Origin of the sequence: Ohessyouella blattaphilus (assembly GCF_024721265.1) — a bacterium.
GTDB lineage: Bacteria > Bacillota > Clostridia > Lachnospirales > Lachnospiraceae > Aequitasia > Aequitasia blattaphilus_A.
Genome location: NZ_JAMXOC010000018.1, coordinates 1 through 57,233 on the forward strand (window position 1 = coordinate 1; position 57,233 = coordinate 57,233).

The 57,233-nt window shown below is 44.7% G+C and carries 61 protein-coding genes and 3 tRNA genes (1 of these 64 running past the window's edge); 9 read left to right on the plus strand and 55 right to left on the minus strand.

The features are described 5' to 3' along the window. The 10 genes from NHH16_RS11140 to srtB form a co-directional block, all read right to left on the minus strand. The coding region (locus NHH16_RS11140) for a ParA family protein (protein ID WP_262069685.1) at positions 1–592 on the minus strand (592 nt) is incomplete at its 3' end. Continuing rightward, positions 593–1,036 (minus strand): DUF6075 family protein, encoded by a 444-nt coding sequence (locus NHH16_RS11145; RefSeq protein ID WP_262069686.1) that lies wholly within the window; start codon positions 1,034–1,036, stop codon positions 593–595. Positions 1,037–1,048: 12 nt separating this feature from the next. Then, positions 1,049–1,222 carry a hypothetical protein gene (locus tag NHH16_RS11150; protein ID WP_262069687.1) on the minus strand — a complete coding sequence of 58 codons (174 nt, stop codon included), beginning with the start codon at positions 1,220–1,222 and terminating at the stop codon, positions 1,049–1,051. Between the two features lie 275 nt (positions 1,223–1,497). Continuing rightward, positions 1,498–1,764, minus strand: coding sequence for a 30S ribosomal protein S18 (gene rpsR, locus NHH16_RS11155; protein ID WP_262069688.1), 267 nt, complete (start codon positions 1,762–1,764; stop codon positions 1,498–1,500). Positions 1,765–1,789: 25 nt separating this feature from the next. Continuing rightward, the gene (locus tag NHH16_RS11160; RefSeq protein WP_262069689.1) at positions 1,790–2,233 is read right to left on the minus strand and encodes a single-stranded DNA-binding protein; all 444 of its coding nucleotides are present in this window, start codon (positions 2,231–2,233) and stop codon (positions 1,790–1,792) included. A gap of 19 nt (positions 2,234–2,252) precedes the next feature. After that, on the minus strand, positions 2,253–2,540 hold the full coding sequence (gene rpsF, locus NHH16_RS11165) for a 30S ribosomal protein S6 (protein WP_262069690.1): 288 nt from the start codon (positions 2,538–2,540) through the stop codon (positions 2,253–2,255). Between the two features lie 131 nt (positions 2,541–2,671). Then, entirely contained in the window at positions 2,672–4,033 is a 1,362-nt protein-coding gene (brnQ, locus tag NHH16_RS11170; protein ID WP_262069691.1) for a branched-chain amino acid transport system II carrier protein, read from the minus strand. A 75-nt stretch (positions 4,034–4,108) separates the two neighbouring features. Then, positions 4,109–5,011 (minus strand): sulfite exporter TauE/SafE family protein, encoded by a 903-nt coding sequence (locus tag NHH16_RS11175; RefSeq protein ID WP_262069692.1) that lies wholly within the window; start codon positions 5,009–5,011, stop codon positions 4,109–4,111. A gap of 93 nt (positions 5,012–5,104) precedes the next feature. Further along, complete coding sequence (locus NHH16_RS11180) at positions 5,105–5,296, minus strand: DUF951 domain-containing protein (RefSeq protein WP_262069693.1); 192 nt, start codon at positions 5,294–5,296, stop codon at positions 5,105–5,107. Position 5,297: 1 nt separating this feature from the next. Continuing rightward, positions 5,298–6,095, minus strand: a complete 798-nt coding sequence (srtB, locus tag NHH16_RS11185; protein ID WP_262069694.1) for a class B sortase — start codon at positions 6,093–6,095, stop codon at positions 5,298–5,300. Between the two features lie 187 nt (positions 6,096–6,282). Between srtB and NHH16_RS11190 the strand changes: the two genes are divergently transcribed. Then, positions 6,283–6,789 carry a flavodoxin family protein gene (locus tag NHH16_RS11190; protein ID WP_330643521.1) on the plus strand — a complete coding sequence of 169 codons (507 nt, stop codon included), beginning with the start codon at positions 6,283–6,285 and terminating at the stop codon, positions 6,787–6,789. A gap of 26 nt (positions 6,790–6,815) precedes the next feature. Here the strand turns inward: NHH16_RS11190 and NHH16_RS11195 are convergent, their stop codons facing one another. From NHH16_RS11195 to proS, 28 genes are all read right to left on the minus strand, one after another. Then, a complete protein-coding gene (locus tag NHH16_RS11195; protein WP_262069695.1) occupies positions 6,816–7,454 on the minus strand; it encodes a lactate utilization protein in 639 nt (212 codons plus the stop codon). 16 nt (positions 7,455–7,470) lie between these two features. Then, positions 7,471–8,016: a M48 family metallopeptidase gene (locus NHH16_RS11200; RefSeq protein ID WP_262069696.1), complete on the minus strand. Its 546-nt coding sequence runs from the start codon at positions 8,014–8,016 to the stop codon at positions 7,471–7,473. Beyond that, positions 7,983–9,086, minus strand: a complete 1,104-nt coding sequence (locus tag NHH16_RS11205; RefSeq protein WP_262069697.1) for a glycerol dehydrogenase — start codon at positions 9,084–9,086, stop codon at positions 7,983–7,985. The genes NHH16_RS11200 and NHH16_RS11205 overlap by 34 nt, the downstream gene beginning before the upstream one ends. 51 nt (positions 9,087–9,137) lie before the next feature. Beyond that, positions 9,138–10,067 carry an ABC transporter ATP-binding protein gene (locus NHH16_RS11210; protein WP_262069698.1) on the minus strand — a complete coding sequence of 310 codons (930 nt, stop codon included), beginning with the start codon at positions 10,065–10,067 and terminating at the stop codon, positions 9,138–9,140. Further along, on the minus strand, positions 10,042–11,730 hold the full coding sequence (locus tag NHH16_RS11215) for an ABC transporter permease (RefSeq protein WP_262069699.1): 1,689 nt from the start codon (positions 11,728–11,730) through the stop codon (positions 10,042–10,044). The genes NHH16_RS11210 and NHH16_RS11215 overlap by 26 nt, the downstream gene beginning before the upstream one ends. Next, positions 11,720–12,784, minus strand: coding sequence for an ABC transporter substrate-binding protein (locus tag NHH16_RS11220; RefSeq protein WP_262069700.1), 1,065 nt, complete (start codon positions 12,782–12,784; stop codon positions 11,720–11,722). The genes NHH16_RS11215 and NHH16_RS11220 overlap by 11 nt, the downstream gene beginning before the upstream one ends. Positions 12,785–12,896: 112 nt before the next feature. Then, positions 12,897–13,649, minus strand: a complete 753-nt coding sequence (locus NHH16_RS11225) for a hypothetical protein (protein ID WP_262069701.1) — start codon at positions 13,647–13,649, stop codon at positions 12,897–12,899. A gap of 107 nt (positions 13,650–13,756) precedes the next feature. After that, positions 13,757–13,828, minus strand: a tRNA-Cys gene (locus tag NHH16_RS11230). 289 nt (positions 13,829–14,117) lie between these two features. Next, positions 14,118–14,189, minus strand: a tRNA-Glu gene (locus tag NHH16_RS11235). 131 nt (positions 14,190–14,320) lie between these two features. Next, positions 14,321–14,392, minus strand: a tRNA-Asn gene (locus NHH16_RS11240). A gap of 158 nt (positions 14,393–14,550) precedes the next feature. Then, on the minus strand, positions 14,551–15,468 hold the full coding sequence (locus NHH16_RS11245) for a CvpA family protein (protein ID WP_262069702.1): 918 nt from the start codon (positions 15,466–15,468) through the stop codon (positions 14,551–14,553). 18 nt (positions 15,469–15,486) lie between these two features. Next, positions 15,487–16,701, minus strand: a complete 1,215-nt coding sequence (locus NHH16_RS11250; protein ID WP_262069703.1) for a DUF5711 family protein — start codon at positions 16,699–16,701, stop codon at positions 15,487–15,489. 19 nt (positions 16,702–16,720) lie between these two features. After that, complete coding sequence (locus tag NHH16_RS11255; RefSeq protein WP_262069704.1) at positions 16,721–17,656, minus strand: transketolase family protein; 936 nt, start codon at positions 17,654–17,656, stop codon at positions 16,721–16,723. Next, entirely contained in the window at positions 17,644–18,480 is an 837-nt protein-coding gene (locus tag NHH16_RS11260; RefSeq protein ID WP_262069705.1) for a transketolase, read from the minus strand. The genes NHH16_RS11255 and NHH16_RS11260 overlap by 13 nt, the downstream gene beginning before the upstream one ends. A 13-nt stretch (positions 18,481–18,493) precedes the next feature. Continuing rightward, a complete protein-coding gene (fsa, locus tag NHH16_RS11265; RefSeq protein ID WP_262069706.1) occupies positions 18,494–19,147 on the minus strand; it encodes a fructose-6-phosphate aldolase in 654 nt (217 codons plus the stop codon). A 12-nt stretch (positions 19,148–19,159) separates the two neighbouring features. Further along, a complete protein-coding gene (recR, locus tag NHH16_RS11270; RefSeq protein ID WP_262069707.1) occupies positions 19,160–19,756 on the minus strand; it encodes a recombination mediator RecR in 597 nt (198 codons plus the stop codon). Positions 19,757–19,780: 24 nt separating this feature from the next. Then, complete coding sequence (locus NHH16_RS11275; protein WP_262069708.1) at positions 19,781–20,125, minus strand: YbaB/EbfC family nucleoid-associated protein; 345 nt, start codon at positions 20,123–20,125, stop codon at positions 19,781–19,783. Then, the gene (gene dnaX / locus NHH16_RS11280) at positions 20,126–21,691 is read right to left on the minus strand and encodes a DNA polymerase III subunit gamma/tau (RefSeq protein ID WP_262069709.1); all 1,566 of its coding nucleotides are present in this window, start codon (positions 21,689–21,691) and stop codon (positions 20,126–20,128) included. A gap of 25 nt (positions 21,692–21,716) precedes the next feature. Further along, complete coding sequence (locus NHH16_RS11285) at positions 21,717–22,784, minus strand: 6-phosphofructokinase (protein WP_262069710.1); 1,068 nt, start codon at positions 22,782–22,784, stop codon at positions 21,717–21,719. Positions 22,785–22,816: 32 nt separating this feature from the next. Beyond that, positions 22,817–24,631, minus strand: a complete 1,815-nt coding sequence (ftsH, locus tag NHH16_RS11290; protein WP_262069711.1) for an ATP-dependent zinc metalloprotease FtsH — start codon at positions 24,629–24,631, stop codon at positions 22,817–22,819. Positions 24,632–24,644: 13 nt separating this feature from the next. Then, complete coding sequence (gene hpt / locus NHH16_RS11295) at positions 24,645–25,175, minus strand: hypoxanthine phosphoribosyltransferase (protein ID WP_262069712.1); 531 nt, start codon at positions 25,173–25,175, stop codon at positions 24,645–24,647. Next, a complete protein-coding gene (gene tilS / locus NHH16_RS11300) occupies positions 25,159–26,514 on the minus strand; it encodes a tRNA lysidine(34) synthetase TilS (RefSeq protein WP_262069713.1) in 1,356 nt (451 codons plus the stop codon). The genes hpt and tilS overlap by 17 nt, the downstream gene beginning before the upstream one ends. Before the next feature lie 60 nt (positions 26,515–26,574). Beyond that, on the minus strand, positions 26,575–26,898 hold the full coding sequence (locus NHH16_RS11305) for an FtsB family cell division protein (RefSeq protein WP_262069714.1): 324 nt from the start codon (positions 26,896–26,898) through the stop codon (positions 26,575–26,577). Between the two features lie 252 nt (positions 26,899–27,150). Continuing rightward, positions 27,151–27,390 (minus strand): RNA-binding S4 domain-containing protein, encoded by a 240-nt coding sequence (locus tag NHH16_RS11310; RefSeq protein WP_262069715.1) that lies wholly within the window; start codon positions 27,388–27,390, stop codon positions 27,151–27,153. A 60-nt stretch (positions 27,391–27,450) separates the two neighbouring features. After that, on the minus strand, positions 27,451–27,726 hold the full coding sequence (locus NHH16_RS11315; protein ID WP_262069716.1) for an HU family DNA-binding protein: 276 nt from the start codon (positions 27,724–27,726) through the stop codon (positions 27,451–27,453). A 165-nt stretch (positions 27,727–27,891) separates the two neighbouring features. Continuing rightward, complete coding sequence (locus NHH16_RS11320; protein ID WP_262069749.1) at positions 27,892–29,625, minus strand: phospho-sugar mutase; 1,734 nt, start codon at positions 29,623–29,625, stop codon at positions 27,892–27,894. 12 nt (positions 29,626–29,637) lie between these two features. Continuing rightward, on the minus strand, positions 29,638–30,987 hold the full coding sequence (locus NHH16_RS11325) for a CCA tRNA nucleotidyltransferase (RefSeq protein ID WP_262069717.1): 1,350 nt from the start codon (positions 30,985–30,987) through the stop codon (positions 29,638–29,640). 82 nt (positions 30,988–31,069) lie between these two features. Then, positions 31,070–32,512, minus strand: coding sequence for a proline--tRNA ligase (gene proS, locus NHH16_RS11330; protein ID WP_262069718.1), 1,443 nt, complete (start codon positions 32,510–32,512; stop codon positions 31,070–31,072). 423 nt (positions 32,513–32,935) lie between these two features. Here proS and NHH16_RS11335 point away from each other — a divergent pair, with 423 nt between their 5' ends. Further along, a complete protein-coding gene (locus NHH16_RS11335; RefSeq protein ID WP_262069719.1) occupies positions 32,936–33,562 on the plus strand; it encodes an RluA family pseudouridine synthase in 627 nt (208 codons plus the stop codon). Between the two features lie 81 nt (positions 33,563–33,643). Here NHH16_RS11335 and spoVG read toward each other — a convergent pair whose 3' ends face one another. From spoVG to NHH16_RS11350, 3 genes are read right to left on the minus strand one after another with little or no spacing between them, the layout of a single operon-like run. Then, positions 33,644–33,931, minus strand: a complete 288-nt coding sequence (gene spoVG, locus NHH16_RS11340; RefSeq protein WP_262069720.1) for a septation regulator SpoVG — start codon at positions 33,929–33,931, stop codon at positions 33,644–33,646. A 30-nt stretch (positions 33,932–33,961) separates the two neighbouring features. Continuing rightward, positions 33,962–35,080, minus strand: a complete 1,119-nt coding sequence (gene glgD, locus NHH16_RS11345; protein ID WP_262069721.1) for a glucose-1-phosphate adenylyltransferase subunit GlgD — start codon at positions 35,078–35,080, stop codon at positions 33,962–33,964. Continuing rightward, positions 35,077–36,351 carry a glucose-1-phosphate adenylyltransferase gene (locus tag NHH16_RS11350; RefSeq protein WP_262069722.1) on the minus strand — a complete coding sequence of 425 codons (1,275 nt, stop codon included), beginning with the start codon at positions 36,349–36,351 and terminating at the stop codon, positions 35,077–35,079. Before NHH16_RS11350 ends, glgD begins: the two co-directional genes overlap by 4 nt. Before the next feature lie 194 nt (positions 36,352–36,545). On the opposite strand from NHH16_RS11350, the gene murC reads away from it, so the two are divergent. The 4 genes from murC to NHH16_RS11370 all read left to right on the plus strand — a co-directional run bounded on the left by murC (position 36,546) and on the right by NHH16_RS11370 (position 41,227). Continuing rightward, a complete protein-coding gene (gene murC / locus NHH16_RS11355) occupies positions 36,546–37,925 on the plus strand; it encodes a UDP-N-acetylmuramate--L-alanine ligase (protein WP_262069723.1) in 1,380 nt (459 codons plus the stop codon). A gap of 134 nt (positions 37,926–38,059) precedes the next feature. Further along, entirely contained in the window at positions 38,060–39,034 is a 975-nt protein-coding gene (locus tag NHH16_RS11360; RefSeq protein ID WP_262069724.1) for a DnaD domain protein, read from the plus strand. 28 nt (positions 39,035–39,062) lie between these two features. Next, on the plus strand, positions 39,063–40,028 hold the full coding sequence (locus NHH16_RS11365; protein WP_262069725.1) for an ATP-binding protein: 966 nt from the start codon (positions 39,063–39,065) through the stop codon (positions 40,026–40,028). A gap of 14 nt (positions 40,029–40,042) precedes the next feature. After that, on the plus strand, positions 40,043–41,227 hold the full coding sequence (locus NHH16_RS11370; protein WP_262069726.1) for a ribose-phosphate pyrophosphokinase: 1,185 nt from the start codon (positions 40,043–40,045) through the stop codon (positions 41,225–41,227). Positions 41,228–41,272: 45 nt separating this feature from the next. Here the strand turns inward: NHH16_RS11370 and NHH16_RS11375 are convergent, their stop codons facing one another. Genes NHH16_RS11375 through asnS form a run of 5 tightly spaced genes read right to left on the minus strand, consistent with a single transcriptional unit; the run spans position 41,273 to position 47,097 of the window. After that, positions 41,273–42,790 (minus strand): ATP-binding protein, encoded by a 1,518-nt coding sequence (locus NHH16_RS11375; protein WP_262069727.1) that lies wholly within the window; start codon positions 42,788–42,790, stop codon positions 41,273–41,275. Next, positions 42,787–43,845 carry a metallophosphoesterase family protein gene (locus NHH16_RS11380; RefSeq protein WP_262069728.1) on the minus strand — a complete coding sequence of 353 codons (1,059 nt, stop codon included), beginning with the start codon at positions 43,843–43,845 and terminating at the stop codon, positions 42,787–42,789. Before NHH16_RS11380 ends, NHH16_RS11375 begins: the two co-directional genes overlap by 4 nt. Next, positions 43,846–44,991, minus strand: a complete 1,146-nt coding sequence (locus tag NHH16_RS11385) for a sensor histidine kinase (protein WP_262069729.1) — start codon at positions 44,989–44,991, stop codon at positions 43,846–43,848. Further along, positions 44,981–45,679: a VanR-ABDEGLN family response regulator transcription factor gene (gene vanR / locus NHH16_RS11390; RefSeq protein ID WP_262069730.1), complete on the minus strand. Its 699-nt coding sequence runs from the start codon at positions 45,677–45,679 to the stop codon at positions 44,981–44,983. Before vanR ends, NHH16_RS11385 begins: the two co-directional genes overlap by 11 nt. A 26-nt stretch (positions 45,680–45,705) precedes the next feature. Further along, the gene (asnS, locus tag NHH16_RS11395) at positions 45,706–47,097 is read right to left on the minus strand and encodes an asparagine--tRNA ligase (protein WP_262069731.1); all 1,392 of its coding nucleotides are present in this window, start codon (positions 47,095–47,097) and stop codon (positions 45,706–45,708) included. A 116-nt stretch (positions 47,098–47,213) separates the two neighbouring features. Here asnS and NHH16_RS11400 point away from each other — a divergent pair, with 116 nt between their 5' ends. Then, on the plus strand, positions 47,214–47,780 hold the full coding sequence (locus tag NHH16_RS11400; protein WP_262069732.1) for a hypothetical protein: 567 nt from the start codon (positions 47,214–47,216) through the stop codon (positions 47,778–47,780). 66 nt (positions 47,781–47,846) lie between these two features. Here the strand turns inward: NHH16_RS11400 and ptsP are convergent, their stop codons facing one another. From ptsP to NHH16_RS11445, 9 genes are all read right to left on the minus strand, one after another. Beyond that, positions 47,847–49,541: a phosphoenolpyruvate--protein phosphotransferase gene (ptsP, locus tag NHH16_RS11405; RefSeq protein ID WP_262069733.1), complete on the minus strand. Its 1,695-nt coding sequence runs from the start codon at positions 49,539–49,541 to the stop codon at positions 47,847–47,849. A 3-nt stretch (positions 49,542–49,544) separates the two neighbouring features. Continuing rightward, positions 49,545–49,808: an HPr family phosphocarrier protein gene (locus tag NHH16_RS11410; protein WP_262069734.1), complete on the minus strand. Its 264-nt coding sequence runs from the start codon at positions 49,806–49,808 to the stop codon at positions 49,545–49,547. Positions 49,809–49,821: 13 nt separating this feature from the next. Further along, positions 49,822–50,529: a glucosamine-6-phosphate deaminase gene (gene nagB / locus NHH16_RS11415; RefSeq protein ID WP_262069735.1), complete on the minus strand. Its 708-nt coding sequence runs from the start codon at positions 50,527–50,529 to the stop codon at positions 49,822–49,824. A gap of 15 nt (positions 50,530–50,544) precedes the next feature. Further along, positions 50,545–51,864 carry a 6-phospho-beta-glucosidase gene (locus NHH16_RS11420; protein WP_262069736.1) on the minus strand — a complete coding sequence of 440 codons (1,320 nt, stop codon included), beginning with the start codon at positions 51,862–51,864 and terminating at the stop codon, positions 50,545–50,547. A 12-nt stretch (positions 51,865–51,876) separates the two neighbouring features. Beyond that, a complete protein-coding gene (gene chbG, locus NHH16_RS11425) occupies positions 51,877–52,626 on the minus strand; it encodes a chitin disaccharide deacetylase (RefSeq protein ID WP_262069737.1) in 750 nt (249 codons plus the stop codon). A gap of 78 nt (positions 52,627–52,704) precedes the next feature. Continuing rightward, positions 52,705–53,019 carry a PTS lactose/cellobiose transporter subunit IIA gene (locus tag NHH16_RS11430; RefSeq protein WP_262069738.1) on the minus strand — a complete coding sequence of 105 codons (315 nt, stop codon included), beginning with the start codon at positions 53,017–53,019 and terminating at the stop codon, positions 52,705–52,707. Positions 53,020–53,032: 13 nt separating this feature from the next. Next, positions 53,033–54,364: a PTS sugar transporter subunit IIC gene (locus tag NHH16_RS11435; RefSeq protein ID WP_262069739.1), complete on the minus strand. Its 1,332-nt coding sequence runs from the start codon at positions 54,362–54,364 to the stop codon at positions 53,033–53,035. A gap of 24 nt (positions 54,365–54,388) precedes the next feature. Continuing rightward, positions 54,389–54,694, minus strand: a complete 306-nt coding sequence (locus NHH16_RS11440) for a PTS sugar transporter subunit IIB (protein WP_262069740.1) — start codon at positions 54,692–54,694, stop codon at positions 54,389–54,391. Further along, positions 54,694–55,887: an ROK family transcriptional regulator gene (locus NHH16_RS11445; RefSeq protein ID WP_262069741.1), complete on the minus strand. Its 1,194-nt coding sequence runs from the start codon at positions 55,885–55,887 to the stop codon at positions 54,694–54,696. The genes NHH16_RS11440 and NHH16_RS11445 overlap by 1 nt, the downstream gene beginning before the upstream one ends. A gap of 129 nt (positions 55,888–56,016) precedes the next feature. Here NHH16_RS11445 and NHH16_RS11450 point away from each other — a divergent pair, with 129 nt between their 5' ends. Both NHH16_RS11450 and NHH16_RS11455 read left to right on the plus strand, forming a co-directional pair. Continuing rightward, on the plus strand, positions 56,017–57,096 hold the full coding sequence (locus tag NHH16_RS11450) for a HipA domain-containing protein (protein ID WP_262069742.1): 1,080 nt from the start codon (positions 56,017–56,019) through the stop codon (positions 57,094–57,096). Between the two features lie 120 nt (positions 57,097–57,216). Beyond that, a protein-coding gene (locus NHH16_RS11455) for an ABC transporter ATP-binding protein (RefSeq protein ID WP_262069743.1) crosses the window boundary here: on the plus strand, positions 57,217–57,233 show its 5' end (the start). Its footprint extends 712 nt past the window's final position; only the first 17 of its 729 coding nucleotides appear in the window; it begins with the start codon at positions 57,217–57,219; the stop codon falls past the right edge of the window.

Below are 57,233 nucleotides of genomic sequence, written 5' to 3' on the forward strand. Positions count from 1 at the left end.
TATAGTTGGTTCGGCAGTCAACCATAGTAAGTAATATGCCACTAATCTGAAGCTTAGGGTTAAGTCCCCGATATACCTTTCCTATAGTTCTTATAAGCTGCTGCAAGCCTTTCACTGGTAAATAGGCCGCTTGTACTGGTATTAATATGTTGTCAGCGCAGACAAGGGCGTTAATAGTTAGCATTCCTAAAGAAGGCAAGCAGTCTATTATAATGTAATCATATTGTTCTTTTACCTGATCTACATATTGCTTTAGAATAGTCTCTCTGCTCATTACATTTACTAAAGAAACATCCATGCCCGACAACTCGATATTGGATGGCAATAAGTCAATTCCTTCTTCATGATGCACGATTCCCGATAATAAATTCTCTTCTCTATCTAAAATGATATCTCCCATTTTAGATGCTAGTGTAATCTCTAATTGGTCCGGCTGCTTAAAGCCAAGACTTGCTGTGAGAGAAGCCTGAGGGTCATTATCTATGGCAAGAACTTTTTTCCCTGCTCTTGCAAGACCAATGCTTAAATTCACTGCAGTCGTCGTTTTGGCACATCCTCCTTTTTGATTGGCTATAGCAATTACTTTCCCCACCTAAAGCACCTCCTTAACACTTCTAAAATACTCAGGGTATCTCAGGCGAACGGCTTCTAAAAAGAAGGGCGCGTATTCACAACAAAAAACGTCGTCTATGCAATAATATTTACACTCCTTTAAGGTCTCCTCTTGATTCTCTTCATATTTATAGATACTTGGTGTATCGTTACAGTAAAGGTTAAATGCTAAGCGTACTGCTCTAGCAGAACCGCTAGTAATCCAACTTTCGAATAAACATTGCGGTCTGACACTATTGCTTTCAAAATCATAGATATGACCAATCATTCTCCGCGTTTCATTAGCTATTCCGAGAGTATAAAACAAGGCCTTGTTATACACATCCTTGTTATCAACTTCTCCCATGTGCTTGAAGTAAAATTCTTTGTGTTCCTGACTCTTAAATAAAAGTTCTTCACTTTCTGCTCTTAGCGCTGTATTCATGTAGCTCCCTCCTTAATAACATTTGGCTTTATTCACTTCAAAATAATGCCTGACAAACTTCTTGGTTCCTTTGTTCTTATAGAAATCGGACACTTCACTGATCTCTACCTTTTTGTTATGTGCGATTATCTGTTCTCTGAGCCAAAGAATTTCTTCCTTGGTTCCTTGCACACGCACTTTAAGCATAGATACCTCCTTTCTTGCTCCGAGAAAAGGCCCACACTCATACCACATTGATTTAGGATTTGGATTGTTTGGATTTTATTATTTAGGGATTCTACAGATAGATATGAATAGACATAAAGAAACCGCCTTTGTACTCGACAAAGACGGTTAATGACAATAAATATATTGAATTTTCACCACCCCACAAAATTGTGGTAAATACTGTGGTAAATCACGCTTTTTTGACTTTTTTCAAAATCATGAAAGCCCGCATTTACGCGGTTTACAGGCGTTTTTTATTCCTGGACATATGGCATCAGGGCAATATGTCTTGCTCTCTTAACAGCCACAGTGATTGCTCTCTGGTGTTTCGCACAGTTTCCTGTGATTCTACGAGGTAAGATTTTACCTCTCTCAGAGATATATTTTCTAAGTTTTGCTACATCTTTATAGTTGATTTCGTTATTTTCTTTACCGCAAAATACGCATACTTTCTTTCTTCTGCGCGGGCCGCCTCTTCTCTTGAAGCCGCCTTCCGGTCTACTTCCTCTTTCGTAAGCCATCGCTATCGTTCCTTTCTACTTTAATTTAGTTAAAAGGTAATTCCTCATCGATTCCGTCTGGAATATCCATGAACCCATCGCCGGCATCTGCCTTAGGCTGTGGGGATGGTGTGCTTTGATTAAAAGCTCCGGCATTTGACTCACTTGCCGACTTGCTTTCAGCAAACTCGATTTCTTCACAAACAACGTCCGTAGTATATACCTTCACGCCGTCCTTATTCGTATAGCTGCCTGTCTGAATACGACCAACGATTGCTGCTTTCATGCCTTTATGGAAGTATTTCTCCATAAATTCACCTTGCTTACCAAATGCTACACAGTTGATAAAGTCAGCATCCGCCTCACCGTCTCTTTTAAATCTACGGTCAACCGCTACCGAAAATCTTGCTACCGCAAGAGGGTTATCACTTTGTGAATATCTAACTTCCGGATCTCTCGTAAGTCTTCCCATCAAAATTACTTTATTCATATTTTTACCTCGTCTCTATTTACGCTTCGTTTTTAACGCATAGATATCTGAGCACGTTATCCATGATGCGGATTCTTTGTTCCACTTCATGAGGCGCTGTTGAATCTGCATCGAAGTGAATGAAGTAGTAGTAGCCTTCGTTCATTTTCTGAATTTCGTAAGCAAGTCTTTTCTTACCCCATTCATCAACGTCAGAAATGGTACCGCCGAAACGTTCGATTAAAGCTTTTACTTTATCGATTACGGCTGTTCTTTCTTCCTCTTCGATTTTTGCGTTAACAACAACTGTCAATTCATACTTGTTCATGTTATCGCTCCTCCTTCTGGTCTTGTGGCCCTTATCTTATATAAGAGCAAGGATAGTCCGCAAGATAACTACTACCTTGCGGATAATCATTGTATCACAGACAGTTATAGTATCATATTTCGCTAGACATTTCAAGATTTTTTCGCGATATTCTTTTGCCTTTTTTTGTAAGAAATCCCGTACCCCAGCGCAATTCCCAGTAGCGATGGCAACACCCAACCCATTCCTACCGAGAAGAAAGGTACCTTCTCATATAACTCTAAGAGACCTACTACCACTTTTAGGCTCTTTACACTCTCCGGTAAGACCGCCAAAGCGTCACCAAAACCAAATAGCCCTGCGGCTAGAGCCGACGTGATATAGGGAAGCTGTCCGCCGCCGAAGAAATGCTCCAAGAAGGAAACGATCATCAGCACAATGGCTAGCGGATAGAGAAACATGAGAATCGGCAGCGATAAGGATATTATTTTCGTCAAGCCCACGTTAGCTACTCCGCAACCGATTACGGTAAAGAGAACCACGTATTTCCGATAGGATAAGGACCTAGGAAACATCATTACAAAGGCCTCCGAGCAAGAGGTCACTAGACCGATCGCCGTTTTAAGACAGGCAACTGTAACAATAAGCGCTAGCAAGACATTGCCAAAGGGGCCAAAATAGTGCCCGGCGATTTGGGCGAGAGCAATCCCGCCATTGTCGCTCACTTCAAAAGTTCCCAGGCTCGCAGCTCCCATGTAGCTTAAGCAGCTGTAGATAATCACCATTAGAATCATACTGACAAATCCCGCTTTTGCCATACTTTTGGTAATCTCTTTCGGCTCTGCGACTCCCAGTTTTTTAATAGAATCGACCACAATCACGCCAAAGGCGAGAGAAGCCAAGGCATCCATCGTGTTATACCCTTCCAAAAAGCCGCTTAGAAAAGCTTTATTCTGGTAGCTCGTCGCTGCTGGCATCATGGACGCATCTCCCATCGGTCGTACAAAAGTATAGACAATCAGTATCGTAAGCAATACCAAAAAGAGAGGGTTTAACACCTTCCCTACCCAGAGGAGAATTTTCCCTGGATAAAGCGAAAAGATTAATGCGATTCCGAAAAAGAGCAAGGTAAATATTAAAAGACCAAGCCTTTGATGCTCTGGTCCGATAAACATCGACATGCCGATTTCATAAGACACCGTTCCCGTTCTCGGATAGGCAAAAAAGGGGCCGATGGTTAGATACAGAAAGCATGTGAAAAGTATTCCCCAACCCTTTCCTACACGCCCTGCTAAATCCAGTAAGCCACTACTATTTGTAATGCCAATTGTCAGTACGCCCAAGTACGGTAAGCCTGTTGCGGTGACAACAAAGCCTAGACTTGCTAAGAGTACATTGCCTCCGGCTAGTTGCCCCATATGTACCGGAAAGATTAAGTTACCTGCCCCGAAAAAAAGGCCAAAGAGCATCGAGCCCACAAAGACATTTTCCATCAACGACACTTTTCTGTTCATTTTTATCCCCCAAAATGTAGGTATAGCCACCTGCTCCCGTTTCCCAAACTGAGGGCAGATGGCTAATCGCTTTCTTTATGATCTTCTTCCATCCCGGAAGAATACGTATGCGGTGTAGAACATAATTACAATTACTACAAATGTCAAATGATATAGATCTAAACTCTTTACAAGGAAGTTAGCGATTAGTACCCCGATGATACCGAAACTTGCCATCATTAGCGCCGCTTTACGATCATACTTCCCTTCTTTAATAAACTTAATTCCGGCGGCTGGCATTAGAAAGGCGCAAGAGCCCATCATAATTGGGAAAGCGGCACTGATATTCAGTCCTAATATTCCGACTAAGGCCATACACGGCGCGTATAGACCAACACCGATGGTCATGAGCGCACCTAGTACAAAGTTGCCAATAATGCCTATCACTAATTTATAACCAATTAACTCTTGAACGGCATCAGGATCACCTATGGTGCCTGAGAATGGCCCCCAACCGATGTTTTTAAGGAAAAGCACAATTGCCAAGATAATTAACGCACCACTGAGCGCGTAACGAATCTGCTTAACCGGTAGTTTCGTAACTATCGCTGCTCCTAAAACCGCACCGATTATAGAAGCGGCAATCATGGTTACTAGGGTTACGTTACCTACGTTTCCAAAGGTAAGGAAGCAAATGAACTCCACACCGATAGGAATACAGTGACCTACGTTCAAGGTTCCTGGTACTAATTCATCCTCACAGGACTTAGTAAACTTAAACCCCGCCTGAGTAGTGGCAAAACTCCCGATTCCTAACGTGTCAAAAAAATTCGCAACAGCCCCAATAATTGCTAGTGGCACTAATTTTGAAGTGTTGAATTCATCTTTGTGCTTGATGCAGTCAACAACTAGGTAAATTCCAAAGGCTAACAGCCAAATGAAAATTGCCCATGCCAAAAACGTCTGCGTAGTGTTAAACGACCTAAAATAATCAACCATAATCTCATCCCTCCAGGATTTTTGTTAAAAAAATGTCCATTCCTTCCATAATTTTAACAATTACCTTTTGAAAAGTCAATTAGCCACTTTTTGCTACTGCTCCGCTTTCTTCAAATCTCTAGCGTTTTTTTCTACCAGTTTACGACTTACCATAATCTGGTGACCACACCCTTGACATTTCAGACGAAAATCCGCGCCTACGCGCAGAATCTCCCAATCTTTCGAGCCACAAGGATGGGGCTTTTTTAAGGTTACAATATCGCCTACGGCAAATGTATAACTCACGCTACTTTCCCTCCGGTTTTACCATCTCTACACTTTCTGTGCGAACTGCTGTGATTTTCCAACGTTCATCTGAATAATTTAAGCTTGTACAGGTTGATAGAGTCATTATCTTGCTGTCTTTGTCCACCTGTGTCCCTGTATCGTACAAAGAAACTTCTTTGTTTCTCGCTAATACCTTTTCAAATTCTGCATCGTCATTAAATTGAAAGATGTAAGAATCGTCGTTTTCTAAGATCTTTGCCACCGAAAAGACCTCATACGTATGGCGCATTCCATCTGGCGTGTATAGATAGAAAATCGGATTCGCCTTTTGGAATTCCTGGTCTTTATAATCCTCTAATTTATTGAACATACTGCCATCATTCATATAGTGTCCGTAAACGATTGAGTGACGGTCACTAAAATCCGGATTGTTATACGCATTTAAAAAGATCGCACCTACCGTATTCTCGTTTGCCGAAAAAGTCTTATGAAGATAGGTGTCGTTATTGTCCGTATGCACGACCGGATAGTTAATAATCTTCGGTTCATTAGGAAAGCGAATCCAAGCACAAGTATCTGGATTTAGAGCTTTTAAGGCCTCAAAATCTACGTAGAATTCTTCCTCATTGTCCTCGGTATTAATAATCACTTTCTCGGCAATTTCTTTATATTCACTGCGTCCGTCTAGATATCCTTTAATGATAAAGAATAATTTCACACCCGAAACAATCAGAACAATAATCGCGATAATCAAGATAATTGTACTGATAATCCCTGATCCCTTTTTCTTTTTTCTTTGCTCTCTTCTACTACTCATATTAATTATACCCCTTGTATAAGCTTGCTTTTTATCAAGGGTATTATAACATACAAAGGATTATTTCGTCTTGAGTTTATGTATTTTTAATAGGGTTTAAGAGGCAGTTAATTGAAGAAGTACTATTATCCGTCTATCATATACGTATGACAATGGTATGTCGCAAACAAAGAAAGGGAGTATGCTAGTGCTTGATTATTTAGTACTTTATCAGAGTCGTTCGGGGAACACGGCTAGGCTTGCTACTCGGATTTTTTCAGCTTTACCGGGGAATTCAAAAGATATTATCGACCTTGCTTCTGGGGAACGTCTTCCTGAAGCAAAGGTTTATTTTGTCGGCTTTGGGGTTTATCAAGGCACGTGTCATATCGGGGTTTCTGATTTTCTAAGCCAACTGAGCGGAAAGATTATCGCCCTATTTGCCACTTGTGGCCTAGGTGATTCTAATGAATATAAAAAAGAAGTCGCCGCTACTACAGCGGCTTGGATAGAAGATGACAATATCTATTTAGGCGCCTATATCTGCCAAGGGAAATTTCCCCAGGCGGTCCGCAAGAAATGTGAAGAGCGACACGCAGAAGCGCTTTTGTCGCGATTTGATCAAGCCCTTACCCATCCAGACGAAGTGGATATGCAAGGCGCTGATGAATTTGTAGCTCATAGCTTAAAAAAGATAGAAGGACTTCGGAGGTAACTCTTACCTCCAAGGTCCTTCTTTTTTTAGTACCCTAAATTATCATCTACTAAGATTACCTTAATACGCTGTTTCTTAAGAGACATTCTCGTCACCAGGTACTGACAGCAAATGCTTTCCTGAGAAAAGCAAAGGTGACAGGCACCATCCCCGTGACAAGGGTTTTGTAACTCAAAGCGTTGGTTGTTAATCGGAGCTGCGATATTTTGCGCCCGGGAAATGGCCTCATCTAATGTCTTTACCACCTTGTTCATACCGGCAACGATTAACACATTTCGAGGTCCATAGATAATGCCGGCAAGGCGGTTACCGTTGCCATCGATATTTACTAGCTCTCCCGTCTCAGCAATAGCGTTCGTGCCACATAGGAAATAATCGGTATCCAGCGCCTCCAGTTCTAGACGGCGTTTCTCTTCGGGATCTTTGGCTTTGTCCCGGTCAACCACCTGATATTCACCTTGACAGACGGCCTGCTTTAAGCCAATTTCATCAAGGGTTGCCGAGCCACCATAGCCAATCTTAGCGCCACCTGGAATAAGCTCTAAGGCCTTTTTTAGCGCCGCCTCCCTCGTTTTTACATAATAGGCCTCAAAGCCACGCTTCTCCATGTTTTTAATCAACTTTTCTCCGAGAAGCCCATTACGCTTTTCTTTAATTTCGCTCATCGTATCCCTCCACCTACTATTCTTTTAGCAACTTTATCGTTTCTTTATAGTCTGGAAGCGCCTTCTCCACCTGCCCCCAAAACTTCTTATTATGCCCTGCCTCTAGCAAATGGCAAAGCTCATGTACCACCACGTATTCTAAGCACCGATCCGGATAGTAGGCCAGTTTCGTGTTAATACGGATACGCTTTGAAGAGATACTACAGCTTCCCCAGCGAGTCTTCATCCGTCGCAGAGTAAAGCTTATGGCCTTGACTCCCAGCACCGGCTCCCATTTATCGGCGTACACTTCTACCTTTTGAGCTAACTTTTGTAGCTCTTCCTTAGAAAGAGCGGGCTCCTCTATTGTCTTCTGACTACGGGCAATTACTTTTTCCCTGCTTTTACGAATCCAGTCCTGCTTCTCCTTTAGGACGGCTTCGATTTCCTCGTCACTGGCTCCTAGAGGTGCGGTCACTAGCACCTCGCCCTTTGGCGGTCTTATATAGATATTTATATTCCTGATTCTTCGGCGCTCAATTTGTATTTTTATTTTGTCTCTCCTAAGAAATAACGACCACAAGCGTCTGCTGCTTTGATTGCTGCCACCACATCTTCTTCACTGACTTTGAAAGGAAGATTTCCTAAGGTGTCGCTATCGGCACAAGCGATTTTGGCCACTTCTTTTAGCTTACTGTCATTAATGGTTCGAATACCTAGCTCTTTAAGGGTTACGGGAAGACCGATTTCAATACAGAACTCGATCACTTCTCCTAGTTCGTCCTCATCGGCATTCTCTAAGATCAATTGGACAATCGTACCAAAGGCCACCTTTTCTCCGTGGTATGCCTGATGGGTCTCTGGCAAAGCGGTAAAACCGTTATGAATGGCGTGAGCACCCGCTAAGCCGCCACTTTCAAATCCAATTCCAGACAGCAAGGTGTTGGCTTCGATAATGGCTTCCACTGATTTTGTCAACGCGCCGCTTTCGAGAGCCAGTTTCGCTTTTACCCCTTCCGTTAATAATGTTTCATAGCATAACTTTGCTAAGGCTAGAGCCGCAAGGGTTCCGCTTCCGCCGGCACAGGTCGTGCTGTCGCTTTTTGCTACCGCCCTTGCTTCAAAATAAGTGGCAAGGGCATCTCCCATCCCCGCTACCGTTAGTCTTACCGGTGACTTGGCGACCACTTCCGTGTCCACCAGTACCATATTGGGGTTGGTTGGTAAAAATAAATATTCTTCAAATACTCCCTTATCTGAATAAATCACCGATAACGCACTACAAGGAGCGTCGGTTGAAGCAATCGTCGGACAAATCATCACCGGCCGCTTACAGTAATACGCTACTGCCTTCGCCGTATCCAGAATCTTGCCACCACCGATGCCGATGACCATATCCAATCCCTGCTCCTCCATAATAGCTTTTAGTCTTTCGATCTCCGACCGGCTACACTCTCCCTTAAAGTAATCGATTACGACTTCGACGCCGTGTTCACTAAGGCTTGCTTCCACTTCCTTACCAATCCGCTTATAACCCGAATTCGTAATTAGTACTAGCACCTTCTTACCGTAATTTTTCGCGTATTCGCCCACTCTTTTCAGTTCTCCGGCGCCTTGCTGATATTTTGTCGGACAGATTAAGATTTTGCTCATTGGTGTGATTCCTCCGTTTTCCTTATTTTCCTAGACTATTTTCATTATAGCTTATTTTTTTAGACAAAAAAAGACTTCTTCCCCTAGTTTATAGTCTTTATTTCCGTCTCCCCGCAAAACGATTTCGTCTTCACCCACCTGGAGATAAAACAAGCGATAAAACCCTAGAAACTCCTTTTTCACCAAGGTCCCATGAAACGGTCCCGCCTCACAAAACTGCATCTCCTCCGGTCGGCAGGAAATCCTTTCGTTATCTGGAGTCAAAAAAGAATTGACCCGTCCTAAGAAACCTTTCGTATAGGCATCTCGGGGCCTTAAGTACACCTCCTCAGGTGTCCCGACTTGAGTGAGCTTCCCATCATGCATAATACCGATACGATCCGCTACCACCATCGCCTCTTCCTGATCGTGGGTAACGAAGATCGTCGTAATCTTAAATTTGCGCTGAATATCCCGAATCTCTTCACGCATCTTAACCCGCAGGGCGGCGTCTAAGTTGCTTAAAGGTTCATCGAGAAGCAGCACCTTCGGTTTCGTTACCAGTGCTCTTGCCAGTGCCACTCTTTGGCGCTGGCCACCAGATATTTCCGCGGTTCTCGCCTCCTGATAATCACCTAAATCCACAAGCTCTAGGTATCTCTGCGCCTCCTGGCGTGCCTGCTTCTTACTATAGCCTTGATATTTAAGACCGTACATCACGTTCTTAAGCACGTTCATATGGGGAAAAAGGGCATAGGACTGAAAGACCGTAGATACTGGGCGCACCTCTGGCGAAAGACTGCTGATGTCCTCCCCCTCTAAAAGTATCTCCCCGCTATCAGGCCGTAGAAAGCCGCCAATCATCTTTAGAGTCGTGGTTTTTCCACATCCTGATGCCCCTAAAAGGCAAAGAATCTCGCCTTCCTTTATCCCTAAGCTTAAGTTCTTGACCACTTCTTTATTGTCAAAACGCTTACTAATATCCTTTAATTCCAGATACATGGCTTTCGCCTCCTTTCCCTTTAAGCAATCGTAAGAAGATTACATTTATCAACACCGTCACCAGAATAAGCACGGTGGAAATCATCGAAGCCTCTGCGTATTTACCCGAATTAATCGCGTCAAACAGGGTAAATACAGCTATCTTTTGACCAGCGTTCACTAAGAAAATCACCGCACCGGCGGTCACCATCGCCGACGTAAAGTTGTTAACGAAGCCGACCGCAAAGCTACTTCGCAGATTCGGTAAAAGAATATCCTTTAAGGTCTGTAAGCGCTTAGCGCCCAAATCAGCCGAGGCCATGTCAAGCTCTTCCGGAATCTGAGTAAAAGCCGCACTCGTTACCTTTGTGGTAATCGAAAGCTGTTTAAAAATCATATTGAGGATTACGATTGCCGCCGTTCCCGTTAGCTTAATCGGTTCCGAATTAAAAGCTAAGATATACCCGATTCCAAAGCAAGAACCGGGAATCATGTAGGGTGCCGTCACTAAAAAGTCAAAGAACTTGCCGCCCTTTAGTTTGCGTCGCTCAATATAGTAAGAGATCAACATGCCAATTAGCGTCCCCACAAGGGCTACCACTAAGGCATAGACAAGACTCCTAAAAAAGGTATCCTTACGGCGACTCCACATTTGCAAAAAAGGTTCAAGGGAAAAGGTTCGCACCCCTTTTTGTTGCTTGCTAAAGCTATTGACGAAGATGGAACCGTATTGTAGTAGCATCATTCCATAGAAAATCACCGTGGGCAGTAGCAGTAGCCCGTAAACCAGGCCTCGTGGCCGGTAATGCTGCATCTCCTCTTCCTTTAAAGGCGTCCCTCCTTGTAGCAGACGGTTCCCCTTACTCATCAAAAGCCGGTAAAGAATAAATACCACAATTGCCGGTACTAAAAGCAAGGTGTTAAGGGCGGCACTTTTTTCTAAATTAGCGTAGCCGATTAGCTGCATGTAAATCTCGGTGGACAGATTCTCATACCGACCGCCAATAACGACCGGTGTCCCGTAATCTGCCAAAGAACGCACAAATGAAAGCAGAAAGCAGACGATAACTCCCGGAAGGGTTAGCGGCAACACTACCTGAAAATACGTATCGTTATTATCGCTTCCCAAATCTGCGGCGGCCTGTAATAGATTTTGATCCACCTTCTCCATCATGCCGATTAGCAAAAGGGCATTTAAAGACGCAAAGAAAATGGTTTGCATAATAATCACCCCAATCGGTCCGTAAGGATCTAGAGAAAGCCCTAACAGTCCGTGAGTGATACTCCCCCGGCGGCCAAACAGCTGAATGTATGAAAGCGAAGTGATGAACGGCGGCGAAACCATACTCACTAATAAAACACCCATCAGAAACCCCTTTAGGCGTCCGCTAAAAACTACCACCGTAGCAATACCAACAGCTAATACGGTCGATAAAAGCGCCGTAATAATTGCCACATAGGCGCTATTCCACAGAAGCTTCTGGTTCTTGGTAAACACTTCCTGATACACCTTTAAGCTAAAGCTACCTTCTACATTTACGCCCCTGAGAATCACACATAAAATAGGATAGAAAATAAAGGCTAGCACCAAGATAACGAGACCACTTATTATTAACTTATCTAATATGTCAAAAAAACGGGCGCTTCTAACTTGCGCCCGCTTATTATTTTGTTTACTCTTCACCTTTGTCTCCCATTAAGGTGGCCCACTTTTCTAAAATTTCTTCTCTTTGTGAACCAAACAAGCTTAAATCTTCCGTCAATAATTCGTCTTGTTTAAAATCAAGCTCTAACCCTTCAATCTCAGGTTTTACCAACAGTACGGTATTCTTCTGATCAATCTCCGCTAATTGCTTTAGATTCTCGTCATCAGAGTAGAACCATTCTATAAAAGCCTTCGCTGCCTCCTCATTTTCACTATTGGCAAAGGCGGCTACTCCCTCAGGAACAAAGGGCATCCCCTCTTCCGGATAAATCACGCTTACATCAGCGCTTTCCTCTAATTCCGCTAAAGTGCCATCAATATAGGTGATTCCGATAGCCACTTCCCCAGCGGCTACTTTCGTACTAGGGTCTGAGCCCCGCTTAGAATAGTAGGTAATGTTTTTATTCAAATCCTCAAAGTACTGCCACCCAGCGTCACCTTTTAATTGTAGCAGGGCATTTACAACGGCGTAATTCGTTCCCGAAATCGCTGGATTCGACATCAAGATCTCGCCTTCATACTCTGGCTTGGTCAAATCATCCCAGCTCTTTGGCGCCTCAAGTCCCTTTTCTTCAAGGATTTCATTGTTCACAATAAACCCAACTACCGTAACACCCTTGGAAAAATAGTAGTTTTCGCTATCTTTATACTCTGGCGTAAGATCTGCGGCAGCGTCAAAATTCACCTGCTCTAACAGGCCGTTCTCTTTCGCGTCCATAAACGCATCAATCCCACCACCAAACCAAACATCGGCAGCCGGGGTACCTCCTTCGGCCTTAAGCTTTGACAGCACTTCCCCAGAAGACATCGAGATAAACTCTACCTCTGGACCAACCTCTTCGGTAAACCGATCAAATAACGGCTGGTAATTCTCGCTAGTGGCCACCACATTTAACGTACCCTCTATCTTCGTCGACTTTTCGTCAGCCTCCTTGCTATCGCTATTCGCATCATCCGCTGCTTTCTTTCCACAACCGGCAAGCACACTGACCATCGTCACCATCATAAGTATTGCAAGTATTCTCTTTTTCATCTAGACCTCCACTTTTGCTGCATTTATAATACCAATGCTATTATAGGCTTTATTTCTGAAGAGGTCTAATTGTCTTGCTCTATAGGTTCGTCTCACTTATAGTCTTTTTCTATCACATCCGATAAGAGAGAGGACAAATACTTACACATTTGCCACAGGTAGTCGCTCCTGCCATTCCTAGCGAAGCCTCTAATAACTCGCCGTTCTTATCTGTCTCTGCCTGACAGCTAAGGCCCTTAAAGCCGTCTGGAGTCAAGGCTTTCACCGGACAGATCTGAAAGCACAAGCCGCAAGAACCATCTCGCAGATAGGGACATTTATTTTCCAGTTCTTCCTGATTAGGCATAAGCTCCGCCGCCGTCATAATCGTGCCCAAGCGCCCACCAGAGCCTTTCGCTGTTACTAGCATACGGTTCTCACTAAAGTAGCCAAGCCCCGCTACCGCTGCACCACTTCGGTGAGACCACGGCGCTCTTAGCGTCTTTTCATCATAACTAACCTGAATCTTCTGGGAAGGGTAGCCCTCCCCTTCCAGATAATCACAGACCTTTTGATTTATATAATCGAAGTATTCATTAATAACCACATATGCCTCGCCCCATAAAGGTGTTTCCTGAGCAGAATTCTTCGGCGAGTCCACCACTGCCTTGGTAAACGGCACAAAGTAACTAATCACACTCTTCGCACCGGGAAAAAGCTCTGTCGGCGTCTGATGCCACTCACCCACAATCGCTTTAAGCCCCTGATACTTAGGATTATCAGCTGCCGAAAAAGCCACTAGCGGCTCCCTGTATAAATCCGCTCTTCCCAAATTAGCTAGCTCTTCACGAATAATCTCCACAATTCTACTTTCAATCTCTCCCATATTCCCCGCCTTTCTTAGCCTCCACCTACCAACCTTCCACCTCTACTTTATCACATTTGAGGGCAACAAAAAACTCAGTACACAAAAGTATACTGAGTTTCTTTAAAAGGCGCCAACCAGATTTGAACTGGTGAATCAGGGTGTTGCAGACCCATGCCTTACCACTTGGCTATGGCGCCTCGTTATGAGCACTTAATGCCTGTTCTGTAGGCATTTACGTGCGATACATATCGGATACTTGGTGAGGTCCTTCCGAACCTAGTCATCCGATGTCGTTATGAGCACTTAGTGACTGTCTTTTAGTCACTTACGTGCGATACATGTCACAGTACTTAGTGAGGTATCTCACGAACTTAGTACTGGGACTCGTTATGAGCACTTAAAGACCGTACTTTGGTCTTTTACGTGTGATACATATCACAGTACTTAGTGATACACATATCGTTTACACTTACCTATAAGTGCAAATGACCCCTACGAGAATCGAACTCGTGTTACCGCCGTGAAAGGGCGATGTCTTAACCGCTTGACCAAGGGGCCGCATCGGCCACTTCACTATAGCGACCAATCGTTATATTATCATAAAGCTCGTCTTATTTCAAGAGGTTTATACAAAAAACTGTAATAGAAAAATCCTGCAAACAATTGTCTGCAGGATTTTCTAATTCTAACTCCCCGAGCTGGGTTCGAACCAGCGACCCTTCGGTTAACAGCCGAATGCTCTACCGCTGAGCTATCGAGGACTGTTATGAGCACTTAACGCCTGTCTTATAGGCGTTTACGTGCGATACGTATCGGATCCTTGGCGAGGTTCTTTCGAGCCTAGTCATCCGATGACGTTATGAGCACTTAACGCACGACAATACAGTACCACGCACCTCTTAAATTGTCAAGATACCCCTTACACTTTTGTCGCAAGCTTCATAATTGGATTTAAATCATAGATTAGACGAAGCCATTTATGTTCGTGAATCGTTACGTAGACATCCTTACCAACGCCCGCTGTATAGAAAAGGGCAATCAACATAAAGATGGTCCACACGATTACTAAAGCACCAACAGCACCTAGTATACCGCCACCTAAGCGGTTAAGTGCGCCGATTACCGGCAGATTAGAAACTACGTCCAGGGCAAATATAAACGCTCGGATGATAATTGTCATTAAGATAAAGACTGCGATAAAAGCAACTACGTTAATCAATAGCTTTGACAGATAATTACCTACGTACTCACCAAAGGTCGTCGCCCCTACTTTTTTATAGCCTTCTTCATTATTGTTTTCCCGTAGCAGCTCTTTAAAAAAGTCCGGGATTTCCGCTTGCTCGATGGCACTAATCTGGGTTTCTTTAGGAATATCGCTCTCCTCAATCGCCGTAATCATCTTCTGCTGAGAGTCTTTTATCCCTGCTAACACTTGATCGGATATCCCCAGTTCATTGAGCTCGTCATCGGTCACCTTGCCGCTAATCACATCGTCAATTGTCAAGTCATGTTCGGCTAGCTTCTCTTCTGAAATACCTACGGCATTAAGCGCCCGCTTAATCGCATCCGCATCAATGGCGAGTTCATCAGAAATAGAACCGGTAAACAGGTCCTTTGCCGAGCTTGTTACCGATGTCATTACCTGTGTTTTTATCATTTCGTCTAGCGGTGTAAACTTTGTAATTGCTTTAGCCGCATAGGGTGTTAGAAAAACCACCAGAACCAAGGTAACTATTGTAGTTACCAAGGATACGACAATTTTTATGGCACCGCGACCAATACCCACCCCGATACCAATCACGAAAATAAGTGCTACGACGATTACAATCCAATCCATCCTTTTTCTCTCCTACCTTTATTTAGTGAGCCTTACCGTTTCCATACCGCTGCTGTTGATAATTGCATACTTATTTACCCCCCAGAGCGGATACACCTCGAGAATTGGCTTATCAGCTTCACCTACAAACCTCTCTACGCCATCTTTTAACACGATACATATATTCGTGCCATCGTACAAGATTACTTGTCCATCGACGACCTTCATATGGCTATATACGTTCTTCACTTTGCCGCGCATTTTCTCTTTGCCGTTCGCGCCAAAGAGCCTTACTTCATACTGGGTTTTATCTTTCAGTAAGACCGCGATGTATTTACTGTCACTGGCCACACTGCTAATTTCCAAATCAAAATTTACCTTCGATACTTCCGTAGGTTCCGTAATTCCTCGGTAGATTGAGAGGCTCTTTTCCCCTACATGGAAACTTATATCTCCTCGCAGAAAACCAACTGTGGGCACGAGTTCGCCTTCGTACACCACTTCTTTAATTCCCACCTTATCGCTTTTGTCGTTTTCCCCGGCAAAGCTATAATAACCGATTTTGCTCTCCACTTGCTTTTCTTTGATATGGAGATAGGATACAATCATCCCTTTCCCGTCCTCGCTAATGCGAGCATCCACAGGGTAACCGGTTGTCGCAATGGTAGATTTATGCTCAACTAAGACCGCTCCCTTGGTATCGTAACAGATAATGGATGGTGCGGTATCACCCTTTAAAAGCGCACACAAAATCCCTTGTTCGGAGACCGTGACTTTTTCAATCGGGGCACTTGTTTTCACCTCACCGATTAGGCCTTCCTTATTAAAAATATAGGCTTCATTTCCTTCTTTATCGGCAACTGCGGCGGCCGACTCCGAGACCGTAACAATCGGATTTCGCATCTGATACGGCTGGTTAAAAATAACATCACCGCTTTTATTTAGCAAGGAAATACCATCCTTACTGTAACGCAAAACCCCAGCGGCAAACTGCTGATATCCACTTTCGGTTACGTCGCTTGTCTCCACCTCTTGTACCGTTTTAATCTTCGTGTATGTCTGAAAATGCACCACCAAGTACGTTGCCGTAATAATTACGAGAATTGCGACAATGCCTAAGATTAGCATACGCCTCCTTTTTCTGCGATAGGCGTTAATCTGTTCGTCGATGTTTTTCTCAGTCTCCCAGTATTTATCAAGATCTAGAACTTCATCATCTTGTACTACCCGCAGATTTTTACCTCTTTTAGGCATCGTCGCTTCTCCTCTACTATTAAATAAATGCTTTTACTTTTTCATAGATGCCATCTGCATCTAATCCGTATTTCTTAATTAATTCTACCGCTGGTCCTGACTCGCCGAAGACGTCTTCAATTCCAACTCTTAAGACTTTTGCATCACCACTTGCTGCTACCGCTTCACAAACTGCACCGCCAAGACCGCCGATAATTGAATGCTCTTCTACGGTAATGATCTTTCCGGTTTTAGCTGCTTCTGCTACCGCCTCTAAATCTATTGGTTTAATCGTATGCATGTTGATAACGCCTACGCTTTTTCCTTCTTTTTCCAAACGCTCTGCCACTTCAAGACAAGCGGATACCGGTAAACCGGTAGCGATAATCGTCGCGTCGGTACCTTCTCTTAAGGTAATCGCTTTCCCGATTTCGAATTTATAATCTGGTTGATCGTTAATTACCGGTACAGCCAATCTACCAAAACGCATATAGACTGGTCCTTCGTGCTTATACGCAGCTTCCACGCAGGCTTTTGCTTCCACGTCATCTGCTGGGTTAAGAATCACCATTCCCGGAATGGTCCGCATTAAGGCGATATCTTCATTACACTGGTGAGACGCACCGTCTTCACCTACAGAAATACCGGCGTGAGTCGCACCAATTTTTACATTTAAATGAGGATAGCCGATTGAGTTACGCACTTGCTCAAAGGCTCTACCTGCAGCAAACATCGCGAAGGTACTAGCAAAAGGCACCTTACCGGTAGTAGAAATACCCGCAGCGACGGTCATCATATTACATTCAGCGATTCCACAGTCGATATGACGTTCTGGAAAAGCTTTTTGAAATACGCCTGTTTTTGTAGCTGCTGCCAAGTCGGCATCAAGAACCACCACATCTTTATGAGCTTCACCAAGAGCTGTTAAGGCATTACCGTAGCTCTCTCTCGTTGCAATTTTCTTTACTTCTGACATAGTGCTTCACCTACTTTCTCTAAATCTGCCATTGCCACTGCATACTGCTCGTCGTTCGGTGCTGTACCGTGCCATGCTGCTTGGTTCTCCATGAAAGAGACATCTTTTCCCTTAATTGTCTTGGCAATAATGGCTGTCGGCTTACCTTTGGTTGCTTTTGCTTCCTTAAAGGCCGCGTCAATTTGATCAAAATCGTGACCGTCGATATTGATTACGTGGAAGTTGAAAGCCTCAAATTTCTTATCGATTGGATAAGGAGAGTTCACGCAATCAATCGCGCCATCAATTTGTAAGTTGTTGTTATCAATAATTGCCACGAAGTTATCAAGCTTGCGGTGAGCAGCTAACATAGCAGCTTCCCATACTTGACCTTCTTGTAACTCGCCATCACCCAGTAAGGTGTAGACGCGGTATGACTCGTCGTATAGTTTAGCGGAAATCGCCATTCCGACAGCGGCGGAGATACCTTGGCCAAGAGACCCACTGCTCATATCTACTCCGGGGATGTGTTTCATATCCGGATGTCCTTGCAAATAAGAACCTGTGTGTCTAAAGCTTGGCAAATCCTCTACAGGGAAGAAGCCGCGATTAGCAAGGCTCGCATAGTACCCTGGTGAAGTATGTCCCTTGGACAAAACAAAGCGATCCCGGTCGGCCTTCTTAGGGTCTTTTGGATCGATGTTTAATTCTTCAAAATACAGATAGGTATAAATATCTGCTGCTGAAAGTGAGCCGCCTGGATGGCCGGCTTTTGCTGAGTGGACAGCGGTGACAATCCCTTTTCTGATCTCATTTGCTGTCTTTTGTAGTTCGAGCTTATTCATTTCTTTCCTCCTTTTATTCTTCAAAAGCCTTCTTATAGTCAGCTTTGAATTTCTCAATTCCTTCGTCTGTTAACGGGTGATCAATCATCTTCACGATAACATTATAAGGTACGGTGGCAATATCTGCACCGGCAATTGCACAGTCGGTTACGTGAATAGGACTGCGAACACTGGCAGCAATCACTTTCGTCTGAATATCTGCAACTCGGAACATCTCTACAATTTCTTCGATTAAATCTACACCTCTAAAAGAGATATCATCTAGACGGCCTAAGAAAGGAGATACGTAGGTCGCGCCTGCTCTAGCTGCTAAGAGTGCCTGATTAGCGGTGAAAATCAAGGTGACATTGGTCTTAATCCCTTCCGCTGTCAATTGTTTACACGCTTTTAGCCCTTCCGCTGTCATGGGAATTTTTACTACCATGTTTTTATGAATAGCAGCGATTTCTCGGCCTTCTGCAATCATCCCTTTCGCATCCGTCGTGGTCGCTTTTACTTCTCCACTGATAGGACCGTCCACAATCCCGGCAATCTCTTCAATTGCTTTTTCAAAAGGGATACCCTCTCTGGCAATCAAAGACGGGTTAGTGGTTACCCCACTGATAACACCCATTTCGTTAGCTTTTCTGATTTCGTCAAAATTTGCTGTGTCGATAAAAAATTGCATGTGTTCCTCCTTTTAGAGTTCTGTTCTGCCTTCTAAGGCCCGCAAAAGCGTGACTTCGTCGATATATTCTAAGTCACCACCCACCGGTACGCCACTGGCGATCCGGGTCACCTTAATCCCCGTGGGCTTGATCAGCTTGCTAATATACATAGCAGTGGTCTCGCCTTCAAGACTGGAGTTGGTGGCAATAATCACTTCATCAACATCCTTTTGCAAGCGCTCAATGAGTTCCTTAAGCTTAATATCTTCTGGACCAATTCCTAGCATCGGTGAAATCGCTCCGTGCAGGACGTGGTAGACGCCTTCGTACTTCCCGGTTTTTTCATACGCTGCTAAGTCTCGCGTATGTTCAACCACCATAATCTCTTTGTGGTTGCGCTTATCGCTACTACAGATCGGACATAATTCCCGGTCCGTCAGCGTATAGCATTCCTTACAGTACTTGATATTCTCTTTTGCGTCCACAATGGTCTGAGCGAGACGTTTGACATCCGCTTCCTTCATATTAAGCATATGAAAAGCCATCCTCGTTGCCGACTTAGAGCCAATACCTGGCAATCTGGAAAGCTCCTCTATCAATTTGCTAATTTGATTACTATAGTAATCCATATTTATACATCCCCTAATAGATCTCTAGAATAAATTCGGCATCCCGCCAGTTAAGCCTTCCATGCTGCCAGCGTTCTCAGCATCCACTTGTTCAAAAGCTTCGTTGGTCGCCGCCACAATCAAATCCTCTAACATTTCAATGTCATCTGGATCCACTACTTCTTCGCTCAGCTTAAGCTTTACCATCTGCTTTGCTCCCGTTACCGTTACTTCTACGGCACCGCCACCAGCAGTCGCGGTAAACTCTTTCGTTTCCATCTCTTTGGCTTTTTCTTCCATCTGCTTTTGCATCTTCTGAGCCTGTTTCATTAAATTAGCCATATTACCCGGCATGCCTCCGCCGCCAGGAAAGCCTCCTCGTTTCGCCATTTAAAAATCCTCCTCTACTACTTCTGTTTGTATTATTTTACTAAGATCTGGATACTGACTCTCGAAAGGTCGCCCTTCCTTTAACAGACGGACTTCAATTTCTACGTCTTTTTCTGTCTCGGCGGCAATCGCCGCCTTTAGCTGGTCAATCCAGTCTCCTTTGCTTACCATACTATATTTTACACTATCATCCGTAACAAGCAAGAGCTTATCGTCATCGGAGACACTGAGTTTTGTCTGTTCAAAAAAGCCTTTTGCCATCCCTTCACCGAGACGGGACAATATTTTGGAAAAGCGCTCCACCACTTGGCGAATATCGGCACTTAGTGCCTTTTCTAACACCACCGGGGGATACTCCTTTTCCGGTGCGGCGCTTGCCACCTGAGTAACCACTGGCGCCGGGGCAAACTCTAGCTCTTCCACTTCTTTTTCTAAGGCCCGCAAGCGGTCTAACAAGGAGCCGTAATCCGTCTCCATCTGGGGTTTACACAGCTTGATAAACGCGACCTCTAAAAGCACTCTTTTCTGGGTGGAAAAGCGCATTCTATTTGCTAGTTCGGAAAACACGCGAATGTAGCGAATCAAAGTATCATTTTCCACCAAGGTCGCCTCTTCTTTCAAGCGCTGAACATTTTCTCTAGACATATCGAGAACGTCTTCCAAATCTTCGGCGCTTTTTATCAGCAAAAGATTTCGCAGATACCAGATAAAATCATTCGTCAGCTGAGTCAAGTCCTTACCTTCCATAATCAGTTCGTTCAAGGCTTCTAGCACCTGCTTTACATCCATGGAAAGGAGCTTACGGAAAAGATTGCTGAATACTTCGGCGTCAATCGCTCCTAACACCTCTAATACGTGTTCGTAGCGAATTTCCTGGTTAAAGTAAAAGGCTACGCATTGGTCTAGAAGACTAAGGGCGTCACGCATGGCCCCATCGGCGCTTCTGGCAATATAGCGAATGGCCTTCTCCTCAATCTGGATGTTTTCTGCCGTCGCTAGTTCCTGGATCCGCTCACTAATGGTATCAATGCTGATTCGCTTAAAATCATAGCGTTGACAGCGACTGAGAATGGTGACCGGAATCTTGTGGGCTTCCGTAGTTGCCAGAATAAAGATAACATACTCTGGCGGTTCTTCCAAGGTTTTTAGCAAAGCGTTAAAGGCCCCGCCTGAGAGCATATGCACCTCATCGATAATATAGACCTTATATTTTCCCTGAGCCGGACGGTACGCCACTTCTTCTCTGATTTCTCGAATATTGTCAACACCGTTATTAGAGGCGGCATCAATTTCGATAACATTGAGGGAGTTACCGGTAGCGATTTCCTGACACATCGCACATTTTCCGCAAGGATTCCCTTCTTCTGGGGCCTGGCAGTTAACGGCCTTTGCCAAAATCTTCGCCACCGAGGTTTTTCCTGTACCCCGGGTTCCACAGAAGAGATATGCATGACCGATTCGGCCGCTCTTCACTTGGTTCTTTAGGGTGGTGACAATGGCATCTTGACCTTTTACTTCCGCAAAGGTGGTGGGCCTGAATTTTCTATATAGAGCCGTGTAGGACATCTTTTACACTTCCTTCTTTCGTTCGTTAGATTCCAAAGCTGATGCCAGTTAATTCGGCTTCTCTGATAATGCTGGAATCAGGGTCGAGATACTTAAGTTTCCCGGCCACCTCTTCGAGAGGCACGCGGATAATCTCGTTGTTGCGAACGGCTGCCATCTTTCCGTAATCTTCTTCTAAGATCATCTCGGCTGCTGCCGCACCTAGTCTCGTGGCTAATACTCGGTCGTAAGGGCACGGTGATCCGCCTCGCTGAGTGTGACCAGGTACAGTGATTCGCACTTCCTGGTCCGTTCGCTCACTAATCTTATCCGCTATCTCATAAGCCACCGAAGGGTATTTTGCCCGAGCTTCTTTTTGGGCTTTCTTTGGAAGCTCTGCCACTTCCTTCGAAATGGCACCTTCGGCAACAGCGATAATCGTAAACTTCTTACCGCTTTTATTCCGTCTATTAATCGCTCTGACCACCACATCGATGTCATAGGGAATCTCTGGCAAGAGGATAATGTCCGCACCGCCAGCGATACCAGCGTGTAGCGTCACATGCCCTACCTTATGCCCCATTACTTCGATGATGAAGACCCGGCCATGGCTAGTAGCCGTGGTATGGATCCGGTCGATCGTATCGGTGGCGATATCCACCGCACTTTGAAAGCCAAAGGTCATATCCGTTCCCCAAAGATCGTTATCGATGGTCTTTGGTAAGGTCACCACGTTAAGCCCTTCTTCCCTTAGTAAGTTGGCCGTCTTATGGCTACCGTTTCCGCCTAAGACTACCAAGCAGTTCAAATGAAGCTTATGGTAGGTTTGCTTCATCTCTTCTACTTTATCAAGGCCGTTTTCATCTGGCTTTCGCATCAGCTTAAAGGGCTGTCTGCTGGTTCCGAGAATGGTGCCACCAAGGGTTAAGATTCCCGAAAAATCGCGAGACTCTAGCACCTTAAAGTCACCGTACATAAGACCTTTGTAACCGTCCTGAAAACCGTAGATCTCGACGTCATCACGTTTTGTATAAATCGCCTTGACCACTCCTCGCATAGCCGCATTAAGAGCCTGGCAATCACCACCGCTGGTTAGAATTCCTACACGTAACATAAAAACCTCCTGTCTCTTCTGGGGCAAAACAATTAGTCAAACAGTTGGGCAAATTCCTGGGCGCCAATCTTTTCTTTTTCCAAAAGAAGCTGCGCACATGCGTGCAATACTTCTTCGTGTTCTTTGATTAGCCTTCTCGCCTCATTGTGACACTCATCGATAATTCGCTTCACTTCCTCATCAATGGTAGTGGCCACTTTCTCGCCATACCCCCGAGAGGAATGCATCAGATCCTTGCCGATAAAGACTTCGTCGCTGTCGTTGTCATAGTCGATCAAACCAACTGCATCGGACATACCGTACTTGGTAACCATGGCTTTGGCAACCGAAGTCGCCTGCTTAATGTCACCGGAAGCTCCCGTTGTGATGTCGTTAAATATCATCTCTTCGGCCACTCGGCCGCCAAGAGCTGAGGTAATATCTTGGAGCATCTTGCCTTTGGTGTTATACACATCTTCTTGTTCTGGCACCTGCATCGTATATCCACCAGCCATTCCTGTAGGGATAATCGATACCGTATGTACCGGTCCCATATCCGGAAGGACGTGGAATAGAATCGCGTGTCCCGCCTCGTGATAAGCCGTAATCTTCTTTTCTTTCTCGGTGATGACCCGGCTTTTCTTCTCGGCACCGATACCCACCTTGATAAAGGCCCTATTAATATCTTCTTGCATAATGTATTTACGATCTTCTTTTGCCGCAAATATCGCAGCTTCATTCATTAAGTTCTCAAGGTCTGCTCCTGTAAAGCCTGGGGTGGTCGCCGCTGTCCTTCGCAGGTCCACATCCTCAGCCAAGGGCTTTCCTTTGGCGTGAATGGCTAGGATTTCCTCCCGTCCTTTAATATCTGGACGGCCAACGAACACCTTTCGGTCAAAGCGACCAGGGCGAAGAATCGCCGGGTCGAGAATATCCACTCTATTCGTCGCTGCCATTACGATAATGCCTTCGTTCACACCGAAGCCATCCATCTCCACAAGGAGTTGGTTGAGCGTCTGCTCCCGTTCATCGTGCCCGCCACCCATACCGGTTCCCCGGCGTCTAGCTACCGCATCGATCTCGTCGATAAAGATAATGCAAGGCGAGTTTTCCTTCGCTTGCTCAAATAGATCACGAACTCTTGAAGCTCCCACACCTACAAACATCTCCACGAAGTCCGAACCTGAGATGGTAAAGAAGGGAACGCCGGCTTCACCAGCTACCGCTTTTGCTAGTAAGGTTTTACCAGTCCCTGGAGGACCTACAAGGAGCATGCCTTTAGGAATCCGCGCTCCCACATCGATAAACTTCTGGGGATGTTTGAGAAATTCCACTACTTCCGCTAAGTCTTCTTTTTCCTCATCCAGACCCGCTACATTGGCAAAGGTAACTTTCTTGTCCTTATCGGTGGAAAGCTTGGCCTTGCTCTTACCAAAGTTCATTGCCTTGGCATTGCCACCGCCCCCTTGGCGATTAAGCATCAAGAAAAGCAGAAGCATCCCGCCGGCAATTAGCGCTACTGGGAAAACCGTGGTTAGCAGGATCGAATCCTTCGGCACGGCCTTCACGTCGTATTCAATTTTTTTGTCCCTAAGGATCTTCTCGATGTCCTTTACATCAGAGACGCTTAAGTATTTTTCCGTTTCATCCTTTAACTGGACGATAACTTCTCCCGTTGGCACATCCTTGCTAAGAGCAATGATAATCTTCGCATAATCCTCATCCTCGAGAATTTGCTCAAATTCTGTACGGTTAATCTGCTTGGCCCGCTCATCTACCTGGTTGGTAAACCAGAAGATCGCAAACACTAGCACGATCAGAGCCAGAAATGAAAGCCCGTTAAAGCTTCTTACTTTTCGATTATTCAATGATTAATCCTCCCTATTCTACCCCTTCAACCACACCGATATACGGTAAATTCCGATATTTCTGGGCGTAATCTAGGCCATAGCCGACCACAAATTCATCAGGAATCGCAAAGCCTAGGTAATCGACCTTGATGTCCTTTACAATTCGGCGCTCTGGCTTATCTAGAAGCGTACAAAGACGCAAGCTCTTTGGCTTTCTGTCTTTAAAGTTCTCAATTAAGTATGACAAGGTCCGTCCGGAATCGATGATATCCTCCACAATCAGGACGTCCTTTCCCTCTAAAGGTTCATCCAAATCCTTCACGATGCGGACAACGCCGCTAGATTTGGTATCATCGCCGTAGCTGGATACGCTCATAAAGTCCATAGAAACCGGTACGGTAATGCGCTTTGCTAGCTCACACATAAAGAAAACGCCGCCCTTTAGGACACAGATTAAGTGTACCGATCTGCCAGCGTAGTCTTTGCTGATTTGTTCTCCTAATGTTTTTATTCTTTTTGCTACCTCTTCTTCGGGTATCATTTCTCTAACCGATTCTGCCATTTTTTGTAATCTCCTTTTCAAAACTTATCTCAACAACTGTCCGCGTTTGCTCACTCACCTGATAATAGGGGCTTTGCCGATAGCCTACCACCCACATCACGTGATTTCCATCACAGACAAGGGGTATCTCGGCCCTTTTATCTCGATCTATTTTCTCGTCGATAAAGAATTGCTTCAGTTTTTTCTTATCGCCGTTTTTATTGATGGTTAAATAGTCCCCTGCCCCTCTATTTCTAATCGCAAGACTATCCTTTATTCTATCATAATCGAACCATTTCGTGTAGGTTCCCCGGGGAAATTTTTCTAGCTTCTCGGCGATTTCAAAAATCCGGATCTCTGGCTGAGGAACTTTTCCCCCACCCTGCTCTTTTTTCTTTTGCAGAAGCACCCCGTCGTAGGTTCGTCTAGCCTGAATCTCATAAGGAAGATCAAGCAAACGCCCCCCTTGTTTTTCAAATAGTTCTTCTAATTGCCGAACGTGAATACGGCCTAAATCCTTGCGCTTTTCGCTGGCCCTGCTTAAAAACTCTAACAGAAATTCTCCTCTAAGAGCCGGCGGCACTTCTCTATAGACACTCTCTACCGCCAATAGGCCACCGCCCTCTGTAGCGATCAGCCCTCGCTTAAGATAAGGCGAGAGCGCTTCTCTTGCAAAAGCCGCTAACGCTTCTAGTCGATTTGCGCTTTCGTTGATATGCAAAATCGTCTGCTGATTGACCTGTTCTGTCAAATAGGGCAGGACGTGGTTGCGGATTTTGTTGCGCGTATATTCGTCTTCGCAGTTGGTCTCATCGATAACATAAGCTAGTCCCCGACCCTCTAGGTAAGTCATAATCTCTTCTTTTTGCACACAGAGAAGAGGGCGAATATAGGGGAAACTCACCGGCTTAATCCCTGTTAAACCAAGGACGCCGCTACCTCTGCATAGATTGAGCAAGAAGGTCTCCGCATTATCGTCCATATGGTGACCGAGAGCGATTTTATTCGCTCCATACTTTTCTAGTGTCTCCTGAAACAACTGATGGCGCAGCTTGCGCCCAGCTTCTTCGCTTGAGAGCTTATGGAGGCATCCATAGGCTTTCACATCCGCTCTTTCTACCACTAATTCAACCTGGTGCTCCTGACAAAGAGCCGTGACGAATTCCTCATCGACAGTCGCCGCCCCCCGCAGCTGATGGTTTAAATGAACGGCAATCAGCTCTAGCTCTAGCACCGCTTTGAGCTCATTTAAAACAGAAAAAAGGCAGACCGAGTCAGGTCCTCCGGATAAGCCGATGACCACTCTGTCGCCTTTACTAAGCATTTGCTGCTCTTTCATATATTTTTCAATCTTCTGCACAGTTATATCCTTTCATCAACCGCCTTCATATTGGAAAAAGCTTCGGGAATCTCCCAAAGCTTATTGTGCTTTAAATATTATTTCATTCTCATATACAAGCCCTAACTTCTCACGAGCCGTATCCTCAACGTAAGCATCGGAACCAACGTAGTCTTCCAGATCTTCAATCTCTTCCGTCCGCTTCTCCTCGGCCTCAATCTGCGTCTGTAACTCCGCCTGAGTAGCCTCGTGCTGTTTCGCCTTCGCTCTTAAGCCAATGCTATTAACCGAAATAACTCCTGCTAAAACAAGAAGTACCAGTACTACCAAAAACATACTTGCGCGATTTGCCCGATATTTTTTTCTTCTGACTTTCTTTTCTTGTCTAGCCTTTACACCTGTCATAATTATTCTCCCCTAATACCTATCGCATTACGTATAACATCCATAGTTTGTCAAAAACATAACCGACCAACCTTATAATATCGAATAATCAATAGACTGACAACAGTAAAAGATGTAGAATTTTTTTCTAACAAATAACTTGTTTCTTCTTATTAATAGACAATTATTCTAAGCAATCACAACACCTTGTATCTTCGTCTCAATATTTTCACAACCTCTTGTATGTTGAAATTGCACAAAAGCTTTTTGCTTTTAGAGGTATTTATATAGCTCAGCAGCCTCATCTTTCTTCGTAGTGTCCTTAATTTCAAGGACTTCCACCTTTACAGCATTTGTTCCAAACTGAATCTCAATTATATCCCCTGGCTTCACTTTAACGGAAGCCTTCGCCGCATTCCCATTTACTAACACTCTTCCGGCGTCACAAGCTTCATTTGCTACTGTCCGCCGTTTGATCAAACGAGACACTTTTAAAAATTTATCCAATCGCATAATACTACCCCGCCTCCATAAAAATAGAGAGCCGAAGCTCTCTATTTGCATACGCCATACTTATTTATTAACTGCGTCTTTCAAAGCTTTACCAGCCTTAAACTTTGGAGCTTTGCTGGCAGCGATCTTCATTGTAGCACCTGTTTGTGGGTTTCTACCTTCTCTAGCTGCTCTTTCGCTAACTTCAAAAGTACCAAAGCCAACTAATTGAATTTTATTCCCCTTTTTTAGTTCGCTTGTTACCACATCAACAAAAGCTTTCAAAGCCTTTTCTGAGTCTTTTTTAGCAAGTCCTGCCTGATCAGCAATCGCTGCTACTAATTCTGTTTTGTTCATGGAAAAATCCTCCTCGTAAAATGATCTTCTTTTATTTGGCAGGCGTGATTACTGTGCTTGCCCTTAGTTAAAGTTATAACTGTTTTGCTACCCCTTGTCAAGAAAAAATCGCCTGTTTATCCTTATTTTATAAGGTTTTTAGGCATTTTAGAGTACTTTTGGTTATTATAGCAAATTATGTAATAAATTTTGAATACTTTCCTGCATTTTTTTAGTGCAATTTCTAGCATCTTCGGCATTTTTACCTTTAATACCAAAGTAAATTTTAACTTTTGGTTCTGTCCCTGAAGGGCGAACACAGGCCCAAGCATCGCCTTCTAGCTCATAGTAAAGTACATCTGAGGTTGGTAAACCGGTTGATGTTTTTTCACCTGTCACAACATCGGTGATGGTACCCGTTTGATAGTCTCTTACCTTCTGTACTTTCACCTCGCCAAAAGCCTGAGGTGGTGTTTCTCTTAGGGTCTTCATAATGTGCTGAATCTTCTCTAAACCATCGATTCCCGCTAAGGTAATCGCCTCGATATCATCAACGAAGTAACCGTAGCGCTCGTACATCTCCTGCACCACATCCCATAGGGTCTTGCCTTTCGTCTTATAGAAAGCGGCAGCTTCACAAAGAGCCATACTCGCTACAATAGCATCCTTATCTCTGGCGTGTGTACCAATTAAGCAGCCGTAACTCTCTTCGAAGCCGAAGAGGTACTTTCCTTTACCGGTGGTCTCGAACTCAAGAATCTTTTGTCCAATATACTTAAAGCCGGTTAGCACTTCAATTAGGCCAATATCGTAGTATTTGGCAATAGCATCCGCCATATTTGTAGTGACAATCGTTTTAATTAAGTAGCCGTCTTCCGGAAGCGATCCCGCGGTAGCTTTTTTCTGGCCGATTTCATAGTCCGCTAATAGACAGCCCGAGACATTTCCTGTCAATACTTCGTATTCTCCAGACTTAGCATCTTTCACGTAGACGCCTAGACGGTCTGCATCTGGATCCGTCGCTAGCACCAAATCCGCATCTACTTCTTTGGCTAGTTTAAGACCTAAGGTAAAGGCTTCTTTAGCTTCTGGATTCGGATAAGAAACCGTCGGGAAGTTGCCATCGGGAAGCTCTTGTTCTTTCACTATGTAGACATTTTTAAACCCTAGTTCCTTTAGCACTCGGCGCACAGGGATATTGCCGGTACCGTGAAGAGGGCTATAGACGATTTTAAGCTCGGCGCCCTCTTTCGCAATCGCCTCAGGATGGAGTACCAGCTTCTTTAACTCCTCGATATACGCGGTGTCAATCTTATCGCCAATTACTTCATAAAGCCCATCGGCTTCTGCTTGGCTCTTAGAAATCGTTTTAAGGGCAGCATAATCAGAGATTGCGTTAACCTCATCCATAATTCCTTTATCATGAGGCGGGGTAATCTGGGCGCCGTCGGCCCAGTAGACTTTATAGCCGTTGTATTCTGGTGGGTTGTGGCTAGCCGTAATGTTAATGCCGGCGATGCAACCGAGCTCGCGCACTGCAAACGATAGTTCCGGAGTCGGACGAAGGGCGTCAAAAACATAGGCCTTAATGCCATTTGCTGCTAAGCAAAGAGCGGATGCTTCCGCAAACTCTGGTGACATATTCCGAGAATCGTAGGCAATTGCCACTTTCTTTTCTCCTGGTTGTTTTAGGATATAATTCGCCAACCCTTGGGTAGCTTTGCGAATTGTATAGATATTTAAGCGGTTTGTTCCGGCGCCGATAATGCCTCTAAGGCCAGCCGTTCCAAACTCTAAATCTTTATAGAACCGTTCTTTAATTTCTTTTTCATCACCGGCAATGCCTCTTAGCTCTGCCTTAGTCTCCTCGTCAAAACAAGGGTTTTCTAACCATTCTTGATACGATTTTTGATAGTCCATCATTCGTCCTCCCTAATTTTTATCTTCCTCATTATACAATAATTTTACCTCTTTAAGAAGATGTTCTTTACGATTCAATTCTGGGTTTTCAATAACCAGGTCTAAAAGGCGTGCTAGCTCTTCGCCGATCGTCTTTCCCGGTGGCACTCCCAGAGCTAATAAATCCCGGCCGTTAACCGCTAGCTCCTGTATTTCTGTGCACTCCCCTCTCTCCTCAATTTCCTGAAAGATTTCCCTGATTGCTTGAATGTTTTCTAGCTTTTCCTTTTGCCTGTATTCGCTTTGGGCCAGAGTATCCGCCCGGCGCACCTGCAAATAGAGGGGAAATAAATCCTTGCCGATTTTATTCACCGCCCGGCGCACTGCTTTTGGCGTTGCCGGCATGCGGTAGTCGTGATAACAAACTAACTTTACCACCTGACGCCTGGTTTCATTATCGAATTTCAATCGCCGCAGAATATTCTTCGCCAGCTCTTCACTGCCAAGAGCGTGCTTTTTAAAGTGGGCTCGTCCGGCCTCGTCGATAGTCTTATACTGGGGCTTTCCCATATCATGCAATAGCATGGTTAACCGCAAGACTTTATCATTCGGAATTTTCTCCATGCTAACGAGCGTGTGAATTCCCACGTTATAGCGATGATGAGGCGTCTCTTGTTCGGTCTTCATTAGAATGTCAAACTCCGGCAAGAATTCTTTGGTAATTCCTAATTGGTACGCTTCTTCTAGCATCTCCGGGTGGTCCGAGGTAATTAGTTTTACCAGTTCTACCCGAATTCGCTCCGCGCTAATTTTCTTTAAATTCTCCGCTAGCGCGCTCATCCCCGCCTTCGTCTCTGGCGCAATCCCAAACCCTAACTGGGCCGCAAAGCGCACCCCTCGCAAAATTCGCAGCGCATCCTCACTAAATCGCTCTCCGGCATCTCCTACGCAGCGGATCACCTTCTTCTCAAGATCATCACGCCCACCAAATAAATCCACAAAACCTCGGCTTTCACTATAGGCCATCGCGTTAATCGTGAAGTCTCGGCGCTTCAAATCCTCTTCTAGGTTTCTGGTATAAGCGACACTCGTGGGATGCCTGGCATCCTCATACTCACCGTCAATTCGATAGGTCGTCACCTCAAATCCTTGACCGCCTACCAGTACGGTAACCGTTCCGTGCTCAATCCCTGTATCCACTGTTCTCGGAAATAACGATTTCACCTGCTCTGGCATCGCCTGAGTGGTAATGTCCCAGTCCTCCGGCTCCCGCCCAAGAAGCGTATCTCGCACACAGCCACCTACTGCATAAGCCTCATATCCCGCCACTTCTAGTTTTTCAATTATATTATGAACTTCCTTGGGTAAAATAAACTTTTTCATTCCTCCATTATACATGGGAAGGTCGTTTTTTTCAAAAAAAGGTGCATCCCTCTTTTTTGAGAGATACACCCCTTGTTTAAAACTAGTAAGATTGGCCCCAGTATGCCATATGCTTAGCTGGCTTACCGCACCAGATACATTTATCGTCGATCATTTCTTCATCTTCGATTAAGCATCTTGTCGAGGCGCCACCCGTTACATACTTAACTTCGCCTTCACACTCTTCGTCACCACACCAGCAAGCTTTGACAAAACCTTTGTTCTTAGAGAACTTTTCTTTCATTTCGTCTAAGGTTGTCGCCGTGTAGATCCGTTCTTTCATAAACTTCTCTGCTCGGTCGTACATATCCTTTTGAATCGTCTCGAGGATTTCTCTTAACTTCGTCGCGATCTCGTCTAGTTTAACCACGATTTTTTCGCTGTTGTCACGACGAACGACGACTACTTGGTTGTTCTCGATATCCTTTGGCCCGATTTCAATTCTCGTAGGAATTCCTAACATCTCTTGTTCCGAGAACTTCCATCCTGGACTCTTGTCAGAATCATCAATACGCACTCTGTAGCCCGCCGCTTTTAGCTCTTCGTAAAGCTCATTGGCGCGGTCAAGTACGCCTTCCTTATGCATAGCAATTGGAATTACCCGGCATTCTACAGATGCTACTTTTGGTGGCAATACCAATCCGCTGTCGTCACCGTGAACCATGATTAACGCACCGATACTTCTCGTCGACCAGCCCCAAGACGTTTCATAAACGCTCTTTAGCTGATTGTCTTTATCGATATATTTAATGTCAAACGCATCAGCAAAGCCACTTCCGAAAAAGTGAGAGGTTGCTGATTGAAGGGCTTTCCCATCGTGCATGAGCGCTTCGATTGTATAGGTGTCTTGAGCACCGGCAAACTTCTCGTTCTCCGCTTTACGTCCTGATACGAAAGGAATTGCTAGGGTTTCGCGGTAGCAGTCTTCATAGACACGAAGCATTTGTAGGGTGCGCTCTTCTGCTTCTTCATAAGTCGCGTGAATGGTGTGACCTTCTTGCCATAAGAACTCACGAGAACGTAGGAAAGGTCTCGTCGTTTTTTCCCAGCGAAGTACGGAATTCCATTGATTCCACACCTTTGGTAAGTCTCTATAGGACTGAACGGTCTTCGCCCACAAATCGCAGAATAAGGTCTCTGAAGTCGGACGAATACACAATCTTTCCTGTAATCTCTCCATACCACCGTGAGTTACCCAGGCAACTTCCGGAGCGAAGCCTTCGATATGATCTGCTTCTTTCTCAAGGAGCGACTCCGGAATCAGCATCGGTAAAGATACGTTTTCCACGCCTGTTTCCTTAAAACGTCTGTCCAAATCGCCCATGATTAATTCCCAGATGGCATAACCGTTTGGTAGATAGTTAAGACATCCCTTAACACTGGAGTAATCACAAAGCTCTGCTTCCTTAACAACATCCGTATACCACTGAGCGAAGTTCTCATCTCTAGAGGTAATTCGTTTTACTAACTTCTTTTCTTTTGACATTTTTTGCCTCCTCTTTTCTCGCAGGGCCCTTGCCCCACCGCTATGTTACTTGGGAAAACATCGGCTAAATTTGCGTACAAAAAAAGCCGCAACACTCATCTCCCAATAAAGGGACCGAAATGCTCGGCGGTACCACCCTCGTTAACTACAACCCTTTTGTAGCTCGCTTCATTAGCCGTTAACGCCGGCATCTACGCTGCAGATTAGTGCAGTGACTCCAAGGTGGGTTTGGTACAGTTCATGACAAGAATCTTTCACCGCGTGATTCTCTCTCTTTGGACAGCTTGTACGTACTAGGCCTCTTCACAGTCGAAATATACAACTTATTTGTAATAATAGCTAATTTTATATTGCTTGTCAACCGAAAAAGCCTTATCCTCAAGTTAACCTATTTACCTAACCACTACCAAGGAGAAGGCAAACATGCACGATTTAGAGATTCTATACGAAGATGCAGATATCATCGTCATCTATAAACCGAAAGGCCTGGCCACTCAAAGTGCCAGCTTTCGCACAAAAGACGCCACCGATATCCTACGTCTGCATTTACGAGAACAAGCCCCCCAAAAGGAGCCTTATCTAGGCGTGATTCACCGCCTAGATACCCCTGTTGACGGCAAGCTGGTCTTTGCCAAAAACAAACAAGCGGCGGCGGCATTATCTACGCAGATGCAAAACGGCGCTTTTACCAAAATCTATGAAGCCTGCGTCCACGGACAGATGCCCGCAAAAGAAGGCTCCCTTGATGATTATTTATTAAAAGAAAAAAAGGGCAACCACTCAAAAGTCGTAGCCAAAGGAACTCCCGGCGCTAAACATGCCACTTTAGAGTACCGCTTGCTGGCCTACGATGCAGGAAGAGACGAAAGCCATCTCGAGATTCATCTGGGCACCGGTCGCCATCACCAGATTCGCGTACAGCTAGCAAATTGTGGACACCCCCTGGTTGGGGATACCAAATACGGTATGGACGCTCCCGAGGAACTAAAGCTTAGCGCCACCACTTTGTGTTTTCTCCATCCACGGACAAAAAAACAGCTACGCTTTTGAATCTTCAAAGCGTAGCTGTTTCCTCCCTTAAATTCCCCAATATTTGTTGGAGTCAAGATTAACTGGTGTCGCCACTATGGTTTAAATTACTTCCGTAGCCACATCCGCTTCTTCTGCTAACATCTCTTCATAACGCTCTAGAATAATCGTTTGAATATTCTCACGCGTCTGCGAATTAATTGGATGAGCCACGTCACGATACTCCCCATCGGCAGTTTTTTTGCTTGGCATAGCGATAAATAGTCCCTTTTCGCCTTCAATCACTTTAATGTCATGGACAACAAATTCATCCTCAATCGTAATTGAAACCACCGCTTTAAGCTTACCTTCCTTCGTGATCCTTCTGATACGAACATCTGTAATCTTCATTTTCAGCTCCTTTCTAGCTGATGCACCGATCTATAGTGCATACCTCTCATTTTTTTCATTGACTACCCGGATACCATTTTCCCCAACGTACCTCGTATTTGCGCGAATCGTTCCTTTACTTTCCACAATACAATTTTCGATGTAGATGTTATCCCCAAGATAAACATCATTTAAAATAATGGAATTTTTAACGATACAATTATTACCGACAAACACTTTTTTAAATAACACTGAGTTTTCCACATTACCGTTAATAATGCAACCGCTAGCGATCAAACTATTCTTGACATTCGCTTTCGGATTGTACTTGGCCGGTGGGTTATCAGATACCTTTGAATGAATATCCGGATGCTCTTGGAAGAAATACTTCCGCACATCTCGCTTAAGGAAATCCATGTTTGTTTGGTAATAGGCATCCACTGTGCTGATATTGCTCCAATAGCCATCTATTTTATAACCGTAAATCCGTTTCAGGTTCTTATACCTAACCAGAATATCGGTTACAAAATCATATCTACCTTCTTCGGCGCTATGCTCAATCAGATCGATTAATTGTCTTCTTCTGATTACATAGATTCCCGTAGAAACATTTGCAGATGTAGCCACCATCGGTTTCTCTTGGAAGTCTACAATGCGCTTAGAATCGTCCATCGCGATTACCCCAAACCTCGTTGCGTCCTCTTCCGGTCCGAGTTCTTTATACGCCACCGTGATATCCGCTTTTTTCGCAATGTGATACTCTAAAATCTTATTAAAATCCATCTTATAGATTACGTCCCCAGAAGCGATTACGACGTAGGGTTCGTGACTCTTCTTCAAAAAATCCAAATTTTGATAAATGGCGTCTGCCGTTCCCCGGTACCAGTAGCCATTATCCATAGTAATGGTCGGGGTAAAGACGAACAAGCCTCCATGCTTTCTACCAAAATCCCACCATTTAGACGAATTCAAATGTTCATTCAGCGACCGTGTGTTAAACTGAGTCAAAACGGCCACCTTTTGGATAGAGGAGTTAGACATATTGCTAAGCGAGAAATCAATTGCTCGATAGCTCCCAGCTATTGGCATCGCTGCCGTTGCCCGCTTCTTCGTCAATTCCTTAATCTTATGATTATTACCACCTGCTAGTATGATTCCTATTGCTCTCATGCGTCCACACCTACCTTTATCAGAGTCTCGCCACTGTTCAACATGTTGTTAGGGTAATCTTCAAGTTCCGTTTCTCCTGAAATAGCGGTGTTTTTACCAATTTGGACATTATCGGGAATCACTGAATTCTCACCGATTGTTACTAAACCAAATCCATAAATATCTGGTCGCAAGCCATTCGGAACCTCTGCCCCGACCCCGATCGTCACATGATCGCCAATGGTTACCCCTTCGGCAATAATGCCCTTCTCGATATGGCAACCCTTGCCTATCTTGACATCTTTCATAATGATGCTGTCCCTAATCACCGTTCCTTCCTCAACGGATACTCCAGAACCGATAACACTATTGTAAATCTCACCATAAATACTACAACCATTGCCGATAATACTTTCCACCGTGACAGCCTCGGCAGCAATGTATTGGGGCGGGATGATGTCACTGTTTGTATAGATTTTCCAAAATTCCTCGTATAAATTAAATTCCGGCACCAAATCAACCAGTTCCATATTCGCTTCCCAGTATGACTGAAGCGTTCCTACATCCTTCCAGTAACCGCTGTACTCATAAGCGTAAATAGGACTGCCGCCCTCGTGGCAATAAGGAATAATATGCTTTCCAAAGTCACAGCCCTTGATATCCTGGTTCTTAATCAGAGCGTCCTTAAGCACTTCCCAACTAAAGATATAGATGCCCATAGAAGCCAGGTTGCTCTTTGGCTCCTCTGGTTTTTCCTGAAAATCGGTAATTCTACCATCCTCATCGGTTATCACAATTCCGAAGCGCTTCGCTTCCTCAATTGGTACTGACATGGTGGCAAGCGTCACGTCCGCCCCACTTTCTTTGTGATAATCAAGCATAACTTCATAATCCATCTTATAAATGTGATCACCAGACAATATTAAAACGTAATCTGGGTTATACGTCTCCATATAAGTAAGATTTTGAAAAATCGCATTGGCAGTACCTGTGTACCACTCACTGTTTTGACTCTTCTCGTAAGGCGGCAGTACCGTTACCCCACCCACATTACGGTCTAAGTCCCAGGGAATGCCGATACCGATGTGTGTATTAAGCCGCAGCGGCTGATACTGGGTCAACACACCCACTGTATCAATGCCCGAATTAATGCAATTACTTAACGGAAAATCGATAATTCGATACTTTCCGCCAAACGCCACCGCCGGTTTTGCTACGTCCGCCGTCAACACTCCTAGTCTACTACCCTGTCCGCCTGCTAACAGCATAGCAATCATTTCTTTCTTGGCCATTACAATCACCCCTTTTTTGGTATAAGTCAACATTATTATAGCACATAAAAGGGCGCAAGTGAACGATTTGTACAAAGCCTTTATGTTTTTTGCAGATAATACCAAAAAAATGACGTTTTCAAATAGAGAATGGCATTTTTCATATAATAAGTATATAATTACTAAGATACATTTATACCAAAGAAAGGACTAACATGTATAAAGTTGACTTTAAAAAACCTATTCACATCCACTTCATCGGTATCGGTGGTATCAGCATGAGTGGACTGGCAGAGATTTTAATAAAAGAAGGCTTCACCGTTTCTGGTTCTGATGTAAAGCCCTCCGCACTAACCACACGCTTAAGCAGCAAAGGAGCGACTATCGTCTTTTCGCAAACAGCTGAAAATATCACTGACACCATCGATTTAATTGTCTATACGGCCGCTGTTCACGACGATAACGAAGAATACGCCGCCGCTAAAAAAAGCGGCATTCCCCTTCTTTCAAGAGCCGAGCTTCTAGGACAACTGATGAATAACTATCAAGTTCCCATTGCCGTAGCTGGTACTCACGGAAAGACCACCACTACCTCCATGCTCTCTCACATCCTTCTCGCTGGCGACTTGGATCCCACCATCTCTGTGGGCGGTATTCTTAATTCTATCGGCGGCAATATCCGGGTTGGTGGAGGGGAGTATTTTGTAACGGAGGCCTGTGAATATACCAATAGCTTCCTCCACTTTTTCCCAAAAATCAGCGTCATCCTAAATATCGATGAAGACCACCTAGACTTCTTCAAAGATTTGGATGACATCTACGATTCCTTCCTGGCCTTTGCGAAGCTTTTACCAGCAGATGGCAACTTAGTGATCAATAATAGCATTCCCCGGGTTTCCCTCTTTAAAGAAGCCTTAGGAAACCGGCTTATTACCTACGGACTGACAGAGGACTGCCGGTATTTCGCCGAAGCCATCACCTATGACAGCTACGGCTGCCCATCTTTTGACTTATATATAGACGGTCAGAAAATCGATCGCCTTACCCTGGCGGTCACCGGTGAACACAATGTGGAAAACGCTCTCGCCAGCATTGCCGTCTCTGAACTACTCGGTATTCCTTTAGAAGAGGTTAAAAAAGGACTGCTTAGCTTTAGTGGTACCAATCGCCGTTTTGAGAAAAAGGGCGAAAAAGACGGCGTCGTAATCATCGACGATTACGCCCATCACCCTACCGAGATAAGAGCCACCTTAGGGGCTGCCAAAGCCTATCCGCACCGAGAGATTTGGTGTATTTTCCAGCCTCACACCTACACTCGTACCAAGGCTCTCTTTCACGAGTTTGCCAGGGCTCTGGCACTTGCAGACCACGTGATTTTGACAGATATTTACGCCGCTAGGGAGACCGATAACCTAGGTGTGTCCGCTGAAGGATTAGCGGCTGAAATCAAGGTGCACGGCAGCGATGCTTACTATCTTCCCTCTTTCGCGGAAATTGAAAAGTTTTGTCTAGAAAACTGCAAAAAAGGGGACCTGTTGATAACTATGGGTGCCGGAGACGTTGTAAGTATTGGGGAATCCATCTTAGAAAGTTAAGTTATCCACAATATCCACAGTTTTTTATCCACAAAAAAGTCCTTTTTCGATGCAAAAAGTCCTTTTTTTCTCCCAGCTCCCGGTGCTATAATAACTCTCACGAGCTAGCACAACACGAGGAGGGAACATCAAGAATGAAACGCTTAAAATTAAAAAATAACGCCCGTACACACTCCATTGTAATCGACTATGATTTTCTCGATTACCATATGCCAAGAGCCAATGGAGAATTCGTAAAAGTATACTTATTATTACTGAAACACCTAACTGCCCCCTCCGGAACCTTATCGATTACAAAGATTGCTGACAGCCTTGAAATGACGGAAAAAGACGTTATGCGGGCTTTAAAATATTGGGAAAAAGAAGGATTAATCGAATATTCTGACGCTGCCGCAAAGACAGCACCACCGGTAGCCCCAGCGGCTCCCGTGGTACCGATTAATGGGAACGGCGTAACCGATATCCAGTTATTTCGCACCAAAGAAAGCAAGAAAGAGTTAAAGCAACTCTTTTTTATTGCTGAGCAGTACTTAGGAAAGACCCTCTCCCCAGCAGAAGCCGAGACCATTGCTTTTATTCGGGAGGAGTTAAAACTATCCACCGATGTTATCGATTATCTAATCGAATACTGTGTGGAAAATGGTCACAAACATTTAAGCTATATCAAGAAAGTGGCGATTACCTGGAGCGAGGAAGGCATCGATACCGTCGACGCCGCTAAAAGTCAGGTTGTCACTCACCAAAAGAAATGTTATGCTATCTGTAGAGTTTTTGGGATTAATGGCCGCTCCTTAGCTGCCGTTGAAAGCGATTACGTAAAACGCTGGTCTGAGGAGTATAACTTTCCTCTAGATATTATTATCGAAGCCTGCAACCGCACCATTGCTACCACTCACAACCCTAGCTTCGAATACGCCGATAAGATTCTCGGCAACTGGTTTGCTAGCGGTGTCAAAACCAAGGATGATATTAATGAGCTAGATAATAACTTTAAAGCCGGAAAAGCTGCTAAACGAGCTTCCGGAAATAAAGCGAACAAAAATAATTTTAACAACTTCGACGAACGTGACTACGACATGGATGAACTCGCGCGTAAGTTGATACAATAATTAAAAGAACGTTTAGTAAGGAGACGATATGCCACTTCCGACTAACTTGTACGACCAAATCATGCGTACATACGAGCAACGGCAATTAGATAATCATAAACGACAAATGGCTCGCTACGACGAGGTTTATGAAAACATACCAGCCATCAAGGAACTGGATAATCGCGTCTCTACCCTTTCAATCGCTAAAGCAAAGCAGATGATAGAAGGAGATGAAACCGTCCTCGGTTCAATTAAAGAGGATCTTCATCTCCTTTTTTTGGAGAAACGAAACCTCCTCAAAGAACACGGTTATCCCGCTGATTATCTAGAGCCAACCTATACTTGCGAAGACTGTCAGGATACTGGCTATATAGACAATAAAAAATGCCACTGCTTTAAGCAGCAAGAGATCAAGCTACTTTATCGCCAGTCTAATCTGGGCGAAATTTTAAAGGATGAAAACTTCTCCACCTTCGATTTGAATTACTATAGCGATAAGGATAATCACGGCGGCCGCTCCTCTAGAGAGTCTGCCATAATCGCTCTAAACGCTTGCCAGGCCTTTGCCAATAACTTTATGAAAACCCATGAGAACTTATTACTTTTTGGGGATACTGGGGTGGGAAAAACCTTTTTGACCCACTGTGTGGCCAAGCAGGCAATCGCCGATAATCGCTCGGTGGTCTATTTTACGGCAACGGACTTCTTTAACACCTTAGCCGATGAGGCGTTTCGCCACAAGGGCAACAGCGAAAATATCGAAAACTGCGACTTGTTAATTATTGACGACTTAGGCACGGAATTCGCTAATAGCTTTACGAATTCCCAATTATTTGCCTTTATTAATGATCGCATCTTACACCGAAAAGCGACTATCATTTCCACGAACTTATCGCCTGGAGATTTGAAAATTCAGTATTCTGAGCGCATCTTCTCCAGACTTAGCAGTGCTTATACCATTCTCCGCATGACCGGAGAAGACATTCGGATACAAAAGAAACTTAACAAGTAATGAGGAGGAAGAAAATGATTACCCGAAGTAAAAGAGAGTTGGATAATGTCCCCGTAGGAAGCCTGGGGCTTATCGCCATCAAAGGTTGTGAAAAACTTGGAGAAAAGGTGGACAATTATCTTGTGAAATGGCGCGAGGAAAGTAGCCACGAGCACAAGGATAACATCATCTTTTCCGGCTATGAAAAGGACAGCTTTTTAATCGACGCCCAGGTACCCAGATTCGGTTCTGGAGAAGCCAAAGGCATTATCAATGAATCCGTTCGTGGCATGGACCTCTACCTAATGGTAGATGTAACCAACTATAGTGAAACTTACTCTCTTACCGGCAATACCAATCATTTATCCCCAGACGATCACTACCAAAACCTAAAGCGCATCATCGCCGCTATCGGCGGTAAAGGTCGCCGGGTAAACGTAATCATGCCTTTCCTCTATGAAAGTCGTCAGCACAAACGTAGCTCTAGGGAATCTCTCGACTGCGCTCTGGCACTTCAGGAGCTAGTCCGCATGGGCGTTGATAACATCATCACCTTTGATGCTCACGACCCCCGGGTGTCAAACGCCATCCCTTTAAGTGGGTTTGAAACAGTACGACCGACTTACCAGTTTATCAAAGGCTTGTTGCGCCACGTCAAAGACCTGCAGATCGATAGTGAACATATGATGGCTATTAGCCCTGATGAAGGTGCTACTGAGCGCGCCGTATATCTTGCTAACGTGCTAAATCTGGATATGGGAATGTTCTACAAACGCCGAGACTACACCAAGCTTGTAGACGGTCGCAACCCTATCGTCGCCCACGAATTCCTGGGTTCCTCGGTAGAAGGTAAAGATGTGATTATTCTCGACGATATGATCTCTTCCGGCGACAGTATCCTTGATGTTGCTCGCCAGCTAAAACAGCGAAAAGCCAAACGCATCTTCGCTGCTGCCACCTTCGGCCTCTTCACCAATGGCTTCGATAAATTCGACCAAGCTTACGAAGACGGTTTAATTAACGGCATTCTTACCACCAACTTAATTTACCAACCAAAGGAGCTCCTAGAGCGCCCTTACTATATCAACTGCGACATGAGTAAGTACATCGCTCTCCTTGTGGATACCCTCAATCACGACGGTTCCTTAAGTAGCATTCTGAATCCTATCGAGAGAATTCAGGACGTAGTAAAACGCTATAATGCAGGGGAAGATATCTAAACACAAAAAAGAATTTGCGTTATGCAAATTCTTTTTTTCATGTTTTCACATCTTTATTTCATTTACGTCAATTCCTAACTCTTCCGCTAGGCGCCCTTCTCTTTTATGGCAGGTGAACAGGAGCGTCTGACCTTTTCTCTCTGTTAGGTACGCCAATACCGAAGATAAGCGCTCATCATCGTAATAGACGAAGGTATCGTCTAAGAGTAGTGGGTACCCTTCGCCAAACATGATTTCCGTTATCGCTACCCGCAGGGAGAAGTACACCTGCTCGATTGTCCCTTTGGAGAGTTGTTCGATGGGAATGCGCATATCCTGACTATAAATAAATATCTGCATCTTCTCGTCTACGGAGATCCTAGTATACTTGTCAGCCGTTATCTTCCCGAGGATTTCCGATATCCGCTGGCTTAAGCTACCTTCAAGCTTTACTCTAATCTCTTCGGAAAGCGTACTTAAGCGTTCCATAGCGAGCTTTACCGCCTCCTTTTTACGCTCTTGACGAAGACGTAGTTCAGAGATTTCCGCAAACTCTTCTAACCGTTCTTTTAGATTATAGTACTGCTGCTTCTTGTCTTGCAGTTCCTCTTGAATTCGTCCTCGCTTCCACATGAGTTCCTGATAGCTTAGGACTTCCTTCTTGCCCGCTATTTCTTCCAACACTTTTTCGGGCTCTGTCTTCGTCTCCGTCTTCGCGACTTTCAAGCGATTCCAACTATATATAATGCTTAGTAAAAGGGCTAATACGGAGATAAAATAGTTCCAAGGCCTAGGAATAAAGATAAAGAGACTGATAATCGCTGCGATAAAGATAAGTATTTCTACCGGGTGGATTCGCCATTTATGGGTCTTTTGAATGTAGTTATCCTCTTCCTTCTTGGCAAGTTTTAGGCTCTCGGCTAGGGCTTCTTTTTCTTCTTCTAGCTGATGTACATCTCGCCACACATACGTCATTTCCGCTTCGATCGCTTCTTTTTGCTTTCTTCTTTTTTCTACCGCTACGCGAATCTCTTTATCCTCTTGCTTACCCTTCTCGGCTAAGTAATGAAAGGCAGCTTCATAGTGAATATCCCGGCCCCCAGATAGATAATAGCCGGTGGCATAGTCGTTAAAATAGGCTGCCAGGCTTTCATCCGTTCTGGCACTTAACTGTTTAATCGAGATTGTGTTATCATACGTCTCCTCTGTGAGCCCTTCGAGAATCCGGGGTAAATCGCTTTCAACGTCCAACTCCTTACCGTCTTCAAGACGATAAAACCGGGTCTCCTTTTCTCCTTCGGAAAAGCTACGGTTGATTACGTAGGTCATCTTTTCATGCTCTAGCTTAAGGCTCCCGGCGTAATAATTTCCCATCTCCCAAGGCTTATAGCGGGAAAAATCATCTGTCTTCGAAGCCAGACCACGTTTCCTTTTCAGACCGAAAAGCATACCCTTAAGAAACGTATGGAGAGTGGTCTTTCCCGCCTCATTCTCGCCATAAATAATATTTAAGCCAGCTTTAAACCTTAGGTCCCTTTCCCTTAGTTTCCCGAAGTTTTTCACTTGTACACTTTTAAACTTCATCGTTCATCCCTTCTCGTTCGCATCAGCGCCTCAACTCCTTGGATAAGCGCTTCGTACTCCAGACTTCCTTCTTCGGCATCCTTAAAAGAGGCGATAAATTTGCCTAGGAGATTATTTTCATTCTTGTTATATAGCTTCTCCAGATCGTAATACGGTTCCGTATCGTCAATAATTTCTACAATATTGCCGAGCGTGTCAAAATTCTCGGTATCGTACACCACCTCCGCGTGGCGATTGCCCACAAGAATCACCTTATACATATTCTCCCGCCCGTGCTGCCAAATCTCATCCTGGACCTTATCTCGCAGGGCATGACCACTCAGTTCTCTGTCCGTAGTCACTCTAAGCTCAATGTATTTGCGCTTGGCAAAAGGCACAAAGGTAAGCTTTAGCTGAGCATCTACTAGCTCGCCTTCGATAAAGCCGTGGTCCCCCGTTTCCGTCTTATCGAGAGGCTCTAGGGAACCAGCATAAGCCATTTTCCCTGGCACTACAATTTCTGGCTTGTGAATATGCCCAAGGGCAACGTAGTCAAAACCGCTAGCTGCCAACGCATTTTTATCAAAGGGCAGGTGCTTCCCATCCCCACCGTGTAGGAGCAAAATGTGACTAGTGGTGTCGGCACTAGGAGCTAACCGGGGCAGCGCCCCCTCCATAATCGGCGTGTGATAACTAAAGCCATAGACCGCTAGCTTAAGTTCGGGAAACTCTACAAAGTCCAGTTCCTTATCCGATAAAAAATACACCAAAGACTCCCATTGATACGTCAAGTAAAAGGATCTTGGCTTAATGTAGTCGTGATTTCCCGCAATCATCACCACCCGGGTATCAATAAGCTTAGAAAAAAGATAATCAAGCTCCTTAAGCTCCCGGAGTAGGGGTTGATGGTGAAAAACATCTCCGGAAAAAAGTAAAAGTTCCACTTTATGTTCGTTACAATACGTCACGACCCGCTCCAACGTCTCATAAAACTCCTGGTCTCGGTTCTTACTGTAAGCCCTCCCGCTATCCGGCTCCGCACCTAAATGCAGATCACCAATATGTATAAACTTCATTTATTTGCTCTCCTCCTCTTCGCTTTCTAAGGGTAACGATACAATAAATTGAGTCCAAAAATCGTCACTCTTCGCGCGAATGGTCCCGTGGTGCATCTCCACAATGTCTTTGGCAATCGCTAGACCAAGACCGGCACCACCGGTCTTACTAGACCGGGCGTTATCCACTCGGTAAAATTTCTCAAAGATGGTTTGGAGCATAACTGGCGGAATGGGATCTCCTTGATTACTAAAGGTAATCTCCACATTTCCCCGTTTTCTCCTGGCATGAATAATAATCGTCGAATTGTCGTAGCAATACGCGATGGCATTTCTAAGGATATTATCAAACACCCGGATTAGCTTGTCTGGATCCGCTTGGATAATCAGATTATCTTCCACTTCCACTTCGCACTGGAGATGTCTATCCTTAAGAACTGCATAGAGCTCATCCGCTAGCTGTTCTAGCATCAAGGAAAGGTTTACCGGTACCATCACTAGCTCCATCTCCTGGAGATTTAGCTTGGTCACCTCGAAAAACTCGATAAAAAGCTCCTCTAGGCGCTGGGCTTTTGCTAAGGCAATCTTCGTGTACTTTTCCCGCTCTTCGCCGGTCAGCTCTGGGTTGCTCTCTAGAAGAGATAAATAGGCCAAAACCGAGGTTAAAGGCGTCTTTAAATCATGAGCTAAAAAAAGCATTAAATCGTTCCTGCTCTTTTCTTCTTTTTCCGCCTCGATCTCTTGACGCTTGATTGTTGCCTTAATCTCATTTAAGCGCACTTCAATCGGCTTTAGTTCTGTGGTTAGGCGAATCGGTACCGCGCTATCTTCCACAACGTGCTCAATCCCGTGCTCTACTTGCATCAGATACATAATCATCTTTGATAAAGCCACATTGAAAAAAATGGCGAACAGAATCAAAAAACCGATTAGCAAAAAGAATTCCTTATTTGCTACTATCAGCTTTTCATATAACTCTGTCGCCGTTCCATCTGCGCTAAAGCGCACTAATATCTTGTCAAACATCTCTGTTAAACTGTTGCTGATCTTCCCGCCAGCTAAAATTTCCATAAGAAAGCCGGCGACCAATACCGTTAAGGTCGCCGCCATCAACGTTTGTAACAGGATACTAAATTTTAATTTGCGATACTTATCTCTATTCTTCAACCTTATATCCCACTCCCCAGACGGTCTTAATAAAGTCCGATTTCCCTGTCGGTGTACTCATTTTCTCCCGCAGGTGGCGAATATGCACCATCACCGTATTGTTGCTGGATTTATAGTACTCTTCGTGCCAAACGTTTTCAAAGAGCTCCTGGGAGCTAATCACCTTGCCGCGATTGCTGCAAAGAAGCCACAAAATGTCAAACTCAATCGGAGTTAGAGTTAGTGTCGTCCCGTTATAAACACATTCATGGGAAGCCCGGTCTAAGTAAAGACCGCCAAAGTCGATGACTTGCTCATCCTCTTTCCCCTCACCACTTGTATTATACTGGGTGTAACGCCGTAGCTGAGCCCGCACTCTCGCGGCTAGCTCCATCATGTTAAAAGGCTTAAGGATATAGTCGTCAGCCCCTAAAGTAAGCCCTGTAATTTTATCCATGTCGCTGTCTTTGGCCGTCAACATAATGACTGGGAATTTATACTCTTCCCGAATCTGCTTCAAGATTTCAAAGCCATCGATATCTGGCAACATAATGTCAAGAATCGCTAAGTCAAGAGGATTCTTGCTAATATACTCCAGCGCATCCTCCCCGTTGTAGCAAGTCTTTACTTCCGTTTCCTCACTTTGCAGATAAAGCGCAATCACGTCCGCGATTTCTCGTTCATCATCTACTACTAATATTTTATGCATACCATCGTCCCCTAACTAATTAGCTTTTATAAGTCACACGTACCGGCGGTTCTTGGGAAAGGTACCACGTCACGAATGTTCCCCATACCCGTTAGGTACATTACGCAGCGTTCAAAACCTAGCCCGAAGCCAGCATGCTTTGTTGAGCCGTATTTCCGTAAATCCAGGTAGAAATCGTATTCGCCTTCGTCTAAGTTACACTCTTCCATCCGGGCTCTAAGCTTATCCATATCATCTTCCCTTTGGCTGCCCCCGATAATCTCCCCAATTCCTGGAACTAGGCAATCCATGGCTGCTACCGTCTTACCGTCCGCATTTTGCTTCATGTAGAACGCCTTAATCTCCTTCGGATAATCGGTAACAAAGACCGGTTTTTTATAGAGCTGTTCCGTCAAATATCGTTCGTGCTCTGTCTGTAAGTCACTTCCCCAAGTAACCTTAAATTCAAACTTATCATTTACTTTCTCTAAGAGCTCAATTGCCTTCGTATAGGTGATGCGCTCAAAGTCAGAGTTAAGCACAAGCTCTAATCTCGAGGCGAGCCCTTTATCCACAAAGCTGTTGAAGAACTTCATCTCCTCTGGCGCTTCCTCCAGTACGTATTTGATAATGTACTTAAGCATCGCTTCTGCTAGGTCCATATCATCCTCAAGATCAGCAAAGGCGATTTCTGGTTCAATCATCCAGAACTCGGCGGCGTGTCTCGTGGTATTGGAGTTCTCGGCTCTAAAAGTCGGACCAAAGGTATAGATGTCACCAAACGCCTGGGCAAAGGTCTCGCCGTTAAGTTGTCCACTAACCGTAAGGCTAGTTTCTTTTCCGAAAAAGTCTTGGCTGTAATCAGGACTTCCGTCCTCTGTTTGTGGCACATTCTTCATATCTAGGGTAGTAACTTGGAACATCTCGCCGGCTCCTTCCGCATCGCTACCGGTGATAATTGGCGTATGCACATACACAAAGCCTTGTTCTTGGAAGAACTTGTGAATGGCGAAAGCGATCAGTGAACGGACCCGGAAAACCGCTTGAAAGGTATTGGTCCGGGGACGTAAATGGGAAATTGTTCGTAGGTACTCAAAAGAGTGGCGCTTCTTCTGCAGTGGATAATCCGGTGCGGAAGCCCCTTCTACCACTACCTCCCGGGCCTGAATTTCAAAAGGTTGCTTCGCTTGTGGCGTAGCCACTAATGTCCCGGTCACCATAAGAGCGGCCCCTACATTTTGCTTAGAAATCTGTTCAAAATTCTCCATGGTATCGTGATACACCACTTGCATCGGTTCAAAGTAAGAACCATCATTTATCACAATAAAACCAAACGTCTTGGAATCCCGTAGACTACGGATCCACCCACCAATGGTAATTTCTTTATCTAAATACTCCTGGGGATTTCTAAATACTTCTTTAATCTTTGTAATTTTCATGTTCAACGCTCCTTTTTCTTCATGCTCTAAGTATAAAAGATTTCGGATGCTTTGACAAACCTTTTCATTTATATTTATAATGAAAGAAATACTATAAGGAAAAAAGAGGTACCAAGATGAAAGTTAAAAAAATCGCGCTACTACTTGCACTGGCATTATTACTTACAGGCTGCGGGAAATCAAAAGAAAAAACGGAAGCCGATGAGGTGGTCTACAGAGACATTACCATCTCCGAAACCCAAAACGAATTTTTAGCTCTTGAGGACGGTTTTTTGACCAAAGATGATGAAGGGGTAAAAGACATTAAGAAAAATGACGATGGTTCCCTCACATACACCTTAAGCGAGGAGCTCATTGAGGAATTTAAGGAAGTAACCACCGAGGATACGGATAAACTCATCAAAGATTTTACCGAAAACAAAGAAAGCTATCCTGCCTTCTATACCATTACCTATAACGATGAGCTTACTAAGTTTACTATCGGCGTAGACCCGGTGGAATTCCAGGAGATTGACGAAGAATACGCTTCTATCCTCTTTGCCTACGGAAATCTCTATCAACTATTTGACGGCGTCGTCGATGAAGACTTGCAAACTTCTATCATCTTTGTCAATAAAGACACGGAACAAGAGTTAAAGACCATTGTCTCTACCGACTTTCACGAAGAAGTCTTACCTCAGTAAACAAAAAGCATCACGTAAGGAAGAGCGCCCCTTTCGGTAAAAGGAGCGCTCTTTTCTTGTTTCTCTTTATAAACTTTCTAAAAAGGTCTTCGCCTCTGCACACGTTTCCAACAGCTTTAGCTCTTTTGCCAGCCTTTCTGCGCACGTAAACTGATTTGTTTCTAGGACTTGCTGGCGAATTCGTAGAATCGAAGAGCCAGCCATACTTAGCTCATTCACGCCACAAGCGATAAAGAACTTGGTCAGCAGAGGGTCGGCAGCGGCCTCACCACATACTCCCCACATAATTCCGGCTCCAGCGGCAGCTTCCCCAACGCGGTGAATCATCCGTAAGACGGCGGGATCATATGTGCTATAAAGCCCCGCAACTTTTTCGTTTCCTCTATCCACACTTAAGGTATACTGAGTCAAATCGTTGGTTCCGATACTAAAGAAGTCCGCATATTTTGCAAACACATCCGCCATCATCGCAGCTGCCGGCGTCTCAATCATCATTCCCACCTCGATTTGCTCATCAAAAGGAATGTCCTGCTCTTTAAGCTCTGCCTTCGCTTCTGACACTAGGGCTAACCCCTCTTTAAATTCCGCTACTGTGGTAATCATCGGCAACATAATCTTTACTTTGCCATAAGCAGATGCGCGCAAAATCCCCCGTAGCTGAATTTTAAATAGCTCCTGGTGCTCTAAGCAGTAACGAATGGCTCGGTACCCTAGGAAGGGGTTCTCTTCCTTACCAATGCCTAGATAAGCAATCTCTTTATCACCACCAACGTCAAGAGTCCGAATAATTACCGGGCCCGGGGCAAATGCCTGAGCTGCCTTCTGGTATAGAGCAAACTGCTCGTCTTCACTAGGGGCTGATGAGCGGTCCATATAAAGAAACTCTGTCCTAAAAAGACCTACCCCTTCCCCATCGGCAGCGAGTGCTGGCCCAATATCTAGTTCAAGACCGATATTTGCCAGAAGCTCTACCTCTTTTCCATCCTTCGTAACACTCGCCTGTCCCCGGTACACTTCCAGCCGCTTAAGTTCATCCTGAAAATCCCTTTGGCGCTTAGTAAATTCGGCACACTCTTCTTCACTTGGAGAAAATAGTACTTCTCCCGTTGTGCCATCAAGAATCACGGCCATGCCGTCGGTGATATCCTGTACGCCTACATTGACGACGGCAGGTAAAGCTAAAGACCTAGCAATAATTGCCATATGAGCTGTCTTGCCGCCTACATTAGTCACAATACCGACAACACTTTCCGGATTAATCGAAGCCGCCACCGAAGTACTTAACTCCTGGGCCACTAGTACCGTTCCCGGCTTGGCATCACTCACATCGATTAGCTCTTTACCGCCGAGAACCCTTAGTAGATTTTGGCGTAAGTCCTTTAAATCGGTGGCTCTTAGCTCTAAAAGCTCATCGCCACTCATTAGAAAGAGCTGAATGAACTGTTCAAATACTTGATGAACGGCGTATTCACTAACCGTCTTTTCCTGGGTAATAATCTTTTCAATTTCCGGTACCAGCGCCGGATCCGCCAAAAGATCCAAATGACTCTGAAGGATTTCTCCTTGTTCATGGCCAAGCTTCGCCACCTTTTTTTCCAAATAGGCTTTCAGGCCGTCAATACTTGTATGCAGTCTATTCACTTCGTCCGCTAGGGACTCTTCGTCCACCGCTTTTTTGCTTACATCGAAAACAATTTCCTCAATAACAAGGGTAGTTCCTATACCGATTCCGGCGGACACCCCCAGTCCGTTTCTCTTCATGTGTTATTCTCCCAAACCACTTTCAATCGCTTCCACAGCGGCCTTCATACAAGCTTCCTCATCTGCGCCACAGACAATCAGCTCCACCTCATCCCCGCATTTGATCGAGGCACTGAGAACACCTAGCATACTTTTCGCGTTAAAATCATCACCGTTTGCCCGCAGGGTTACCTCAGACTCAAAACCTGTTATCACCTTTACAAAAACCCCAGCGGGACGCATATGTAATCCCGAAGGATTTGTCACTTTTACTTTTCTGTTAATCATCTTTCACTCCTCCTTAATCTGCATAGATAATGGTTGTTTGCGGGTGTAGTTGCAAAATGCTAGCCGGCATTTGCGGGCTTACCTCACCGCTAAGCAACTTTTCAATTGCTTCCTTTTTATCCGCTCCATAAGCGATTAAGAGAATCTTTCGCGCTTTCATAATTGTTCCAATCCCCATACTAATCGCTTCTTTTGGCACTTCCGCAGAGCTGTCAAAAAATCTCGTATTAGCCTCTATCGTACTCTCGGTTAGTTTTACAACCGAAGTCTCTTTTCCGAAAATCGAATCCGGTTCGTTAAAGCCGATATGACCATTCCTACCCAGTCCTAAAAGCTGTAGGTCAACACCGCCAGCGGCGCCAATGGCCTCTTCGTAGCGGCGACACTCTGCCGTCGCATCCGCTGCTACTCCGGACGGAATATGGGTGTTCTCCTCTTTAATATTCACTTTGGAGAATAAATTCTCTTTCATGAAATAGTGGTAACTCTGTGAATGGTCTTTTCCCAAACCAACGTACTCATCTAAGTTAAAAGTAGTCACCTGACTAAAATCAATGGTCCCCTCTTGATACAGGCGAATCAGCTCGGCATACGTTCCTAGTGGGCTACTGCCAGTGGCAAACCCCAGAACACTATCCGGTTTTTCTAGCATCTGTCCGGCAATCATAACCGCTGCCTTTTTATTTAATTCCTCTACACTCTTTGCCTTAATTACATTCATTTACACACTTCTCTCCTATCTGTTAAATTGTGGTAGATAATCCTTATGAGCCTCCATTAGCTCTTCAATTACCGCTTTCGCCACCTTATCTGAGGTCGTTAGCGGATTGATAGAAAGGGCTAGAAGAGCCTTGTCTCTATCCCCAGTTACCGCGGCCTCTACAGTCATCCGTTCAAAAGACTTTATCTCCTGAACCAAGCCGTTAACCGCTACTGGTAGATGTCCAATATTAAGCGGCACCGGCCCTTCTCCCGTAATTATACAACTACATTCTATCGCACTGTCGTCAGGAATACCAGCAATCGTTCCATTATTACGGGTATCTACCGTCTGAATATCCCTCTTGTCCGTATAGATAGATTCAATCAACGAACAAGCGGCATCGGAGTAATAGGCACCGCCGCGCTGTTCTAACTGGGGCGGTTTGATATCTAGGTCTTCGTTTTGGTATAGAGCAAATAGCTCCTTCTCGATCTCCTGTACCTTTAGCGCCCTCACAGCCCCTTCTTTCAGCTGCACCAGCTCTTCTTTTAGCTGCTCATCCTTGCGATAATAGTAGCTGTGGTACGGACATGGGAGCACGCCTAAAGCCCTAATAAACTCCCGTTCATAGCTTACTGGCATAATATTCTTCATGGTCATCGCCATACCCTTTTCCGGATCGGTAGATAGCTCTAAGACCTGCCCCGTTACATCCTTGCCTTTTAAGAAAATCTGTAAGGCGTACACTAAGTGATTAAGCCCGCCAAAGCGCACCCACACATCCTCTTTTGGAACCTCAAGCAGTTTGGCAATATCCATCTCCATATGAATGGGAACGTTGCACAGTCCAATGACCTTTTTAATCTGCCCATAGCGAAGACAAGCTTCCGTTACCATTCCTGCCGGATTGCTAAAGTTAATCAGCCACGCCTCTGGGCAAAGCTCCTTCATATCCTTCGTAATCTCTAGAATCACCGGGATTGTCCGGAAGGCTTTGAACATGCCGCCGGCACCATTGGTCTCCTGTCCCAGAAGTCCATGCTTTAGAGGAATCTGCTCATCTAGACCCCGGGCCTTTAACTGCCCCACCCGAATCTGAGTAGTAACAAAATCAGCACCTGCAAGAGCTTCTCTTCGGTCTAAGGTCAAATGAATAGCAATCGGTAATCCTGATTTTTTAACCATGCGTTTGGCTAGATTTCCTACCGTTTCTAATTTTTCACGGCCTTCTTCAATATCTACCAGCCAAATTTCCCGAACCGGCAACGATTGGTAGCGTTTGATAAACCCTTCGATCAGCTCTGGCGTGTAGCTTGAACCGCCACCGATGGTAACAATTTTTACTCCTTCCATGGTATCTCCTCTCTATAGCTCTGCGTATGAACACAGATCAATCTGCTCTTCTCTAATTAACGTTTGCAAACGGGTATCTGTCAAAGTTCTCAGTTCAAAGATTCGCGGGACATTGTAAGAGCTGCGCTCATACAAATCGGCATCTACATAGGCTGGGTGACACATAATCTCTGCACTGTCGTACTTACTACCGCAAAGCACTCCCCTTAACGTATCTAGCGTCGCCCCTTCACTGTAAAAGCCATCATCAAAGTGAGCAACTGACTTGAGGGAAGCATATTCTTCTCCTAAACTACTTCGGTCATAAAGACGTACCTTAAGCTTATATTTCTTAGCCACCTTTAAAAACACCGGCAAGAGTCCTGCTAATGTATGGGTATGGTGGTGAGAATCTAGATGGGTAATCTCAATCCCGGCACCGCTCACCTTCTGAATTTGCAGCTCGTACTCTCGTTCCACTTCTGTTAAGTCAAGCTCTCCTGCCGAAGCTTTCCCCGTCAGCTCACCAAGCTTTAAAAAGTTGCCCGCACTATCAATCAGGGTCTGATACCCCTCGCCTAGCGGTTTCCCTGCGGTCAAGGTAAGGTGTACCCCAATCCTTAAGCCTGGGTGGCGCTGATGGAGAGCCACCGCGTGGTCAAAACCTGGCATCTGGGCCATCATCGAGGTCGAACGCACCACTCCCTGTTCGTAAGCCTCACATATCCCTAAGTTAACGGCTTTAGAAAGCCCAAAATCATCTGCATTAAAAATAACTTTCATAAAATAATTACCTCATTTATACCAGAAAGGCTGTCACAAAGATTCCTCCTTATGTAACAGCCTTTTTGCTTGCGGATTCTAGGAATCCAGTTTCCCGTATAATTCAACCATCTCTGCCGCCAAATCCTTTGCCAGAATCGCCGTCATCACATGGTCTTGTGCATGTACCATAAACAGATCAATCTCTGTCTTATTACCTTTTGCTTCATTTTGAATAAGTCCTGTCTGCGTACCATGAGCTCTAGAAATATCTTCATTGGCTCGCTCAAGGGCTGCACGTGCCTCCTCCATTTTGCCTTCTCTCGCTAGGGCAATCGCTTCAAGCGCGCTACTTTTCGCGCTTCCGGCATCGACGATTAAGTTCATTACTAGCATTTCTCTTTCTTGATCCATCTTACAACCTCTCTTACTCAGCAGCTTCTGCTTGCTGGGCTTCTTTCTTCATCTCGATACGATCGGCAATCTTAACAAACGGAATGTATACGAGAACCGATATCGCTAGGTTAATCACCTGAATAATGGGACCGATAATCTTAAAGTTTGTGGCAAAGAGCCCCGAAAGAATCGGTGGGGTCGTCCACGGGATAACAACGGATACCGCTGGTAAAATCCCCATTCGACTGGCGCCATAGGCAACGATAAAGCAAAGAATCGGAGCTAGGACAAAAGGAATCGCAAAAATCGGATTTAATACAATCGGTAATCCAAAAATAATCGGCTCATTGATATTAAAGACCGATGGCAGGAGACCTAAACGGCCAACCATCCGGTTCTGTTTTGATTTACCGGCAACAAGTAAGGCGATTACCAAGCCGATACACACACCAGCACCACCCATGTAGACGAAAGCGTCTAAGAAAGATTTGCTAAAGTAGGTAAATCCTTCTGTAGCACCACTTTCTAGTAAGGCTGTATTGTTATCTACTGCCATTAAGTTAAGAGTCTGTAACACCCCTTCAAACATATTGGCGCCGTGAATACCAAATACCCAGAAGACGTGAGTTAGAAGCACAATAATCAGGCCAAAGCCCCAGGTATCTGAGCCCTTTGCTAACGGCTTCGCTAAGTTCTCGTAGATTAAATCAAAGACATTGTTTTTCGCCACCAATTCAATCATTACCGTAATAAAGGAAATAGCAATAATAGTGATAACACCAGGGATCAGTGCTGCAAAGGAACGGGATACCGCTGGGGGCACACCATCGGGCATCTTAATTATCAGTTTATCGGACCTAGACAGACGTACGAAAATCTCCGTTCCGATAAGGGCGATAATCACCCCCACAATCAATCCCTGAGCGTTGGTGTAGCGGTAGTTAATAAAGCCCCAACCAGCCACTTCTTCGCCAGCCTCCGTGGTAATAAAGGCCATCTGAGGAACTGCTGAAAGATACGCTGCCAAACTAACTAAAGCTGCTGACAAAGCATTGCCTTCGTATGATTTCGCTAGATAATAGGCAATGGCCATAACCGAGAACAAGGAAATCATTCCAAATGTCCCCCACCAAACGTTTCCATTAATGGTGGTAATCCAGGCCAGTCCGGGAATTTCTGCTAACTTTTCTTTTAATAAAGTGTTTCTGCCAATTGGCAAGTTGTTAATCAAGGTTACTAAAGACCCTACAATCATAAGTGGCATTAACGAAACAAAGCCATCCCTAACTGCCCCCAAGTGCCTTTGCTGACCAATTCTTCCAGCAACTGCGGAAAATTTGTCGATAAATGAATTGTTACCCATGTAATTGTCCTCCCTTTCTCAATGCTACCCTAGCAATGACTCAATTTGTTTAAGAACTGCCGCTCCGTCCATACGTCCGTAAGACAGCATATCCACCACACCTATTTTTGTGCTTGATCCGGCAATCGCTTCCTTAAACTTTCCTTCTAAATAACGTACCTGTGGTCCTAAAAGTAGCACGTCCGCCTGGGTTAAATCTTTACGCGCTTCCGCTTCACCCATGGCGTACACCTCTAACTCAAGACCTTTTTCTTTTGCCGCCTTGTTTACCTTTTCCACTAAAAGGCTAGTAGACATTCCCGCAGCACATACAAACATTACTTTTGCCATTACTTTTTCCCTCCTTGTTGAATAATCTTTTCTATGATTTTCTCTGTTCCTACAACAAAACAGCCGTAGATACCTGCTCCCTCGCGAAGCTCGCCAATTGCCACCTGAGGTTTTACAAACCCTTTTGTGGAATCAATAAACTCACGCACACCTTCTAAAATAACTTCGCCAAAACTTAAATAATCCCCTCCTAACAAAACCTTCTTAACATCTAAAAACGTGCAACAGTTATAAATCATTTTGCCCAGTTTATAGCCAAACTCATGGACCACCTCGCAAACTCTCTCATCACCCTGTCTAGCTAAGGCGACCACCTCTTGAAAATTCAGCGGGTTCTCCCCACTAATTGAAAGTCCCCTTTCAGAAAGTTCTTTGAAAAGACTTTCCATGGCAATGGTTTCTTCTACACTTCTACCGTCATCCAAAATCACGTAACCAACTTCACCAGCTGCGTTGCCTTCTCCTAAGTGAAGCTTCCCATTTAAGATAATACCCGCACCCACACCTACTCCGGCGCTGATATAAAGAAGGTTTTCATCTCCTTTTTCGGCACTGACATACCATTCTCCAAGTGCCGCCATCCCCGCATCGTTGCGGACGGATACGTGAATCTTTAATTCTTGTTTTAAATACTCGCGAATCCCAATATTCGCAAAGTCTACATGCCGCTCACTGATAAAATCAGGCTCATCATCGGTGAATACCCCGGGATGAGAAATAACGATTAGCTCTAGCTTCTCTCGGGGAATCTGATTCTCATCAAGAATCTCAAAGAACGTGTCCCGAATCTGCTGGCGCTTATCTTCGGCCGTAGCTTTCTTCTTAGCCTTCACTCGCTTTAAGCCGATTAAACAATTGTTCATGTCCGCTACGGCACAGACCGGATTGCGAAAAGACAAGTCCAAAGCACCGACGTATCTTAAACTCTCGTTAAAATACAGTAAGATTGGTTTGCGTCCGCCCTTTTTGGCGGCTTCGCCTTCGCCCCGTTCAACCACTAGACCAGAAGCAATCAACAGCTCCACGTTGCTAGCGATCGCCGGTTTGCTTATCCCTAAATCCTTTGCAAGGGTGGCTCTAGAGACACCACTGCGCCGATGGATCTCCTCAGCGATGGCTTTTTCATTAATCACTCGACTTAAAGAGCGATCGGCCACTAGTCGCCGGCCTGTAGGTTCTATCTTTTCCCTCATAATATCTCCTCTTTAGATACGTTAGTAATTATTACTTACTTACATAATAGACATATTTTTTCCATTTGTCAACAATCATTTGGTGGTTTTTACAAAATACGTTATAATAATTCTATTAGGAGATATTATATGGACACTTTAATGCTAAAAAACGATCCCTTACTAAATATTCACGATGACGGAACGATTGCGGTTATCGACTTTGATCGCTTACCCTTCGCTCTGCGAATCCCTCAGCTTAGTAGCGCTCAGTATAAGGACTGGGTTTCTTTGCGCGCGCTCCAGCTTGATCGCCAACACGCCAAGGATATTATCAACCGTTATCGCCTACCCCAATATGATAAGTACCGGATTGCGAAAGCTTGTCGCGGGTTTAGCCTAACCGATTCCTACTGGATTCGCGATGAAATGGATACCATTACTTGGGAAGACCGCAATCTGTTTCACAACGATTTGTCCCTTTCCATCGTCGAAACCTCCCTTTCGGGAAAGCTCAGTAAAACTTCCTACCGGATTGAAGGTAACGAAATTATCCACGAGATTTCTCCAGAGTTAACCACTTGGGGCGTTAACGCTAAGGCTTGGATCAAAGAAACGGATGGTCTCTATCTCCATAAAATTGGGATAAACGAAGTGGGTGCAAGCGTTATTATCGATATGCTCGGGCTAGAGCATATCAAGTACCAACTCTCAACAGCCGAACAGATTGACAAATACCTCTCTACCGAGGTCAAGACTTGGCTTACCGGCGTTGGTGAAGCCATCGTCAACTCCAAACTTTTTACTAGCGAGAACCTTTCCTTCGTCTCCTTTGACGAATTTTCTACCTTTTGTTCCTATTATGATATCGACCCAATCGATCAAGCGATTAAGTACGATGCTCGTATTTATTACGAAATGCAGATAATTGACTATATCCTCAATAACCCTGATCGGCACGGTCAGAATTGGGGCTTCTATATGGATGCGAATACCGGCAAGCTCGTGCGTATGGCTCTTCACTTCGACCACGACCGCGCCTTCAATCGAAACATCGAAATCATGTCACTAACTAGTAAGGAACCCATGCTCCTAAGAGATGCCGCCCTTGATGCCCTCAGTCACGTCCGCATTCCTCTTGAGAATATCCGAAACGGAAAACGCCCACCCACCGTTACCGAAAAACAGTGGCAAGGAGTCCAAGAAAGAGTTCAAATCCTCGATCAATAAAAATTACCGAAGCAACGAATACCGTTTGCTTCGGTAATTTTTTTTAGAAAAGTGTTGACACCATAATATTATTGTACTATGATTGTAATACACTAATACAGACGAACAAAGGAGGCCTATATGGGAACAATACTTAG

Bases quoted from the DNA above. Each gene is read 5' to 3' on its own strand.
- NHH16_RS11145 (WP_262069686.1), bottom strand. From the start codon at position 1,036: ATGAATACAGCGCTAAGAGCAGAAAGTGAAGAACTTTTATTTAAGAGT.
- NHH16_RS11150 (WP_262069687.1), bottom strand. From the start codon at position 1,222: ATGCTTAAAGTGCGTGTGCAAGGAACCAAGGAAGAAATTCTTTGGCTC.
- rpsR (WP_262069688.1), bottom strand. From the start codon at position 1,764: ATGGCTTACGAAAGAGGAAGTAGACCGGAAGGCGGCTTCAAGAGAAGA.
- NHH16_RS11160 (WP_262069689.1), bottom strand. From the start codon at position 2,233: ATGAATAAAGTAATTTTGATGGGAAGACTTACGAGAGATCCGGAAGTT.
- rpsF (WP_262069690.1), bottom strand. From the start codon at position 2,540: ATGAACAAGTATGAATTGACAGTTGTTGTTAACGCAAAAATCGAAGAG.
- brnQ (WP_262069691.1), bottom strand. From the start codon at position 4,033: ATGAACAGAAAAGTGTCGTTGATGGAAAATGTCTTTGTGGGCTCGATG.
- NHH16_RS11175 (WP_262069692.1), bottom strand. From the start codon at position 5,011: ATGGTTGATTATTTTAGGTCGTTTAACACTACGCAGACGTTTTTGGCA.
- srtB (WP_262069694.1), bottom strand. From the start codon at position 6,095: ATGAGTAGTAGAAGAGAGCAAAGAAAAAAGAAAAAGGGATCAGGGATT.
- NHH16_RS11195 (WP_262069695.1), bottom strand. From the start codon at position 7,454: ATGAGCGAAATTAAAGAAAAGCGTAATGGGCTTCTCGGAGAAAAGTTG.
- NHH16_RS11205 (WP_262069697.1), bottom strand. From the start codon at position 9,086: ATGAGCAAAATCTTAATCTGTCCGACAAAATATCAGCAAGGCGCCGGA.
- NHH16_RS11210 (WP_262069698.1), bottom strand. From the start codon at position 10,067: ATGTATCTGGAATTAAAGGATATTAGTAAGCGTTTTGACAATAAAGAA.
- NHH16_RS11220 (WP_262069700.1), bottom strand. From the start codon at position 12,784: ATGAAAAAGAGAATACTTGCAATACTTATGATGGTGACGATGGTCAGT.
- NHH16_RS11225 (WP_262069701.1), bottom strand. From the start codon at position 13,649: ATGGGAGAGATTGAAAGTAGAATTGTGGAGATTATTCGTGAAGAGCTA.
- NHH16_RS11245 (WP_262069702.1), bottom strand. From the start codon at position 15,468: ATGGATTGGATTGTAATCGTCGTAGCACTTATTTTCGTGATTGGTATC.
- NHH16_RS11250 (WP_262069703.1), bottom strand. From the start codon at position 16,701: ATGCCTAAAAGAGGTAAAAATCTGCGGGTAGTACAAGATGATGAAGTT.
- NHH16_RS11255 (WP_262069704.1), bottom strand. From the start codon at position 17,656: ATGTCAGAAGTAAAGAAAATTGCAACGAGAGAGAGCTACGGTAATGCC.
- NHH16_RS11260 (WP_262069705.1), bottom strand. From the start codon at position 18,480: ATGAATAAGCTCGAACTACAAAAGACAGCAAATGAGATCAGAAAAGGG.
- fsa (WP_262069706.1), bottom strand. From the start codon at position 19,147: ATGCAATTTTTTATCGACACAGCAAATTTTGACGAAATCAGAAAAGCT.
- recR (WP_262069707.1), bottom strand. From the start codon at position 19,756: ATGGATTACTATAGTAATCAAATTAGCAAATTGATAGAGGAGCTTTCC.
- NHH16_RS11275 (WP_262069708.1), bottom strand. From the start codon at position 20,125: ATGGCGAAACGAGGAGGCTTTCCTGGCGGCGGAGGCATGCCGGGTAAT.
- dnaX (WP_262069709.1), bottom strand. From the start codon at position 21,691: ATGTCCTACACGGCTCTATATAGAAAATTCAGGCCCACCACCTTTGCG.
- NHH16_RS11285 (WP_262069710.1), bottom strand. From the start codon at position 22,784: ATGTTACGTGTAGGAATTCTAACCAGCGGTGGTGATTGCCAGGCTCTT.
- hpt (WP_262069712.1), bottom strand. From the start codon at position 25,175: ATGGCAGAATCGGTTAGAGAAATGATACCCGAAGAAGAGGTAGCAAAA.
- NHH16_RS11305 (WP_262069714.1), bottom strand. From the start codon at position 26,898: ATGACAGGTGTAAAGGCTAGACAAGAAAAGAAAGTCAGAAGAAAAAAA.
- NHH16_RS11310 (WP_262069715.1), bottom strand. From the start codon at position 27,390: ATGCGATTGGATAAATTTTTAAAAGTGTCTCGTTTGATCAAACGGCGG.
- NHH16_RS11315 (WP_262069716.1), bottom strand. From the start codon at position 27,726: ATGAACAAAACAGAATTAGTAGCAGCGATTGCTGATCAGGCAGGACTT.
- NHH16_RS11320 (WP_262069749.1), bottom strand. From the start codon at position 29,625: ATGGACTATCAAAAATCGTATCAAGAATGGTTAGAAAACCCTTGTTTT.
- NHH16_RS11325 (WP_262069717.1), bottom strand. From the start codon at position 30,987: ATGAAAAAGTTTATTTTACCCAAGGAAGTTCATAATATAATTGAAAAA.
- proS (WP_262069718.1), bottom strand. From the start codon at position 32,512: ATGTCAAAAGAAAAGAAGTTAGTAAAACGAATTACCTCTAGAGATGAG.
- NHH16_RS11335 (WP_262069719.1), top strand. From the start codon at position 32,936: ATGCACGATTTAGAGATTCTATACGAAGATGCAGATATCATCGTCATC.
- spoVG (WP_262069720.1), bottom strand. From the start codon at position 33,931: ATGAAGATTACAGATGTTCGTATCAGAAGGATCACGAAGGAAGGTAAG.
- glgD (WP_262069721.1), bottom strand. From the start codon at position 35,080: ATGAGAGCAATAGGAATCATACTAGCAGGTGGTAATAATCATAAGATT.
- NHH16_RS11350 (WP_262069722.1), bottom strand. From the start codon at position 36,351: ATGGCCAAGAAAGAAATGATTGCTATGCTGTTAGCAGGCGGACAGGGT.
- murC (WP_262069723.1), top strand. From the start codon at position 36,546: ATGTATAAAGTTGACTTTAAAAAACCTATTCACATCCACTTCATCGGT.
- NHH16_RS11360 (WP_262069724.1), top strand. From the start codon at position 38,060: ATGAAACGCTTAAAATTAAAAAATAACGCCCGTACACACTCCATTGTA.
- NHH16_RS11365 (WP_262069725.1), top strand. From the start codon at position 39,063: ATGCCACTTCCGACTAACTTGTACGACCAAATCATGCGTACATACGAG.
- NHH16_RS11370 (WP_262069726.1), top strand. From the start codon at position 40,043: ATGATTACCCGAAGTAAAAGAGAGTTGGATAATGTCCCCGTAGGAAGC.
- NHH16_RS11375 (WP_262069727.1), bottom strand. From the start codon at position 42,790: ATGAAGTTTAAAAGTGTACAAGTGAAAAACTTCGGGAAACTAAGGGAA.
- NHH16_RS11380 (WP_262069728.1), bottom strand. From the start codon at position 43,845: ATGAAGTTTATACATATTGGTGATCTGCATTTAGGTGCGGAGCCGGAT.
- vanR (WP_262069730.1), bottom strand. From the start codon at position 45,679: ATGCATAAAATATTAGTAGTAGATGATGAACGAGAAATCGCGGACGTG.
- asnS (WP_262069731.1), bottom strand. From the start codon at position 47,097: ATGAAAATTACAAAGATTAAAGAAGTATTTAGAAATCCCCAGGAGTAT.
- NHH16_RS11400 (WP_262069732.1), top strand. From the start codon at position 47,214: ATGAAAGTTAAAAAAATCGCGCTACTACTTGCACTGGCATTATTACTT.
- ptsP (WP_262069733.1), bottom strand. From the start codon at position 49,541: ATGAAGAGAAACGGACTGGGGGTGTCCGCCGGAATCGGTATAGGAACT.
- NHH16_RS11410 (WP_262069734.1), bottom strand. From the start codon at position 49,808: ATGATTAACAGAAAAGTAAAAGTGACAAATCCTTCGGGATTACATATG.
- nagB (WP_262069735.1), bottom strand. From the start codon at position 50,529: ATGAATGTAATTAAGGCAAAGAGTGTAGAGGAATTAAATAAAAAGGCA.
- NHH16_RS11420 (WP_262069736.1), bottom strand. From the start codon at position 51,864: ATGGAAGGAGTAAAAATTGTTACCATCGGTGGCGGTTCAAGCTACACG.
- chbG (WP_262069737.1), bottom strand. From the start codon at position 52,626: ATGAAAGTTATTTTTAATGCAGATGATTTTGGGCTTTCTAAAGCCGTT.
- NHH16_RS11430 (WP_262069738.1), bottom strand. From the start codon at position 53,019: ATGGATCAAGAAAGAGAAATGCTAGTAATGAACTTAATCGTCGATGCC.
- NHH16_RS11435 (WP_262069739.1), bottom strand. From the start codon at position 54,364: ATGGGTAACAATTCATTTATCGACAAATTTTCCGCAGTTGCTGGAAGA.
- NHH16_RS11440 (WP_262069740.1), bottom strand. From the start codon at position 54,694: ATGGCAAAAGTAATGTTTGTATGTGCTGCGGGAATGTCTACTAGCCTT.
- NHH16_RS11445 (WP_262069741.1), bottom strand. From the start codon at position 55,887: ATGAGGGAAAAGATAGAACCTACAGGCCGGCGACTAGTGGCCGATCGC.
- NHH16_RS11450 (WP_262069742.1), top strand. From the start codon at position 56,017: ATGGACACTTTAATGCTAAAAAACGATCCCTTACTAAATATTCACGAT.